We start from the raw sequence: 55388 nt of genomic DNA on the forward strand, positions 1-55388 counted from the left end.
GGGAAAGTCCGCCCAAGTCGGTGAGAAACCCGCAGCTCTTGCAGCACTTTTTGCTGGTCTCTTCACTGTCCGGCAGGGGTTCATGTTTGGGATGATATACGGCGCACTGGTTTGCCAGAAAGGAGGTGTTCCGATGCAGGTCTATGCCGATCAACTCCCTGCCACGATCAAATTGGTAAATGACTATTACGATCTCTTTGCCCGAACTGTTCCGACCGAGGACTATGACGACGCTGAAGCCTCGTTGAAAGTTTACGCATTGGCCCAGGAGGACGCTCTAAAGACCTGCATATCTCTGAATGCACCAGCTGACTTAATCCGAATTATACATGACCGCACAAAAGCCGCGTGGGAAGGTGGATACGGAGACAAACAATTTACCTCTTTGGTCAAGCACATGAAGGATGCCTGCTGATATCGAACGCTTACTGTGAAAATGGTCGTTCGACTTGGACAAACAACCGGTTGAAAAGTTGCGTACATAGGATCGCGAAGTTGCGTCGCCAATGTCCGTTTTGGGTTGCCACCAGCCATTGATGTAAAAAGTAGTGAAAGGCGGCAACGAGCCCAAAGTACAAAATGCTGCGGGCGCAACGAATGTCCGCTATCCAAACTCAAACCGCTCGAAGAACGCCAGACATGCCTTCATCACACCGTAGTTGAGCGCGCTGCGACGTAGGTGGACACCAGCCTGTCTCCTCGGCAGGCCTTGCTCGGTAGGCCGTATGACCAAACCCTCTTTCGCGACACGAGAAGCCAGTTGCAGCGGAGCCGACATGATGAACGGCCCTTCACGGACAAGTTGCAAGCCGGTCGTGAACGAGGTCGTCCGAATGTCGATGACATCCTGGGTGGCAGGTGTGGGTTTAAGCAATGTGCGAAACCTGCTTTCGGTCTCGGGATCGTTGCCGAATATGACCCATTGCTGTCCTGCAAGCTCGCGGATATCGATGGCGGCTTGGCCTGCTGCCGGATGGTCCGGCCGCATAACGACACCGTGCTCCACCTCGGTCACCGTAGTGGATGAGAGTTCGGTCTCCAGGCCAACGCCGTCAAGGACACCGAGATACAGGTCGATCTCGCCGCTCAGCAATGCTTCGCGCGCATGCTGTGTCATATCGGTTTTCAGATCGAGCCGAAGGTCGGGAAAACGGGTTTTGAGTTCGGTGAAAAGGCTCGCGACACAGCTGAGGTGAAAAAGCGGACCCGCTCCAACGCGCAAGACGGAAAGGCCCGGCGATGCGATGGCACCGATCTTCTCGCGTGACAGCCGGTATTCTAGTGCAATCCGTTCGGCATTTTCCAGAAGCATCCTGCCCGCTTCGGTAAGACGCATCCCCCGCCGATCCCGTTCGAAGAGCGGTGTGCCGTAGCTTGCTTCAAGGTTTGCGATCCGCTTGGTGACAGACGGCTGCGTAACGCCGAGCGCATCCGAAGCTTCGGTAAGCGATCCGTGCGCGGCGACTGCGAGAAAGGCGGCGAGGTTTCTTTCCAAGTTATTCACTTTTAGAATGGATATAGTCGATACTTCGATTTTACAGAATTCCTTGAATGTCGCAATGTATGCTTCAGCCGTGGGAATTGCTTTGGGAGGGGCGATGCGGACCGTTTTCGTTCTATTCGACTCGCTCAACCGCCTGGCACTTGGTGCCTATGGCGGAACGGCCATCGCAACACCGAACTTCGACCGTTTCGCACGGCGAGCTGTGACCTTCGACAAATACTATGTAGGTAGCCTTCCCTGCATGCCTGCGCGGCGTGACATGCACACGGGACGGCTGAACTTCATGCATCGACATTGGGGGCCGCTGGAGCCATTCGATGACTCTTATGCCCGCATTCTCAGCCAGAACGGCACCTACACGCATCTGATCTCGGACCATTTGCACTATTTCGAGGATGGCGGTTGGGGTTATGCGAATGCCTTCGATAGCTGGGATTACATACGGGGCCAGGAATACGATCCGCTGAAGGTTCTCGTGGCACCGCCGGTCGACCGACTAAGGGAGGCATTTGACGCGCGGCACTATCCGTTGGACGGACTGCCAAACGGCACGGCAACACGCGGAAACTCCTCAAAAGTCGCTTGGAAGAAATCCCGCGCAGCAATCAACGCCCAGTTCCTCGAAACCGAAGCTGATTTCCCAACTGCAAAGTGTTTCTCTGCCGCCTTCGAGTTCCTTGATCTCAACCGCGAGTCTGACGACTGGTTTTTGCAACTTGAGTGCTTTGACCCACATGAGCCCTTCGTTGCGCCGGAGCGGTTCAAGGAGGCCTATCGAAGCGGATACAAGGGCAAGATCCTTGATTGGCCAATTTACGAAAAGGCAACGAACTCCGCCGAAGAGATCGCCGAAATCCGAGGTAACTACGCTGCCCTTGTAGCCATGTGCGACGAGTATTTCGGCAAGTTACTGGATTACTTCGATGAACACGCGCTCTGGAACGATACCTGTCTGATCTTGACGACAGATCACGGGTTTCTACTGTCCGAACACGACTGGTGGGGCAAGAACCGAATGCCCTACTACGAGGAAATCTCGCACATTCCCCTGATGATCGCGCATCCGGATGGCGAAAGAGGGACCCGGCGGGCCGCTTTATGCCATACACCCGACTTGATGCCGACGATGCTCGACATTCATGGTTGCAAGGTTCCTCCTGGTGTCACCGGAACGTCGCTGGTCCCCTCCCTGACCAGTGATGTTCCGGGGCACGCCTCCGTCGCACTTGGCATGTTTGGCGGGCCGGTCTGTGTAACAGACGGGCGCTATAGCTATTTCCGATATCCCGAGGAAGAGGAAGGCTCCGAACTCAGTATATACACGCTGATGCCGACTCACATGACAGGTCCTTTCGACGTCGGCGAATTGCGGTCGGCGGAGCTGGCAGGGCCGTTCGACTTCACTAAGGGCGTCCCGCTTATGAAGCTCACGCTCGACTCGAAGAACAGCCAAGTCGGGCAAGACGGTCAAACGCTCGAAGACTGCGAAACTGCGCTTTACGATCTCGATGCCGACCCGGGTCAGACGCAGCCTGTTCGCGACTCTGCCATCATCGCTCGGCTTTCGGCGCACATTTCCGCACATTTTCAGAGGCACGACGCACCGCTCGAAATCTATGATCGGTTTGGGCTGTCCGATCCGAATTCCAAGAAACGCCCCATCAAGGACGTTGACAAACACACTGACAGGAGGAGACCCAAGTCATGAAAAAACCACTCAAAACCCTGACCGCTGCGGCTGTAGCTGGGCTTACGGCGACCGCTGCTATGGCCGAATTCCCGGAGCGCACCATCGAAGTCATTCACCCCTGGGGACCCGGCACAGGCTCTTCGGTGAGCCAGGTCATTGCCAAGGCAATGGGCGAAGAGCTTGGCGTCGACATTACCGTTCTGTCGGTGACGGGTGGACCGGGCACCAAGGCGCAGACGACCGCCATGAGCAAACCGGCGGATGGATACACCATCATGGATTCTTACGTGGCTCCGCTGGTTCTCGCACCGATCCTGGGTAAAGCCGAATGGGACTACACAGAATTCACGCCACTGCAATCGGCTCATTCGAACGCCTTCGCAATTGGCGGGCGCACCGAGGAGAGCCGCTGGGACGACTTTGCCGGGCTTATGGAATACTGCGCGGCCAATCGTGGAGAGCTTCGCTATTCCTCTGGTTCGCGAAACAACCTGCCGCACATGGTGATCTCGAAGGTGCTTCAGGCGCATGACTGTGTTGCCCAGAACGTGCCCTACACGCAGGACGGTAACGCCGCAAAAGACTTGAAATCTGGCGTTCTGGATTTCTCTTTTGTAAATGTCGGCAATTACAAGTCCGATCCATCCGCGTTCAACATCATGCTGGTTCTGTCCGAACTGGAAGACTCTAAAGCGGCATTCGACGGCGCGCCCGGACTGGATGACATTGAGTTTGACACAGGTCTATCCAAACTGGGCCCGATTGGCTGGACATGGTGGATTGTTCACCCGGAAACACCAGCGGACGTCGTGGACAAGCTTCGCGAAGCAATGGCCGCGGCAATGGCTCGAGATGATGTCAAAGCAGCAATCCGGCAAGTTGGCTTCGTGCCTTTGCCCTATGACTACACCATGTACGACGAGGTTGTCGGTGGTGTGAAAGACCAACTCGGGGCCATGGGCAGCGCACTGGAATGGGAAGAAGAAGAGCTCAAAAAGCTGCAATAAGATGAAGCTGTCGGCCAAGCTTGCAGAATGGACGGGGCTCGCGTTTTTCGCGGGCCTCGGTGCGCTGGTCTTCCAACAGGTAGCGACGTCCATGGCCGCGCAAGGGATTGCATCTGGCGGCCCATATGACAACGCAGCCAGCTATCCGCGCAGCATCGCGATACTTATGTTGGGGCTTCTTGCGGTCCAATTGGTCCGCAATTTCACCTCAAGCGATGCAGAACAATCAGAAACTAAATCTCCTGCGGCTTTGCGGAGGTCAGCCGGTTTGCTAGCCATCTTTACAACCTACCTGATTTGCCTCGGTTGGCTGGGATACCATCTTGCAACTGCGCCCATGGTGGCGGCAGTCATGATGCTCTGCGGAGCCCGCAACGCCGGCATTATTGTGGGATTCGCGCTTTCATTGGCCTTTGTTCTGGCATTTGTCTTCGAAAAGGTCCTGAACGTCGTTCTGCCGGGCGGCATCTTTGGTCTGAATATCCCCTGGTGAGCTTTGATGTTTGAATCCCTTCTCGGCGGCTTTGAGCTGTTTTTCTCGCCCCTCGCTATTGCTTTGACCTTCGCGGGCATCCTGATCGGTTTGCTTGTCGGTGCCTTACCGGGGCTCGGACCCTTGATGGGTATCATTCTGCTTTTACCGGTGGCCATAGGCCTGCCGCCCCTAGCAGGGATGGGTTTCCTCATTTCCATTTTCGTCGGAGGCTCCTGCGGAGGCGCTGTGTCAGCAATTTTGCTTCGAATACCTGGCACACCCATCGCAGCAGCTACGTTGCTAGACGGTTTCCCAATGGCCCAGAAAGGTCAGGCCTCCAAAGCTATTGGCCTTGCGCTTGCGGCATCCTCATTGGGTGGGCTTGTCGGCGGCGTTGTTTTGATCACCGCTTCGCCCGTACTCGCGTCCTTTGCCAGTAATTTTGCCCCACCCGAATATACAATGCTGGCCGTCACCGGGCTATTGACCATTTCGCTGATTTCCGAGGGCACTTTGGTAAAGGGCCTGATGGCCTGTTGCTTTGGTCTGCTATTGTCGACCATCGGATCCGACGCATTCTCAACGGGGTATCGGTTCACCTTCGGGTCGCACCACATGCTTGATGGGTTCCACATAGTTGCCGTAGTCGTCGGGCTCTTTGCGATCTCCGAGATGGTCTTTCAAGTCGCAAGGGGCGACCTGTTGGGTCGACCCACGATCGAGATCGCCAAGCCCAGTTTCAGATCTGTGTTTCTGGTGATGAGGCACTGGAAGAATATGCTGCGATCGTCTTTCGTTGGTGTATTCTTCGGCTCTCTTCCTGGTGCGGGCGGCGACATCAGTTCGTTCAGTTCTTATGCTATTGCCAAGTCATTCGCCAAACCGGATGAGATATATGGCGAAGGCGCCGAAGGCGGCGTCATTGCGACCGAGGCAGCCAACAATGCAACCGTGGGCGGCACGTTGGTTCCCACGCTGGCCCTTGGCATCCCTGGGGACGCTTCGTCGGCAATACTGTTGGGTGCGCTTTTGATCCTTGGCTTCGTCCCGGGCCCCGAAATGTTCACGATGAATCCAGAGTTCGTGGGGGGCCTGTTTCTCGTCTATATGGCGTCGAATGTCATGTTGCTGTTTGTCGGCATTCTCGCGGCTCCATTTTTTATTCGAGTCTTGTTGATCCCGAAACTCTACCTGATCCCGGCAATTCTCATCTTGTGTTGTATCGGAACGTATGCCCTGCAGGGTTCGGTGTTTGACCTGTGGGTCATGCTGGGCTTTGGGTTGGTCGGCATTCTGTTTCGTTTGGCGAAATACCCGCTTGCTCCGATCGTGTTGGGATTGATCTTGGGTCCAATCCTTGAGGCTAATCTACGCCGCTCGTTGCTGATATCCCGAGATGGCTACTGGATATTCCTTGACCGTCCGGTCGCAGCCGCGCTGATCGTCATCGATTTGGCCATCCTACTCGGATTTGCATTCATCGCTTTTCGAAGTTGGCGCGCAACAAAGCGATCGTTCGGCTTAGAAACGCAAACAGATGACTGAATCACTGCGTCTATGATCAAGTCGAATTTTGGTGTAGGTTTTTGCAAGACAACTACGCAGAAGCGGTCGTTGGCGCACGCGCAGCGAATTAGCGCTATGTCCGCATCTCGGGATTCGCAAAGTCTTGTTTGAAATGTCCGGTTTGGACTGCGACCGGTTTTTGATTTGTAAAGTAGCGAGAGGCGGCAACGAGCCCATTTTGCTCAAGCGACGTCGTACAGCGAATGTCTGGTTGTCTATGCGCGGCCGCACTTAGCGCAAAGCCCAGTTGTGAGATCAAAGTGTGAGGTCCCAGGTTTCTTGCACGCTCTCACTACCAAAGTGATACCCGGAAACGCGCTCTGTCAAAGTGAATCCGAATCTAGCGTAGAGCGCGCGTGCGACTATCTGTGTCTCGTGGGTCATTAACGTCATGCGTTTGAACCCTGATGCACGTGCGTGATTCAGACAGATCGTCATTAAACGCTTGCCCAAGCCCATTCCGCGGGCCTCGGGTTCCAGAAAGAATAATCGCAGTTTCGCGACGCCGGGTTCTTCTGTATTCATGCAAAAAATTGATCCGAGCCGCGTCTCGCCGCTATGAGCAATAAAGGCGCGGTTTCCATCAATGCCTTGGACCGGCAAAAAAGCCGCCAGGATTTGCATGACGAGCATTTCCATGCGGTAATCAAATTTGTAATCCATGTAATAGGTCTCGGCATGCCGATTGACGACCCACCCGGCGTCGCCTGGGGTTAAATCGCGAAATTCGACTGGACCCGGCAGATCAAATGATCTCACCGCCTGCTCCAAAGCCCGGGCGACGCGCCCTGCATCTGCCCCATCCAATCGCTTGTGGACCTCAAGCGCCATCCGGTCGACAAGCTCGCTAAACTTCTGGTGCCCAGATTCAGTAAGATGAAGTTCCTTTTGCCGTGCATCATGTTCAGAAGGTTTTCTTAGAATCCATCCGGATCGCTCAAAGTTCTTCAGGATACGACTGACATAGCCTTCGTCGAGGTCCAGGGCATTGGCGATCAACCGGGCAGTTGAGCCATTTTGCACTCCGATCTCATAGAAAACCCGCAGTTCTGTGAGGTTCATTCCGCTACCGCCGTAGTCGGGGGAGAACAAACCCATTCTCTGTGTGTAGAACCGATTGAAGGCGCGAATTGTCGAGATGTGATCCATTCTGCAATTCCATTTACTTGATAAATTCAAGCAAAATAGAATTACTTGATTATGTCAAGTAAAAGCGCAATACCGTAGTGCCAGCGCAATTTCTGTGTCCTCGAGAGTACAATGGTTAAGCTCGTGTGAAGGCCAAGTTCAAAACTAGTGCTGGCCGTAACCGGCATTCATTCGGTGTCGGCTCAGTCCCGCTCAACCTACCAAGGCATGTACAAACAGACTGATTTTGGCCCGCCGCACCGCCGCATGACCGCTGTGAGCCCCAAGGCTACCGAAGAACCGCCAATTGATCATGATCGCTTTTGTGTAGCATCATGTCATTGAAGGTCATTTCTGAGGGCAGACCAATGGTTCACACTGAAGTTTTTGACACGCAGCTAACTGAACTATTTGAATGGCGTCGCGACTTTCATGCGCATCCGGAAATCACATTCGACGTTCATAGAACCGCCGGTTTGGTTGCTAAGCGCTTGCATGAGATGGGTGCCGACGAAGTTCATACCGGCATTGGAAAAACCGGCGTCGTCGCTGTCATCAAAGGCAAAAGCACATCAAGTGAAAAAGTGATTGGGCTTCGGGCGGATATGGACGCTCTACCCATGCAGGAGCAGACTAACCTTCCCTACGCGTCCAAAATCGAAGGTCGGATGCATGCCTGCGGACATGATGGGCACACAACGATGCTGCTGGGCGCTGCTCGCTATCTCAGCGAGACCCGTAAATTCAACGGAACTGCGGTTCTGATTTTCCAACCAGCGGAAGAGGCGGAAGGCGGTGGCCTCGCCATGGTTCAGGATGGCCTGATGGACCGTTTTGGTATTCAAAGCGTTTTTGCACTTCATACGTCTCCTGGTCTGCCCATCGGCCATTTCTCAACTCGCCCGGGCGGCATTATGGGGTCAGCGGACCTCTTTGAAGTACAAATAACTGGAAAAGGCTGCCATGCAGCTTTTCCCCACGAGGGTCTCGATCCGGCCATTGCCGTTGCTCAGATCATCCAGGGTTTCCAGACGATTGTATCGCGTTCAATAAGTGCGTCGGCGCAACACGTCGTTTCAATCACGCAAATCCACATGGGGAATGCAGATAACATCATCGCTGAGACAGCGGAGATCAGAGGGACCGTGCGCAGCCTATCCAGCAAGGCACGTGCTTTGGGCAAACAAAGGATGTTCGAAATATGTTCGGGTGTAGCTTCCATGACGGGTACGGACATCCATCTCATTTACATTGACGATTTGCCGGTGACGGAAAACGACCCGAAACAAACCGACATTGCTATTGATGCGGCCTCCAAACTGGTGGGCTCCGAGGCAGTTGACGGCAACCGAACGCCAACCATGGGTGGAGAGGATTTTTCTTTCATGCTTGAGCAACGTCCGGGCAATTTCATGTTTATCGGCAATGGAGATAGCGCGGCATTGCACAATCCAGCCTTCGATTTCAATGATGACGCACTCGCTTATGGCTGCGCGTACTTTGCTACAATTGTTGAGCAACAGTTAGCGATCTGACCCGCACGGAAGTCCGATTGCCGGAGTCGACAATGGTGCCACCGCCGCGAATTGAAGCTTTGTCCGCATCTCGGAAACTGCAAACTCCAGTTTTGAATGTCCGCTTGGGGCTGGCTGCGGTCAACCATGCTCATAGTAGAGACTGGTGGTACATAGTTCCGCAGAGCAGTGCTGGGGAAATGCTTATCCGGGGCGCTTTGGTTCCTAGCAGGAGAGGCGCTTAGAAGAAGCACGCACTACTACAACGACAGTCGCCATAGACTTCTTATGTCAAATATTGGTTAAGGGCGGCAGGTAGGCTGTACTAGCGGTCTGGGTCTGCATCGAGTTTGCCCCAGAGATCATCAACCATATCTGAGAAGCCATCATTCGAGGCCTCCTTGGGCAGTAGACCAGCTCTTCGCCGGCGTTCGACCTCGGCCATTAGTTCTTCCTCTGTGGCTGTCTCAACCACATCACATCGAAGAGCTTCAATCTCGTCCGCTGTCCACGACTCAAATTTGTCAGCGTAGAAGCCCAGGGAATACGGCGCGTCATCAGAAATCTGCTTGATCATAGTATTCCAAACTTCGCTTTGGTTCGTTTCCTTTTCGACCCTCTCATCTAGTTCGCGGATAGACTTGCGGATCATCGGCAGCAGCTCTGCCTGTGCGCTTTCTTCACCAGCACCAGTCCCTGCAAGCCAAAGGTCTGCGATCTTGCGAACAAGCGACCAAACAGTTTGATTTCGTGGGTGGTCTTCGATTCTGCCGCCAAGGCCTCGTTCTTCAACACCGAGCTGTTCAGATGCCCTCTCATTCATGCGGATATCGTAATCAGACACGTCAGCCAGATATGATGCGTTCTCAGCAATGGCTCGAGCGACCTCGTTTTCGCCGACATAGACAACCACCTTCAACATCCCACTACCCCTTCCTTCGCCGGTTCATCACCCGGTCCAGGTGGCTGTAGTCCAGATCTCGCATGATCATTTGCACTTGCTCTGGATCGACTTCGCGATCTTTTCCAGCAGTGCGGACGATTTGTCTGACGTAGATCGCCAACGCGACAATGATCACGGCGGGTAAGATCAAGCTGAAATGCCCGGGCCCCATCACTAAGGCTTCTTCCTTGGGTCTTCGATCCCGAGGTCGTCGAACACGTTGCCGCTGACATCAGTGATCTCGACATCATCGTCGTCAGTCACTAGATTCCAGTTGTTCTCTTTGACCCATTCATCCCGCCATTTGGGCGCATCGGCCGGACGCTGTGCAAAATCGGCGATTTGCTCGAAAATCATTTTGCGCAATGCAAGCCAGACCTCCGGACCTTCTTTGCGACGAGCTTGCAACTCTGCGATCAAGTCATCCAGAGGAACATCCTGTAACGGGCGCACGAGGATCCCTTCTTCTGAAAAATCATCTGTCATCGCTCAACATCCTCGACACTGATCGTCAAGACTAAGATCTTGTTTGGTTTTACAGTGATCTCTTTTCCTTCAATCTCTCGAAGTTGGCCGCTCACCGAAGTCTCGCAGATTACGAAAATTGGGATTTCCTCTTCTGTAGTCTCGTCACTCATCTGGCTTACCCTTCGGATCAGGCACCTTTCGCGACCGGATCTCATCCGAGGTAATCGGCTTGGTAAGTTTTGCTCGACCGGCCGCAATTTCAGCCTCCCGAAGCCTAAGCAAACGCAAGGTTTGTTCATCCAGCTCAACGTCGTCGTCATCACCCATTAGACTTCTCCCGAGTACAGTAACAGTGAGAACAGAGCACTTGAGACCCGCCGGCTGTCCGAACGATGTCACCAACGTGGCCACACTCTTCACACGTCACACTGCATCGAAATTCCATCCAGTCAGCGTACTCCTGAATGAGATCGTGGTGTCGACTGAAGCCGATGGAAATCTTGCCATCCTGGCCTTTCTTAATATCCAAGATGTGAATAGTTCCAGGGTCCAGTGCCTTGAAATCCTGACCGAAGGAAAGCTTGTGGAGTGCTAACGAAATCATCATGAGCCAGCCTGGGCCGACCGCAGGAACAAGAGATGCGCAATCTGCGGAAACGAGGTCCGGATAGTTTGCCGCAATGTCCAGCTCCAGAGATTGCGGCCAGGATGCTGGTGCGCAATCGTAACGACGACGCAGCTCTGCATTGTAGCACCAGCTGCACAGAGTCGTCACGAAGCCCTGAACATGCTGACGTTGGGCAGAATTAGAACAACCTTCACAAGTTTGCTCAATCTCATCGACGCGCCACTGGATTTCTTCCATCGTAGACTGTTTGCAGCCCGGGCCCTCATAGACGCGCAAGCCTCCCCATTTTTGCTTGATCTGAACGATGGATGGGTACTCGTCACCAAACAGGTCAGGCCGTTCATCGATCAGCCTCTTCACTTTCTCAAGTGCAAGCGTAAGCTGCTCCGCCCAACCGGTACGATACTCACCAAGCTGCTTGACGACGCTTCCGTGAATATCATTCCAATCAACAACACTGCTCATCACTGACCTCCGGGCCCGCGCTTCTTTGAGATCATGTGAAAACTCGGCCATAGCAGTCATCATACGGTAGACCACTTCGTGGTCATCACACTCGACATGCAGACCCTCGGTCGACCATGTGACGTCAGAGACATGCGGAGCTGGGTAGTTGTGCGCCATCATCAAACGCATCTCTTCGGCGTACCAGGCGTCAAATGAGCGGAGATCAACTGGAGCTCCATGGTCCTCGATCACACCTCGAACCTTTTCCCGGAATTCCTTCCAGCTCTTTTCGACATCATCCATCAGTCACATTCTCCAGAACTTGGTCTTGTTGAGATGGAAGACCCCTCTCGAGATCTGGCAAGCCGTACCAGCCTTCGGGTGTGCGTCCGAGGCTCTCCTCGACCGATTGCTTGATGTCTTTGAAATCAATTGCGTTCGTGACGTCGTCCGCCATGTCAGACTCCTCCTGAGAATGGTAGGAGGCGTCGGAATCGAACCGACTCGTGCACTCTAATCTGGAGCAATTACAAGGATATAAGCCTCGCCCGCATACCAATGCTGCCTCCCACGGATTTCGCGTGGGTTATCGACCTCAGGCCGATATTCGATGGCAGTGGATGCGTGTGTACGTCATGACCGGAAGCTGAACCAGTTCGCGCCACCGTGTCAAGTCGGAGTGCGCGGCAACCCGAGATTCACCGCGTAGTTCTGGGAACCTTCTAGCTTAACGTGTGCCCAAATGACTGAAGCAACTTATTTGGAGGGTTGGTTCAGCGCGGGGTCGCTCTCAGAACGTGAAACGATTCGAAGCTCTGTGTTCCGGACTCGATCCCAGACACTATGACGAAGATCAGAAGGAGACAGATCAATACTCACGTCAGTGATCGAGTTCCTGAAGTTAGTTCAAACACTATGGCTTGGCCGTATCCGATTGCCTAACGCCGGTCCAACATAGGATTCCATCCAGCTGCGACGGTTCGATGGTCCGCATCAGATCTTCCACGGTTTTCCGGTCTACTATTCCGTCTCTACTGATATGTTCTATGACGTGATGTATCAGCCGAATGCATATCAAGCCCTCACCGCCGGAGTTTTATTTCGGGATCTATCGCAAGCGTGTAAGTGAACTACGATCATCAAACAAAGGTTGAAACTTGCCGATCAAAGCGCAGTTATGATTGAAGGAAAATGCTATAAAGTTGTGGGGCTTGTACAGAAACTACTTTCAATTGAGCGCGTACATTGAACCGCGTAAACTTTTGGGCAAATCGTGCAAAGTTATGCGCAAACATCGCGCAAAGTTATGGGCGAGCCCACTTGAATTTCTTGAATGAAATCAAAGGAAGGAACGCAGCGTTATGCGCGCACCTACAAGAAACTCGAATGATCGCGCCGCCTCGTGTGGCGCGATTGTCAAAGGGCGATGGCGGATTCGGCGAGATATCCGGAAGTTAACGGGCTCTCGTTGTTTCTTCGAAGCAACTACCGCCGAATGTCAGGGGTGCTGTTTGCATTTCGCTTTGCGAAAAGTTGATGGCGGACCTAACGGGAGTAAGTTCGAACTCTCTCTTTGAGGTTTTAGAGGACTGGGAAGCCCAGTTGAAGCCGCATGAACAAGAGCTACCGGGGATGGAACCATGAGCCATCTTCGACAATCTTTCCCCAAGTCATCACCTGAAACTCGCCTCTCTTCTCCAAAGAGAACGTCGCGCCTAGATCGAAAGAAAACCCCGCCGCCATTCTCCTTGCGTCTGACCAAGGATGAGCGGGCAAAGTAGGAACACGCTGCTGCTGGAATACCGCTCGGTCCCTTTATCAAAGTCAAGCTCTTCGATGGTGATCTCTCACCAGGCAGAACGCGCGGAACCGCACCAGTAATAGACCATGCTGCTTTGGCGCAGGTGCTCGGTCTCCTTGGCAATCTTCGTCTGGCAAATAATCTCAACCAACTGGCCAAAGCCGCAAACATGGGTGCGCTGCCCCTGTCGCCCGAAGTCGAAGAAGAACTGATGGCAACCTGCGCTGCGGTGCTTGCAATCCGCATGGAACTTATGAAAGCGCTCGGCTACGACACTGAGGCCCGCTCATGATCATGGTCGGAAACGCGCGTGGCAACGGTTTGAAGCTGGCGGTGCATTTGATGAGTGACCGCGACAACGATCATGTCGAAATTCATGATCTGCGCGGCTTCACCGCAGACAACCTGCACGGCGCGTTTCAGGAAGCGGATGCGACCTCTAAAGGTACAAGGTGCCAGCAATATCTTTTCTCCCTCAGCATCAACCCACCCGAGACAGAGAGCGTTTCGATCCATCATTTCGAATCCGCGATTGAGCGCGCAGAACAATCACTCGGACTTCAAGATCAGGCTCGGGCGATTGTCTTTCACGAAAAGCACGGACGGCGACACGCGCACGTTGTTTGGTCGCGCATTGATGTTCTGGACATGAAAGCCATCAACCTACCGTTCTACAAGCAGCGCCTCAATGACGTGTCGAAGGACATCTTCCTTGAGCATGGCTGGCGATTGCCGAATGGATATCTGGATAAGCGCAACCGCGACCCACGCAACTTCACGCTGGGTGAATGGCAGCAAGCCAAACGCGCTGGCAAGGATGCACGGGAGATCAAACGCACCTTTCCCGATGGCAGGACGATCTGAATGCCAGAAAGCAACGGTTAAAAGAAAAGCAGGCGCGTCAGCGGCAAGAGTTGATTGAACGACAACGCGCTGAGCGTGAACGGTTGAAAACCAAGCTGGAAACGCGCCGCATCAGTGAAGCCAGAGACCGACAGGCGCGCTTCCGAACAGGTCTGCAAGGGCTATGGGATCGTGTGCGAGGTGAACACAGCCGTATCCGCAAGAACAATGAGCGGGAGGCCTGGGAGGCCCACCTCAGAGACCGTGAAGTTACAGACAATGTGGTCTTTGAACACCTTTCCGAGCGTCGTGCACTCCAGCAAGAGCATCACGCTGAACGAAAGGTCATGGTCTTGCAAAGTGGGGAGTTGACCAAAGACCGCGCACGTTTTGAAGCCCTTCGAGCTGTCCGAAACGGCGTATCTCGGGACGGTCCACAGCATGAGCGATGACCACACGAAACTGAGCTGGGAGGAGCTAAACACTCTGATCAACGAAGCATTGTCGCTCGAACAGGACATTCGAGGCACAGCGCGGCTGCGGCAGATGGAAATTGTGCGTACCATCCGAGCAGGCGCGCTGGATTACAATGCATCAAATGCCAACCACAACGACGCGATGACCGCAGACATGATCATTGCCACCCATATCGTAGTAATAATTGACGACATAAGCCGTTTTGCTCGCGACATTGAAAGTCACTGGACACTTCGCCGTACGCTGAAAGAAATTGGCGGAAAGCTAGAAAGCCCGTCCATCAAGTTCGGTGAAGACTCAGACTCGGTTTTGATCGAAAACCTCCTTGCATCGGTTTCTCAGCACCAGCGACAGAAGAACCGCGAACAGACAAAGAATCGGATGCGCGCCCGAACCATGAACGGATATTGGTGTTTCCACGCTCCTCCAGGTTTCAGGTACGAAAGCGTGGCTGGTCATGGCAAAATGTTGGTTCGCGATGAACCGATGGCCACCATAATTCACGACGCACTTGAAGGCTTTGCTTCCGGACGATTTGGATCACAAAGTGAAGTTAAACAATTCCTCGAATCTGAACCTACTTTTGCCTGTCGTTTCGAGAACGGGTTTGTGCGTTATGAAGAGGTCATCAGAATTTTAACCCGTCCACATTATGCCGGGTACATTGATGTCCCGAGATGGGGCATTCGTCTGATGAAAGGCCAGCATGAGGGACTAGTCTCCTTCGAGACATACACACGCATACAGGAGCGCATCAAGGAAAGTTCCCGCATTGCCGCACGCTCGAACATCAATGAGGACTTCCCTTTGCGTGGCTCTGTCGTATGCGGGAACTGTGACCGTCCTCTTACTTCGTGCTGGTCGAAAAGTAAGACAGGCAAAAAACACCCTTACTACATGTGTTTCAACAAAGGCTGCGTCTCATATCGCAAATCCATCCGGCGCGAAGAAATGGAAGGCGAGTTCGCTGAGCTCCTTGCCGACGTAGTGCCTTCACAGTCAAAAATGTCGGCCGCTAAGCATATGTTTGCCGACATCTGGGATGTACGGCTCAAACGTTCAAAGGAACAAGCCGCTCTCTACAAAGCCAAGATCAAGGAAATCGACGATCAAGTTGAGACCCTTCTCAATCGTTTGGTCGATGCCGAAACCAAATCTGTGATCCAGGCCTACGAAAGGAAAATTGGCAGCCTAGAGGCAGAGAAGCTTCTTCTTTCCGAAAAGGCTGCTGGATCTGGCCGCCCAGCACGTCCCTTCGAGCAAATGTTCGAACTCGCCAACGCTTTCCTTATAAACCATTGTAAAATATGGGAAAATGGTCGCTATGAACTCCAGAAGCTCGTGCTGAGACTGACGTTTTCCGACCGGTTGGCTTATGATCGAAATCGCGGGTTTCGAACCCCTTCTTTATCTCTACCTTTCAAGGCGTTAGGGGGCGAATTCAGTAGTGTTTGTAAAGTGGCGGAGACGAAGGGATTCGAACCCTCGAGACGGTTTCCCGCCTACTCCCTTAGCAGGGGAGCGCCTTCGACCACTCGGCCACGTCTCCGTTGGCGGGTATATCCTTGCATGTCGTCCGGATACAAGGCGATTTTCCCGGCTGGGCGCAATTTTCTGACCCGCCAAACAACGCTCGGATACTCTGATGGCCATCCGTGATGGATCGGGTCCGCTCAGAAATCACATTCGGGCCAAGCCGGGCAAAACCGAAAACTTGCAAAACAGACCCGTTCTGGCGCATATTTGCTTAGATTTATTAAATTCCATGACTAAGCAGAATTGACTTTCTGAGGGACAGATATCGGGCTCGGGGCGGTTTGGACCCCAACAGAAACCTTTTTGGGGGAAAGGGAACTGGTTTTGGCCTGGTTAAGATTGTTTTTTGTTTTCATCGCTCTGTTAGCGATTCCGGCGTTGGCTTCTGCATCAATCGGGAAAGTTCTCAGCGTCAAGCAAGGCGCTGATGTCACTCGGGCGGGCAAGACCATTCGGCTGCGTGAAGGGATGGAGGTCGAGTCGGGTGATGCCATTACGACCAACGGGTCGGGCGTGGTTCAGCTGGTGTTTCTTGATGAAACCAAGATCGCGGTTGGCCCCAATGCGCGGATGGTTCTGGATATTTCCATGCTGCGCGGGAATCGCAAGGCGAAGAACTTCACCGTTAGGGCGCTGGGGGGCAGTTTCCGTTTTATCTCGGGCAAAAGCAGAAAACGCGCCTATTCGATCAAGACCCCGACGGCGACGATGGCGGTGCGGGGCACGACATTCGATATGTGGATCACCTCACAGAACCAGAGCGCCATGCTGGTGATCGAAGGCACCGTCCAGATGTGCGGTCGGCGCGGGTCCTGCCGATCGGCCAGCCGTCAGTGCAGCATGTTTGCCACCGCCCCCGGCGGGCAGGTGGGGCGCGCTGCTGATCAGCAGCAATATGACAAGGCTCTGAAGGGCGGGTTCCCGTTCATCCAGTCACAGAAAGACCTTCTGCCGCAATTTCAGGTGAGTGCTGAGGGCTGTGCCGGCGACGTCGCTGTGGCACCGAGGCGATCGGCCGAACCACGTCCGGAGACGCCGCAAAAGGCCGAGGTGCGCTCCGACCCACCAGCCCGCGAGCGGCGTGCCCCCGAACGCTCGGAGCCGGCAAGGGCAAGCGCTTCGGCAAATGTGGGGGGCTCGGCCACATCCGAGGTTGGCGCCCGTGGCCGGGTGAGTGTTTCGGCCAGTCCGACTGGTGGTGGTTCGGGCGCTCAGGCCACCGCGACGGCGGGCAGCGTGACCGCGACGGCGGGCTGGTAGCGTATTTTCCCTTTCCCCCGGCGCCAGGGAGGCGAGTGTGGTGGGTAAGATAAAAGAGAAACTTGGCAGACGTCTAGCATTTCGGCTGGTGGGGCTGGCTCTGATTCTGCTGGGTTGCTTCGTCCGCGTCATGGACCCCTATCCCATCCAGATGTCGCGGCTGATTTACTTCGATGTCCTGCAGCGGATTGCACCGCGCAGCTATGACCCCGAGTTGCCGGTTCGGGTCGTCGACATTGACGAAAAATCGTTGGCGGAATGGGGTCAGTGGCCGTGGCCCAGGACACAACTGGCACAGATGGTCGCGCGTCTGGGCGATTACGGTGCTGCCGCGATTGCATTCGATGTGCTGTTCGCCGAACCCGACAGGTATTCCCCCGCGCGGTTGCTGCAGGACCCGGCGCTGGCCGGAATCGTCCGGTTGGATCAGGCTGCGCGCGATCTGGACAATGATGTCAGATTTGGGGCCGAGATGGCCAACTGGCCCGTCGTTCTGGGCGTCGCCGCGCGGCAATCCGACAGCGGTGCTCCGGTTGTGCCAAAGGCCGGGCTGGTTGAAATCGGCGAAAACCCGGCGGCGGGGCTGGTGCGTGTCGATCACTGGACCTCGCTGGCCCCGCCTCTGGGGCAGGACGCAGCAGGGATTGGCGGGGTCAACGTGTCGCCGATCGGAGGGCTGGGTGTCGTGCGGCGGGTGCCGGTGCTGTGGTCCGGGCCGGATGGTGTCTTGCCCGCCTTAGGGATCGAGGCGCTGCGGGTGGCGATCGGAGAGCCGGTCATCTTTGCCGAAGGGGCGCAGGACGAGGTCGGCATCATGCTGAGCGTGGCGATCGGAGAGTTTCTGCTGCCCACCACCGAACAGGGCGAGATCTGGGTGCGTTACCGGCGCGATGACCCCGGTCTGTACCTGTCGGCCTATGACGTGATGCAGCAGGGGGACAACCCCGCGCTTCGGGCCGAGATAGAGGGCCGGATCATTCTGGTTGGGACCTCGGCGGCGGGCCTGTTCGACATGCGCGAGACGGCGTTGGGCGAATCCGTGCCCGGGGTGTCGATCCACGCTCAGATCATCGAGCAGATATTGTTGGGCGATATGCTCAACCGGTCCGATGTGACCTCGGCGCTTGAGCTGCTGGCCTTCGTGATCCTTGGCGTGGTGGTGACGGTGGTCATGTCCAGCTTTGGCGCGGTGGCGTCCTTTGTCGCGGGCGGGGTGGCGGCGGCGGCGGTGATGGCGATCAGCTGGTTGGCGTTTCAGAACCAGTCGGTGCTGTTTGATGCCACCTTCCCGCTGGCGGGCGGGATGGCCAATTTTGGGCTGTTGGCCGGATACCTGTTCGCCTCGACCGAGCGCGAAAAGCGGGTGATCCGTCAGACATTCTCGCATTATGTCGCCCCCGAAATCCTCGATGAGATGGAGGCCAATGGCCATCAACTGCTGCTTGGCGGCGAGACGCAGGAAATCACCGTGATGTTTTCGGATATCCGCGGATTCACGCCCTTGTCGGAATCGGTTTCGGCCACCGATCTTGTGACGCTGCTGAACGAGCTGTTCTCGGAGATCGGCGATCAGATTCTGGTGGAACGGGGTACCATCGACAAGTTCATTGGCGATGCGGTCATGGCGTTCTGGAACGCGCCCCTGCCGGTCGAGGATCACCCCTGCCGTGCCGCCTGGGCCGCGCTGAAGATGCGCGCCGCGCTGACGACGTTCAACGCCTCGCCCATCATGCGGGGCCGCCCACCAATTGCCCTGGCGACGGGCTGCGCGACGGGCGCGGCTTGTGTCGGCAATATCGGATCGCGGCGGCGTTTCAACTATACGGTGATCGGTGACGTGGTGAATGTTGCGGCCCGCATCGAACAGAACTGTCGGCATGTGGACTACGATATTCTGGTATCCAGCTCGGTTCAGCAGGTGACCAACTCCGATCTGGCGCTGCTGGAGGCCGGGTTTGTCGATCTGAAAGGCAAGAGCGAACCCGAGCCGGTCTACCTTCTGGTTGGAAACCGAGATCTGGCTCAGGCGGCAGAGTTTCAGGCCCTCAACGCGGCCCATTCCCGCCTGCTGACGGCGATTCGCGGGCGCGAGCCGCAAGCCGCTATTGCCGCGCTCTGTGATGAATGCCGAGTGTTATCCGCAGCGGTCGAGCCGGGGCTTGAGGCCTTCTACCGGTCGCTGCCGGGCCGCATCGCGGATTTCCGGGCCGAGGCGCAGCCCGGGCTGGCCGTGTTCACTCACCACAATGGTGCGCGCAAAGCCGCAGAATAGCGCGATGGCGTTATCTGGGATCAGTCAGCAAACAGGAAAACGGGGCACGACCTGAAATTAGCCGCGCCCCGCTTCAATTGGACAAAAGGAACAATCTCGCCCCCTCGAATACTATCTAAAACAAAACGGGCTAAAACTTTCGATATATTCGAGACCGACCTTCTACCCTCATCGGAATAGCTTCATACTGCACCATCGCCTTTAGGGCGACAGTGATCCAGTTCACATTAACGCGAAATTAGTAAATCAGCGCCAGTCGAAGAAACCGGGACCGGCCTGTTTCAGCAGGGATTCGGCCATGGCGCGGCCCAATGCGTGCCCGTCTTCGGCAGGGCCTGTAGCTTCTTCGCTGATCGCCTCGGACCCATCGGGGCGCAGAACCTCGCCGCGTAGATGCAGCTGACCGTCGCGAATCTCGGCCAGCCCGGCAATCGGGGTTTCGCAGGACCCGTCGAGCCCGGCCAGAAGACTGCGTTCGGCAGCAAGGCGCTGGCTGGTTTCCACATGATGAATGGCCGCAAGCATCTCGGCGGCGCGGCTGTCATCGCTGCGCCGTTCGATCCCGATGGTGCCTTGGGCGATGGCGGGCAGCATATCCTCGGGCGCGATGGCGGTGGCGGGGACGTCTTTCATATCCAGCCTGCGCAGCCCGGCCATGGCCAGAAACGTGCAATCGGCCACGCCATCGGCCAGTTTTTTCAGGCGGGTTTGCACGTTGCCGCGAAATTCGACCACGTTCAGATCGGGCCTGCGGTTCAGCAGCTGCGCCCGACGCCGCAGCGACGAGGTGCCCACCACCGCGCCCTGCGGCAGATCGTGAATGGAATTCAGGCTGGGAGAGATAAACGCATCGCGCACATCTTCGCGCGGCAGGAACGTGTCCAGCACCAGCCCCTCGGGCTGTTCAACCGGCATGTCCTTGGTCGAATGCACGGCGATGTCGATCTCGCCCTTCAGCATCGCCTCTTCGATTTCCTTGGTGAACAGGCCCTTGTTGCCGATCTCTTTCAGCGGTCGGTCCGCATCGATCATGGCGCGGTTGTCACCGGTGGTCTTGATCACCACGATCTCGAACGCGTCTTCGGGCAGGCCGAACGCTTTGCCCAGACGCGCGCGGGTTTCATGCGCTTGTGCCAGCGCCAGCGGCGATCCACGGGTACCGATTTTGAGAGGCGAGGCGGGGGTGGGCAATGTGAGACTCATGCGCACAGCTTTAGTCGCGTCACATTGCCCTGACAATGGGGGCAGAGCTTGACAAATTGCCACTGAGGGACGACCGGTGACGCCAGACCGGAAGATTGGGGGCAGGTATGGCCGAAACAAAGACATTGCTGCGGGCGCTGGCGGGTGAGGTTCAGGACGTTCCGCCGATCTGGATGATGCGTCAAGCAGGGCGCTATTTGCCCGAATATCGCGCGACCCGAGCACAGGCCGGGGATTTCCTTTCGCTGTGCTACAACCCCGAACTGGCGGCCGAGGTCACTTTGCAGCCCATCCGCCGCTATGGCTTTGATGCGGCGATCCTGTTTGCCGATATCCTGCTGGTGCCGCAAGCGCTGGGTGCTGATTTGTGGTTTGTCACCGGCGAAGGCCCACGCCTGTCGACGATCACGCAGCAATCGGATTTCGACGCGCTGAAACCGGTTGAGGATATCCACGAGACGCTCTCGCCGATCTATGAGACCGTGCGCATTCTGTCGCGAGAATTGCCGTCCGAGACCACTCTGATCGGTTTCGCAGGCGCGCCGTGGACGGTGGCCACCTATATGATTGCCGGGCGTGGTACGCCGGATCAGGGGCCTGCGCATGCGTTGCGCGAGGAGAATACCGCTCTGTTCGAGGCTCTGCTGGATCGCATTACGCTGGCGACCATCGAGTATCTGTCGGCGCAGATCGAGGCCGGGGCTGAGGTGGTGAAGATCTTCGATAGCTGGGCTGGGTCATTGAAGGGCGACGCCTTCCAGAAATATGCTGTTGAGCCGTGTCGGGTGATCACGCGGGCCATCAAGGCCCGGCATCCGGGCATTCCTGTGATCGGCTTCCCGCGTGAAGCGGGCGAGGGGTATGTCGGCTTTGCCAAGGCCGCGGGTGTCGATTGCGTGGCGCTGGACAATTCGGTGTCGCCAGACTGGGCGGCTGGGAATGTGCAGGTGGATGGCTGTGTGCAGGGCAATCTGGCCTCGTCTCATATGGTGACCGGGGGGCAGGCGCTGGTGGATGAGACGCGCGCGATTGTCGAGGCGTTCTCGAAGGGGCCGCATATCTTCAATCTGGGGCATGGGATCACGCCGGATGCGGATCCTGAGAATGTTCAGTTGATGATCGATACGGTGCGCGGGCGGTGAGCTAGGTGAGGGGGCCAGCCCCCTCTTGGCCTGCGGCCAATTCACCCCCGAAGTATTTTTGAACAGAAGAAGTTCATGGGAGGTCGTTCAGGATTTCCTGTGCGTGCTCGCCGCGTTTTGGGCTGGGTTTGGGGTGCCAGTCGTGGGTGGAAAAGCGCGGGGCGGCTGCTGCTTGTTTTGTTCCGTCGGGCTCAATCCAGGTTTGGCGGGCGGTATTCATCGGATGCGCTTGCGCTTCGTCCGGGGACAGGACCGGGGCAACGCAGGCTTCGGTGCCGTGGAAGAGGGCTGTCCAGTGGTCGCGGGGCTGGCTGGCGAACAGGGACTTGAGCCGGTCTGTCAGCCGGGGCCAGCAATCGCGGTCGTATTGCCGGGCGAAGTCGGGGTCTTCTGAGAGGCCCAGCAGGTCCAGAAAGCAGGCGTAGAACTTGGGCTCCAGGCATTGCACCGAAATGTGGCCGCCATCGGCGCAGGTGTAGGTGCGGCTCCAATGCGGGCCGTCCAGCAGGCTTTGGCCTCGGGTGTCTGACAGATTGCCGGTTTGGCGCAGGCTCATCAGCAGGTTCATCATATGGGCTGAGCCGTCATAGATGGCGGCGTCGACCACCGTACCCTTGCCGGTGCGCTGCGCGTTGAGCAGCCCGGCCAGAAGACCGGCGACCAGATACATCGCGCCGCCGCCGATATCGCCGACCAGTGTGGCCGGTGTCTGTGGCGGCTGATCCGGTTGTGAGGCGTACCAGAGCGCGCCGGATAGGGCGATATAGTTGAGATCATGGCCAGCGGTTTCAGACAGAGGGCTGCGTTGCCCCCAACCCGTCATGCGGCCATAGACCAGTTTGGGGTTGATCTGGTGGCAGGGCTCGGGGCCAAGGCCCAGCTTCTCCATCACGCCGGGGCGGAATCCTTCGATCAGCGCGTCGGCGGTGGAGATCAGGCGCCGGGCGATGCTCAGGTCTTCGCGATCTTTCAGGTCCAGCGTGATCGAGCGTTTGCCGCGATCCAGCAGCGAGCGTTCGGGCATGCCGGGGGCGATCGCGCCACCTTTGCGGTGGATGGTGATAACGTCGGCCCCCATATCCGCCAGCATCATGGCAGCAAATGGGGCGGGGCCGAGGCCTTCGAATTCGATAATACGCAAACCTGCCAGCATGGGGTCCTCCTGCGGGGCAGGGTTTCGCCCCGGGGTATTGATTGCAAGCAGAGAATCCGGCGCGTCCGCAAATGGGTTGCCTGAGCAACCGTTTCGGGGCTAGGTCGGATGCAGTATTGCGAATGAGGTCTTTTGATGCAGCTGAACGATACCCGCGAAATTCAGGCCCCGCCCGCCGCTGTCTACAGCGCCCTGCTGGACCCTGAGGTGTTGAGAGCCTGCATCGGTGGTGCGCAAGAGATCACGGGCAATCCGGCAGACGGCTATGAGGCCACGGTAGTGCAAAAGGTCGGCCCGGTGAAGGCCACCTTCAAAGGCACGGTCGCCATGTCCGACATGGTCGAGCCTCAGCGCCTGACCATCGCTGGAGAAGGCAAGGGCGGCGCGGCGGGTTTTGCCAAGGGCAGCGCGCATGTGATGTTGGACCCTTCGGACACGGGTGGCACGGTTCTGAGCTATGAGGTCGAAGCCAAGGTCGGCGGCAAGCTGGCGCAGCTGGGCAGCCGTCTGATCGACGGGTTTGCCAGAAAGATGGCGGATCAGTTCTTTGCCAATCTGCAGGCGCATTTCGATGACCCCGCACCGCAGGAGGACACCCCCGAAGGTGAGGCCAAAGCGGGCTGGCTGGGGCGTTTGACGGGCCGCGACTAGCGCGTGCGCAGGCGCGCAGGGCGCTGTGCGTAAAGGGGCTGTTCCCGGCCCCTTGGGCGCGATAGGTTGCGGGGTCAGAACGAGGGGCCACATGACAACCATTCTATCGATCCGGGATTTGCGTAAATCTTATGCCGATGGCTTTGAGGCGCTCAAAGGCGTGACTCTGGACATTGAGGAAGGTGAGATTCTGGCGCTGCTGGGACCGAATGGCGCGGGCAAGACGACGCTGATCTCGACCGTATGCGGGATCACCACGCCGACCTCGGGCTCGGTCACTGTGGGTGGGCATGATATCCAGACCGAGTTCCGCGCCGCCCGCAAGATGATCGGGCTGGTGCCGCAGGAAATCGCATTGGAGCCGTTCGAGAAGGTCTGGAACACCGTCCGTTTCTCGCGCGGTCTGTTTGGTCACGGGCGCGACAACGCGCGGATCGAGGAAATCCTGCGCAAGCTGTCGCTGTGGGACAAACGGCGCAATGCGATCAAGGAACTGTCGGGCGGGATGAAACGCCGGGTGCTGATCGCCAAGGCGCTGGCGCATGAGCCGCGCGTGCTGTTTCTGGACGAACCCACCGCCGGGGTCGATGTCGAGCTGCGCAAGGATATGTGGGAGATCGTGGCCGAGCTGAAACAGGCGGGCGTGACCATCATCCTGACCACCCACTACATCGAAGAGGCCGAGGCCATCGCCGACCGCGTTGGCGTCATCGACAAGGGTGAGCTGCTGCTGGTGCAGGACAAGGACACCCTGATGGCGCAGATGGGCAAGAAGCAGATCGAGGTGATGCTGACCGACCCGATCCCAGCCATTCCCGACAGCCTCTCGGAACACCAGCTGACGCTGAACGGCGAGGGGGACGTGCTGATCTATACCTACGACACCAATGCCGAACGCACGGGTATCACCACGCTGCTGAACGATGTCGCGCAGGCCGGGCTGGTGCTGCGCGATGTTCAGACCCGGCAGTCGAGCCTTGAAGAGATCTTCGTCAACCTTGTCTCGGGAGAGCCTGCATGAACTGGTCCGCCATTGCCGCCATCTACCGGTTCGAAATGGCCCGGTTCTTCCGCACTCTGGCGCAGAGCTTTCTGTCGCCGGTGCTGTCCACGTCGCTCTATTTCGTGGTCTTCGGCACCGCCATCGGTAGCCGCATCCAAGAGGTCGAGGGTGTGTCTTACGGGGCGTTCATCGTGCCGGGGCTGATCATGTTGTCTGTGGTGATGCTGGCAATCTCGAACGCGTCTTTCGGCATCTATTTCCCCAAGTTTCTGGGTACGATCTATGAGCTGCTTTCGGCCCCGGTCAATTTCATCGAGATCGTGATCGGCTATGTTGGCGCGGCGGCGACCAAGGCCCTGTTTGTGGGGGTGGTGATTCTGATCACCGCCACATTCTTTGTGGATATACGGGTCGAGCACCCATTGGCGATGGTGGCATTTCTGGTGCTGACCTGCCTCAGCTTTTCGCTGCTGGGTTTCATTGTCGGCATCTGGGCCAGCAATTTCGAGCAGATGTCGCTGATCCCGCAACTGATCGTCACGCCCCTGATCTTTCTAGGGGGTACGTTCTATTCCATCTCGATGCTGCCGCCCGTGTGGCAGACGATCACCCTGTTCAACCCGGTCGTATACCTGATTTCCGGCTTCCGCTGGTCCTTCTACGGCATCGCAGATGTGCCGATTTTCTGGAGCCTTCTGGCCATCCTAGGCTTCACTGGGCTGTGCCTTGCGGTCATTGGCTGGATCTTCAAAACCGGCTGGCGCATCCGCAGCTAGGGCGTTGCATTTTTGCCCATGAGGTGTGGGAAATTGGTTCACGTCGCGTTTATGGCAATGTCGGTCCCTTGTTAACGGCTCGGGCGCGCTCTACATCGGCATCCATGAAACTAAGCCTGCCGTTCCTGAAAAAGCAGCCCTTTGTGGCCGTGGTCCGTCTGTCTGGCGCCATCGGAATGGCCGGGCGTGGGTCGATGAATGCCACCGCGCTGGCACCGGTGCTTGAGAAAGCCTTTCGCAAAGGCAAGCCCGTGGCCGTCGCGCTTGAGGTCAACTCGCCCGGCGGCTCTCCTGTGCAAAGTTCCCTGATAGGCGCGCGGATCCGGCGGCTGGCGGATGAGTTGAACATCCCCGTTTATGCCTTTGTCGAGGATGTCGCCGCCTCGGGCGGGTACTGGCTGGCGGCTGCGGCGGATGAGATTTATGCCGATGACAGCTCGGTTCTGGGCTCGATCGGGGTGATCTCGTCAGGCTTCGGCGCGCATGTCTTTCTGGCGCGGCAAGGGTTTGAACGGCGCGTGCATACGGCAGGCACGTCGAAATCGATGCTGGACCCCTTTGCGCCCGAGAAGAAAGAGGATGTCGCACGGCTCAAGGTTCTGCTGGGCGACATTCATGAGAATTTCATCACCCATGTCAAAACCCGGCGCGAGGGCAAGCTGGACGCCAATACCGATCTGTTCAATGGCGAGGTCTGGCTGGCGCGCCGCGCACAGGAACTGGGTCTGATCGACGGGATCGCGCATTTGAAGCCGAAGATGCAGGAGCGGTTTGGCGAGAAGATCAAGTTCCGCCGGTACGGAATGCGCAAACCGATCTGGTCGCGGTTTGGTGCCACGCTGGCGGACGATGCGATTGCCGGGCTTGAGGAACGCGCGGCCTTTGCGCGGTTCGGGTTGTAACGTGATCATCAAGGCCGTCACCCTCTTTCTGATCGGCATGGGCGTTCTGGCCATGTTCGGCAAGCTGCGCTTTCCGGGGCAGAAACGGCTGAGCTCGGCCAAATGTCCACGCTGCGGGCGGTTCCGCATCGGCAAGGGCCCGTGTCCTTGTGAAAAGAGGGGACGCGGATGACGGCGTGGCTGTATTCAGGTCTGGGCCTGCTGATCCTGCTGCTGGCCGGGGATGCGTTGGTCCGCGGGGCCGTGAACCTCAGCCTGCGTTTGGGTGTGCCTGCCCTGATCGTCAGCCTGACCATTGTGGCTTTCGGTACCTCGGCCCCCGAGCTGCTGATCGCAATCAGCGCGATTCAGGAAAACGCGCCGGGTATTGCGCTGGGCAATGTGGTGGGGTCGAACACCGCGAATATCCTGCTGGTGCTGGGTCTGCCGGCGCTGCTGGCGACGCTGCACACAAGCGAATGCGACAGCCGCAAGAACTATGTCTTCATGCTGATGGCCTCGGTTCTGTTCATTGGGCTGGCCTTTTGTGGCGTCTTCAACCTGCTCAGCGGGGCGATCCTGCTGGCGGCGCTGGGTCTGGTGCTGCTGAACGCCTTCCGCGAGGCCAAGGCCCACCGCAAGGCCTGTGGCGAGGCCTGCGCCGATGACGACGATCTTGACGGTCTGGAAGAGGCCGACCCCGACATGCCTTATTGGAAGGTGTCGGTCTACCTGATCCTGGGTCTGATCGGCCTGCCGATGGGCGCGCATCTACTGGTGGACAACGCGACGATCATCGCCCGCGACTATGGGGTCAGCGAGACGGTGATCGGGCTAACGCTGATCGCGGTGGGGACCTCTCTGCCCGAACTGGCGACCACCGTGATGGCCGCGCTGCGCCGGCAGGCGGATGTGGCGCTGGGCAATGTGATCGGGTCGAACATGTTCAACCTGCTGGCCATCATCGGCATCGCCACGCTGTTCGGGCGCATCCCCGTTGACCCGGAATTCCTGCGCTTTGACCTGTGGGTGATGCTGGGGTCCTCGCTGCTGCTGGTTCCGTTTGTGTTCTTCAAGCGCGACATCACGCGGGCCTGGGGCCTGATCCTGACGCTGCTTTACCTGATCTACATCGTCAGCCTGCTGGCATGACCTGACCGGAGGACCCACCCATGACCCGAGCATTGGTGACAGGAGCCGGAATACGGTTGGGACGAGCGATGGCGCTCCACCTAGCGCAGCGTGGGTATGATGTGGCGGTGCACTATGCTGCGTCCGAGGCATCGGCGAAGGACACAGTGGCCGAGATACAGGCGTTGGGCTGTAACGCGGTTGCGCTGCAGGCCGATCTGCTGGACGAGGCGCAGGTCAGCGCCCTGCTGCCCCGCGCGGCGCAGGCGCTGGGCGGGCCGATCACCTGTTTGGTGAACAACGCCTCGATCTTTGAATATGACAACATCCATACTGCGACCCGGCAAAGCTGGGATCGGCATCTCGACAGCAACCTGCGCGCGCCGTTTGTTCTGACGCAGGCGATGGCCGAACAGGGGCTGCAGCCGGAACCGGACACGATGGGAGAGCCGCAGGCCACCGGCCTGATCGTCAACATGGTCGACATGCGGGTGCGCAAGCTGACGCCGGAATTCATGTCCTACACCATCGCCAAGATGGGCCTGTGGGCGTTGACCCGTACCGCGGCACAGGCGCTGACCCCCGCCATTCGCGTCAACGCAATCGGCCCGGGCCCCACCCTGCAGGGCCACCGGCAGAGCGCCCAGCACTTCAAGGCGCAGCGCGAAAACACTGTTCTGGAACGCGGCGCAAACCCGTCGGATATCACCGCCGCGCTGGGCTATTTTCTGGACGCCCATGCGGTCACGGGACAGCTTTTATGCGTTGATGGCGGGCAGCATCTGGGGTGGCAGACGCCGGATGTGCTGGGCGTAGAATAGATATCTCTGACGCAAGTTTTGCACCGCTCTCATTTCCGTTACCAAGGCGTTACAAAATTGTATTATTTTTCATATACTTGTCTCGAATTGCAAAAAATATCGCTTAAAATCAGTATGTTAATATGCTGCCTATTTTTTACGCAAATCAACGAATGGGTAAGGATTCAAGGGGAAATCCGCGCGCTGTGAAAGTTATCTGCACACTTATCCACAGAAGTCGTGGATTTGTTTTCGCTTGATCTGGCGCGCGCAAGATTGCAGCCATGGTCAGAGAATCATATCTGAGAGCCATGACCGCCAGTAGCGACCCCAATTCCACCACCCAAGAGACCGGCTATACGTGCATCCAGCGCTATGTGAAAACGCTGGACAGCTCGCCCGGCGTGTATCGGATGCTGGATGCGGACAGCCGGGTTCTGTACGTCGGTAAGGCGCGGAACCTGAAGGCGCGGGTGTCGAATTACACGCGGCCGGGGCATTCGGGGCGGATCGAGAAGATGATCGACGCCACCGCCTCGATGATGTTTCTGACCACACGGACCGAGACCGAGGCGCTGCTGCTGGAGCAGAACCTGATCAAGCAGCTCAAGCCGAAATACAACGTGCTGCTGCGCGACGACAAAAGCTTTCCCAATATTCTGGTCGCCAAGGATCACGCCTTTCCGCAGATCAAGAAGCATCGCGGCGCGAAGAAGGAAAAGGGCGCCTATTTCGGCCCCTTCGCCAGCGCGGGCGCGGTGAACCGGACGCTGAACCAGTTGCAGAAGGCGTTCTTGCTGCGCAATTGCTCGGATTCCATGTTCGACAGTCGCACGCGACCCTGTCTGCTCTATCAGATCAAGCGGTGCTCGGGGCCGTGTGTGGGGCTGATCTCGGAAGAGGGGTATCGCGAAAGCGTGCGCGATGCGGAGCGGTTTCTCTCGGGCCGCTCGACCAAGGTGCAGGAGGATCTGGCCGAACAGATGATGGCGGCATCCGAGGCGATGGAGTTCGAACGCGCCGCCGGTTTGCGCGACCGCATCCGGGCGCTGACGCAGGTGCAGACCTCTCAGGGCATCAACCCGCGCGGCGTGGCCGAGGCAGATGTGATCGGGCTTTATATGGATAGTGGGCAAGCGTGCGTACAGGTGTTCTTTATCCGGGCCAACCAGAACTGGGGCAACAAGGATTTCTATCCTCGGGTCGGGGCCGACGTATCGCCTGCCGAGGTGATGGAGGCCTTTCTGGGTCAGTTCTACGACAACAAGGAACCGCCGCGGCAGTTGATCCTGTCGGACGGGATCGAAAACGCCGATCTGATGCAAGAGGCTTTGTCCGAGAAAGCGGGTCGCAAGGTTGAAATCCTTGTCCCTCAACGCGGTGAAAAGCAGGAACTGGTCGCCGGAGCGTTGCGGAACGCGCGCGAGTCGCTGGCTCGTCGCATGTCCGAAAGCGCGACGCAGGCCAAGCTGCTGCGCGGTGTGGCCGAGGCGTTTGATCTGGACGCGCCTCCGGCCCGGATTGAGGTCTATGATAACAGCCATATTCAGGGCACCAATGCGGTGGGCGGCATGATCGTAGCGGGCCCCGAGGGGTTCATGAAAAACGCCTATCGCAAGTTCAACATCCGGGGCGGCGACCTGACGCCCGGCGATGACTTTGGCATGATGAAAGAGGTCCTGACCCGCCGCTTCACGCGCCTGCAAAAGGAAGACCCGGACCGTGACAAGGGCCTATGGCCGGACCTGCTGCTGATCGATGGCGGCGCGGGGCAGGTCAGTGCCGTGCATGAGATCATGGTCGAGCACGGGGTCGAGGATATTCCCATGGTCGGCGTCGCCAAGGGCGTCGACCGCGATCATGGCAAAGAGGAATTCCACCGGACCGGTCAGCGCCCGTTTGCTCTGAAACGCAACGACCCGGTGCTGTACTTCATCCAGCGTCTGCGGGATGAGGCGCATCGCTTTGCCATCGGCACCCATCGCGCCAAACGGGCCAAGGCGGTTGGGGCAACGCCGCTGGATGAAATCCCCGGCGTGGGGGCTGCGCGCAAACGCGCCCTGCTGACCCATTTCGGCAGCGCCAAGGCGGTCAGCCGCGCCAATCTGGCAGATCTGAAAGCGGTCGAGGGGATATCAGCCGGGTTGGCGCAGAAGGTCTATGATTTCTTCCACGACAAGGGCTAGGCCCGCCGCCCGCGCCACAGGATATAAAGCCCCGAGGCCACGATCAGCGCGCTGCCGATCCACATGGTCTGATCCGGGCGTTCTCCGAAGAACAACACGCCCAGCCCGACCCCGAATAGCAGGCGCGAATACCGGAACGGCGTCACCGATGAGACTTCGCCCGTGCGCATCGCCTTCATCAGCGAGGCATAGGCGACCGCCCCGCAGGACACCGCGCCAAGAACATAGAGGCTGTGGCTGGGGCTGAGCGCAACAAAAGTGCCGCCTTCGAACAGCCAGAACAAACCTCCGGCGATGATGACGCAGATGAACCCGTAGAACCCCAGCACCTCGGTGCCCAGCGTCGCGGGCGCGGCACGGCTGGACAGATCGCGGCCTGCGAACCCGATCATGCCAAGGACCGCCAGAATCGACAGGGCCGAGAAACTGTCGCCCGTGGGCTGCACGATGATCACCACGCCGATCAGACCGATCAGGATGGCGCACCAGCGTCGCCAGCCGACGGTTTCGCCAAAGAACAGCGCTGCCCCGGCGACAACGACCAGAGGCGTGGCCTGCAGGATGACTGTCGCTGAAGAGAGCGGCGTATAGGCGATGGCCAGCACATAGAACATCCGGCCCAGAATCTCGAAAAAGGCGCGTACCTGCATGGGGCGCGACAGCACGTCGGGGTGAAACAGCCGGGTACCGCGCAGGGCTGCGACAGTGGCAAAGATCATTGACCCGCCCAGCCCGAACAGGATCAGCACCTGCCAGATCGGCAGACCTGCGGCGGCGGATTTCAGCAGCGCGTCCTCGACCGCAAATACCGCCATCGCGCCCACCATCCAGGCGCTGCCCAGCAGGTTTGATCTTGGGTCGGTCCGGATATGAGTGGTCATGGGCTTCACCTTTGGTCTGCGGCGCAATCTGACCGCAAACCGCACAAAGGCCAAGGGCTGCGGCGCATTGACCAAGGTGCTGTGATTGGTGATGTTTTTCGATACCCTGTCTTTTCTGTCCTGCGCGCGCGATGTAGGGTCAGGCCATGAAGTGGAACCTGCCCAATATCCTGACCGTGCTGCGCCTGCTGGCTGCCCCCGGTCTGGCCGTGATGTTTCTGTATTTCACCAGGCCTTACGCCGATTGGTTCGCGCTGATCCTGTTCCTGTCTGCCGCGATCACCGACTGGTTCGATGGTTATCTGGCCCGTGCATGGAAGCAGGAAACCAAGATCGGGGCGATGCTGGATCCGATTGCCGACAAGGCGATGGTGGTGATCGCACTGATGATCCTAGTGGGCTATTCGACCGAACACTGGACCCCGTGGCTGGTGCTGCCCGCCACCGTGATCCTGTTCCGCGAGGTGTTTGTCTCGGGCCTGCGCGAATATCTGGGTGACGTGGCCGGAACGCTGAAAGTCACCAAGCTGGCCAAGTGGAAAACAACAGCGCAGATGGTGGCGATTGCGATCCTGTTTTCACAGGGGATTTTCGAGCACAACTTTGTGATGGCCACATTCGGCATGGACCCCACCATAATCGATCAGGTGCTGACGGGGCAGGTCGAGGATTTGAACCATATCCGCTGGCATCTGGAAGGCATGTTCTGGTCAGGCCGCATCGGGCTGTGGCTGCTGTGGATCGCGGCGGCGCTGACATTGATCACGGGCTATGACTACCTACGTAAAGCCATGCCCCACCTGAAGGAGAGCTAACAGATGGACGTGCTGTATTTCGCCTGGGTGCGCGAACGGATCGGATTGCCGAAGGAAAAGGTCGAAACGCAGGCCGCGACGGTCAGCGATCTGGTTGCCGAACTCAGCGCGCGCGAGGACCGCTACGCCGCGGCCTTTGCCGATCTGTCGGCCCTGCGCGTTGCGCTGGACCAAGAGCTGTCGGATTTTGATGCCCCTCTGACCGGTGTCCGCGAGGTTGCGTTTTTTCCGCCTATGACGGGCGGCTGATATGCGGATTGTCGTTCAGGAAGCTCCCTTCGATCTGGGGGCCGAGGCCAATGCATTCGCCGACGGCGATGCCGCAAACGGGGCCATCGTGACCTTCACCGGAGTTGTGCGCGATCTGGCGACGGGTGACCTGGACGTGATGGAGATCGAGCACTACCCCGGCATGACGGAACGTGCCCTGACCAAGATCGCAGAAGAAGCACAGACCCGGTGGTCTCTGGGCGATGTTCTGGTGATCCACCGGCACGGACGGCTGGCACCGGGGGATCGGATCATGATGGTCGCCACCGCCGCGCCGCACCGCAAGGATGCGTTCGAGGCGGCAGAGTATCTGATGGACTACCTCAAATCCCGCGCCCCGTTCTGGAAGAAAGAGCTGACCACCTCGGGGGCCGAATGGGTGGCCGCCAAGGACGAAGATGAGGATGCGCTGGACCGGTGGTAGTATTATGTTAACCTCGCCTTGCGCACCACGGGCGGCATCAAGGCTTGTATAGACGATAGACGTATTTGAGGGGCGCATGAAGAAATCATTGTTCTTCGACCCGGCGCAGCGTTTGCCTTTGGCTTGCTTTGAAGCCAGCCGTGCTTGGTTCTCAGGCGAATTGGATTGTGTGAAGGCGGTGCAGAAACCAAGTCCGCTTAAGTCGGAGGCTTTCGAGGTCTTCTTGAAGACTTGGGGGCTTGCCCGAACGGCGCGGATAACGGGACGCGACGAGTTACGTTCAAAGCTGGCGGAAATCACCGAAAACTACCAAAGCCCTGATGACATCGACCCGCCGAGGCTTGCTCGGGACGTCGAAGGGATTTTTCAGGATCAACTGACGACGGGTAGGCCGTATTCGTTGGTGTCCAAGTATTTGTTTTGCAAAAACCCTCTGAAATTCTCACCCTATGACAAATTCGCCCGCAAAGGGTTGAACATGCACAGCGCGCAGATAGGCGCCGAAGATTATGTTGCATTCCAGAAGGCGTTTGAACGCTTCCACAAAACCACGATTCACGACCTGGAAGAGAGAGGTCTGACTTGGGATCGCTTTACCTTTGGCTGTGACAAATTCGAAAACGAAACCCTATTCAGTCGGAGAGTTGCGGACAAACACCTTATGCTGCTTGGCTGCTTTGGGGATTATCGGATGGCCGGATATGTCAACAAACACGCGTGTCAGTTTCAGCCAGATTTGGTTGCCCAGTTTTCTTGAACTCAATCCGCGTTGTTGATCCGCCCGCGCATTTCCTCGGCCTCTTGCCGGGCCGCGCGCAGGCCTTCCATGGCCGCATCCAGTTCGGCCTCGGTCTGGGTCAGTTGGTTGGTCAACTCGGCCTCGCGCTGCTGCAGATAGGTGATCGCTTGATCGCGGGTTTCCTCGGCCTCGTGCAACTCCTGGCTCATGCGGTCCAGATCGGCCACGTCGCTCTGGCGGACGCGGGACAAGCGATGGGCCAGCCAGTTGGCGAACCAGCCCATGCAGAAGGCGGCGAACAGGATGACGGCGGTGGCGATGATGAATTCGGTTCTGTTCAACTTACTGGTCCTCTGCGCCTGCATCCGTTGCGTCAGTTTCTGGGGTCTCGGTTTCAGCTTCCATCGCCTCAAGCCCGGTTTCGGTGTTGGCCACAGGCTCGGGACGGATCAGGCGGAATTCGATGCGGCGATTTTCCTCGCGGCCTTCCTCGGTTCCATTGTCGGCGATGGGCTGCGTTTCACCATAGCCGACCGCCGAGAAGCTTGAGGTCGGCACCCGCCGCCCACGCAGTTCGTTCAGGATCGACTGCGCGCGCGACTGGCTGAGCTGCTGGTTCATTTCCTCGCGGCCCTGACTGTCGGTATGACCCTGAATCTCAAGACGGATCGGGCCGCACTCGCGCAGGATGTCGGCGATCTGGTTCAGCACATCGCGCGAGTCGGCGGCGACGGTGGCCGAGCCCGGCTCGAATGCGATCTTGCTGGCCGTCTGAACGGCAACGATCTGTTCCTCGCAAAGCTCGGGATCGGGCAAGGCGTCCTCGGGTTCGGGCGGTTCCTGATAGGTGATCGACAGGGTGAAATCCTGCGCCTCGCCCAGCTTGTCCGAGAACAGCCCCGCGATCCGCGCCTTGGCATCGGGATCGTGGCTGAGACCCGACAGCGTTACCGAATCCGGGGTCACGGTCAGCGCCCCGTTATGCAGTTGCGACAGCCCCTCAAGCCCGGCCAGAACGCGCACGGGCCAGTCCGCAGGCAGATCCGGTGCGATACGGGTCGCCGTGTGTACCTGTAGCGAGCCGAAGGCGGCGCGCGCAAAGCTGTCGGTCATGTCGCGCAGGGTCTCGTCGCTGACTCGCCCGCGCAGTTGCACCAGCCCTTCGGGGCTGCGGGTGGCAACGAATTCGACGGGGCCGGTTGGGTCGTCGGGCTCGGGTTCAGGTAGGATGGCGTGCAGAACGAAGACGTCGGGCAGCGTGTTTTCCAACTCGCCCACGATGCGGTCGAACAGCAACGGGCTGGTGTCCTGCGCGGCCACCAGCGTGATATCCGCATCCGACAACGTGACCGAGCCCTGCCCCAGTTCCGCCAGTGCCCGGATGCTGAGCTGTGCCGCATTGGCCCAGCGCGGCGAGGGGACGCCTAACCCGATGGTGCATGACGAAGGCCCTGTCAGCCCGGCTTGTTGTGCAGCGGCGACGATGATGTCGCGCGCCTCTTCATCCTGCGCGGAACAGGCATCAAATTGCCCGCCCTCGGCATTGATCAAATAGCGCAGGGTGAACGGCGTGATCACCGGGCGCGGGGCCGAGATCGCCAGACCGATCCGCAGGCCCGGCGGCGCAGCGCGGCTCAGGTCCTGCTCCAGCCGGTCTTTTTCCTGCTGGCTGTCCGCGATGGCGGTGATGCGCACCAGCCCGGGACTGGCCGAGATTTTGGCGCGCGGCAGATCGGACAGCGCCTGAATCGCATAGGTCAGGGCCATGTCCCAGCCCTCGGGCTTGGGATAATCCGCGCTTTCCATCAAGTCCGAGACCATTGCGTCCCGGTCCAGCCGCTGCAGCCGGTCCATCAGGTCGTCGCGGTCTTCGCTGGCGGGGACCAGCCCGATGATCGAGATGCCGCTGTCATTGCGCAGGATCTCGGCCGAGAACCGAGGTGGGGTCAGGTCGGCGGTGGGCGCGACCTCCATCTCGTCGATGACGCGCGAGGTGTCGACTTCGGTCCCGGCGGCGGTCAGGGCGTTGAACCGCGTGGCCTCATCCGGGGCCATGCCGGTCAGCACAACGCGCAGCCCGTCGGATTCGACCTCGGCCCAGTCGTGCCCCTGCAGGTTCAGCGCCCGGCGCACGGCCAGTTCCGAAGCATCCTCGATCTTGCTGACCGCAAATCCGGCAGCCACCAGCGACAGCACGGCAGACACCGCAAAGATCAACGCAACGGCAAGGGCGTAAGGCAGGCGCATGGGCGGGTTCGAGACCTCTCGGGCGGGTTGGTAGCGGACTCATACAGAGCCAGAACCAGAGGTGCAATCAGAGGAAAAGCGCGACGCAGAGGAAGATCAGCGGAATCAGGCCGGTGTCGCGGTTGGCTCGGAACAGCTGCAGCAGCTTGGCGTTGTCCTCGGTATCGAGGCCGCGCAATTGCCACGCCATATGCCAGCCCATCGCCCACGGCCCACCCAAGGCGACCGCCAGCGCCAGAACCGACGCCTGCGGCATCGCCGCGTCGATGATCGCCAGCCCCATCAGGCTGACCGTGCCGACCAGAAAATACTTGAGCCACCGGGCAGTATCGGCTCCGAACAGCCGGGCGGTGGATTTGATGCCGATTAATTCGTCATCCTCGGCGTCCTGATGGGCATAGATCGTGTCATAGAACAGGGTCCATGCGATGCCCGACAGATAAAGCGTAATCGCAGGCCAGCCGACCGTGCCGGTATGCGCGGCCCATGCCAGCAAAGCGCCCCAGTTGAAGGCCAGCCCCAGAAAGACCTGCGGCCACCATGTAAACCGTTTCGCGAACGGATAGATCGTGACGGGCAGCAGTGACAGCACGCCCATTGCGATGGCCGCCCGGTTGAACGTCAGCAGAATCACCAGTGCCAGCAGGCATTGCAGTCCCATCCAGATTACCGCCTGCCGCACGCTGACCTGACCCGAAGGGATCGGACGCGAGCGCGTGCGTTCGACCTGCCCATCAAAGTCGCGGTCGGTGATGTCGTTCCACGTACAGCCCGCCCCGCGCATCAGGAACGCCCCGATGGCGCAGCCGATGGCGATCCACAGGTCCTCTAACCGTGGTGACCCATCGCTGAGGATCGCCAATGCCAGACCCCACCAGCAGGGAATCAGCAGCAGCCATGTGCCAATAGGCCGGTCCGCGCGGCTGAGCCGCAGATAGGGCCGGGCAAAGGCGGGGGCATGGGTGTCGACCCAGTTGCCGCTGACCGCGTCCGCGACCTGACCGTCTGGTGTTGGGGCATTGCCTTGCATATGTAGGGTCTCATGACTGCGAAGATCAGACTGTATGTAGAGCACCCTTTGGGTCAGGGGCAATCGGTTCCTTTGACGCGCGAGCAGGCGCATTACCTGTTTGGTGTCATGCGCCTGTCCGTGGGCGGGCAGGTGGCGCTGTTCAACGGGCGCGATGGCGAATGGCTGGCCGAGGTGGCCGAGGCCGGGAAGCGCGGCGGGTCACTGACCTGCGCCCAGCAGACCAAACCGCTGCAGATGCCGCCCGATCTGTGGCTGCTGTTCGCGCCCATCAAAAAGGCGCGCACCGATTTCATCGTTGAAAAGGCGGCAGAAATGGGGGCCGCGCGGATCATGCCGGTGCAGACCGAGTTCACCAACTCCGAACGCATCCGGCAGGATCGCCTGCAAGCCCACGCGGTCGAGGCTGCGGAACAATGTGGCGGCACTTTTGTGCCCGAGGTTGCCGATCTGCAACGGCTCGACCGGGTGCTGGACGCATGGCCGAAAGGCCGCCAGCTGATGTTTTGCGACGAGGCTGAGGTCGGCTCGGCCCTGCGGCTGGCCGCGCATGAGAAGGGTCAGCCCTGGGCCATTCTGATCGGCCCCGAGGGCGGATTTTCCGAGCGCGAACGCAAGCGGTTGAGCAGCTTGCCGTTTGCCCATGTGGTCAGCCTCGGCCCCCGCATTCTGCGGGCCGATACGGCGGCGGTTGCGGCCATGACCATGTGGCAGCAGGCGTTGGGGGATTGGGCATGACGTGGCGCGCCGTTGAGGACAGCGATGTGCCGTTGGTCGACGGGTTTCTCTCGCAGCACATCCAGACCTCGATGTTCCCGTTGGCCAATCTGCGCGATTACGGCCTGCGCGCTCCGGACCCTCGCGCGCTGAAAGTCTGGGTGCTGGGTGATCCCCTGCGCGCCGTCTTTGCGATCACGAATGAGGGCATGGTGCTGCCGCAATGCCCCGACTGCTCGGAGGATGAGCTTGCCGGGGCGATTGAACTGATCCGGGGGCATCCGCTGTTCGGCCTTGCCGCCGAGGCAGGGCAGGCGCGGCGGATCATGAAGCTTGCAGGCTGGGAGGACCGACCGGCGACGCTCAACAGTGATGAGCCGGGGTTTTCGCTGGATCTGGATCAGCTTGTGCTGCCCGACCTCACCGGTGCGCGGCTGGTGCCGATGGGTGATCTGGATCGCTCGGTCACCGAAGGCTGGCGGCGGGATTACCTGATCGAGGCGATGGATTTCGATCCCGCGCGCGCCACCGATCAGGCCGGTAAAGACTTCGAAGCTTACACAACACGCGATTCCCATCGGGTGCTTCTGGTTGATGGCGAACCCGTCGCCATGACCGGGTTCAACGCCCGTCTGCCCGAGATCGTGCAGATCGGCGGCGTCTACACCCCGCCTGCGTTGCGCGGGCGCGGCCATGCCCGCCGCGCCGTTGCCCTGCATCTGCTAGAGGCGCAAAACGCCGGGGTCTCTCGCGCCGTTCTGTTTGCCGCTTCCGATTCCGCCGCGCGTGCCTATATCGGCATAGGGTTCAAACCTGCGGGGCATTACTCGCTGATCCTGTTTACCAATCCAAAGGACACGGCATGAGTTTCATCCGACCCGAAGCCAAACTGGCCCTGTGGCGCTGGCGCGAAGTGCTGGTGGCGGGGTTTGTCCTGCTGCTGGGCCTCAGCTGGATCAACGGCCCCGGCGGTTTGCTGGGCTGGATGGGCTGGGTGCTGGTCGTGGTCGCGGCGGCGCTGGCGGTGATCGGCGTGCAACGCGCCCGGTTCCGCACCGGCGCGGGTGGACCCGGCGTTGTGACCATCGATGAAGGCCAAATCACCTATCTTGGTCCGCTGGACGGTGGCATCATCGCCACGCGCGAGATCGAGCGGCTGGCGCTCGACCCAACCTCGCGCCCCGCGCTGTGGGTGCTGGATCAACCGGGCCAGCCAACCCTTCACATTCCAGTGAACGCCGAAGGGGCCGAGGCGCTGTTTGACGTGTTCTCGAACCTGCCGGGGCTGAAAACCGAACAGATGCTGTCGGAACTCAACGGTGGTGCGGCGCATCCGGTGGTGATCTGGGAGAAGACGCCATCGCGCCCGGCGCATATGCGCCTGCATTGACACTGGCGGCATTTCCCCCCACGACTGACCCAAAGACAGACACAGCAGGATCGGAGCACAGGTCTCATGTCCATCCCCCAGTCCGGCGGCGGGCCGATCGAACGCCATGAGCAACTGGCCGAATATCTGGAATCGGGCTGCAAGCCCAAGGCCGATTGGCGCATCGGCACCGAGCATGAGAAGTTCGGATACTGTAAGGATACGCTGAAGCCCCTGCCGTTCGAGGGGACCCGCTCGATCGTCGCCGTGTTAGAGGGCCTGCGCGACCGCCACGGCTGGGCCGAGGTGCGCGAGGCCGACAAGCTGATCGGGCTGGAAAAGGACGGGGCGAATGTCAGCCTCGAACCCGGCGGTGCGCTGGAACTGTCGGGCGCCCCGCTTGAGACCATCCACGAGACCTGTGACGAGGTGAACACCCACCTGCGCGAAGTGAAGGATATCGCCGACGAGATCGGCGTGGGCTTCATCGGTCTGGGCGCCGCTCCGATCTGGACCCATGATGAGATGCCGCTGATGCCCAAGGGGCGTTACCGGCTGATGAACGATTACATGGAAAAAGTCGGCACCATGGGCCGCGCCATGATGCGGCGCACCTGCACGGTTCAGGTCAATATCGATTTCGGCTCCGAGGCCGACATGGTCCAGAAACTGCGCGTGGCCTTGGCCTTGCAGCCTGTGGCGACGGCGTTGTTTGCCAATTCGCCGTTCTTTGAAGGCAAGGTGAACGGCCAGAAAAGCTGGCGCAGCTACATCTGGCGGCATCTGGACGATGCGCGCACCGGGATGTTGCCTTTCGTGTTTGAGGACGGTTTTGGCTTTGAACGCTACGTGCAATATGCGCTCGATGTGCCGATGTATTTCGTCTATCGCGACGGGCAATATATCGACGCGCTGGGCATGTCCTTCCGCGATTTCCTGCAGGGCAAACTGCCCGCGCTGCCCGGTGAAACGCCGACGCTGTCCGACTGGGCTGATCACCTGACAACGGCTTTCCCCGAGGCCCGCATCAAGAAATACATGGAGATGCGCGGTGCGGACGGCGGCCCATGGCGACGGCTCTGCGCCTTGCCTGCCTTCTGGGTTGGCTTGACCTATGATCAGGGCGCGCTGGATGCGGCTTGGGATCTGGTCAAGGGCTGGGATGCCGAGACGCGTGAGGCGCTGCGGGTCGAGGCCGCAAAAGACGGCCTGCAGGCGCAGGTCGGCAGCATCAACATGCACGATCTGGCGCGCGAGGTGGTCAGCATCGCCGATGCCGGTCTGAAAGCCCGCGCCCGCCCCGGCGCTGGGGGTCTGGTGCAGGACGAGACGCATTTTCTCAACGCGCTGAAAGACAGTATCGAAACAGGTCAGGTCCCGGCTGACGAGCTGCTGGAACATTACCACGGCGACTGGAATGGCGATCTGACCCGGATTTATCCCGAATACAGCTATTGATCGCAGCCGTCCCGCTTGCATTCGCGGGGCGGGGCCGATAGCAGGTTGGCGACCAAATTCAGAGGGCGTCATGGACGATCTTAAGGCAAAATATCTGGGGCAAATCGCTGAGGCAGGCGACGAAAACGCGCTTGAGGCGATCCGCGTCGCAGCTGTCGGCAAAAAAGGTGAGGTCGCGCTGAAGATGCGCGAGCTGGGCAAGATGACGCCCGAAGAACGTCAGGTTGCAGGCCCCGCGCTGAACGCCCTGAAGGATGAGATCAACTCGGCCCTGTCCGCCAAAAAGGCCGCTCTGGCCGATGCCGCGCTGGATGAGCGTCTGCGCACCGAATGGCTAGACGTCACCCTGCCGACGCGCGCGCGCCGTCAGGGCTCGATCCACCCAGTCAGCCAGGCGACCGAGGAATTGACCGCGATCTTTGCCGAATTGGGTTTCTCGGTGGCCGAGGGGCCACGGATCGAGACCGATTGGCACAATTTCGACGCCCTGAATATCCCCGGCCACCACCCTGCGCGGGCTGAGATGGACACGTTCTACATGCACCGCGCCGAGGGCGACGAGCGCCCGCCGCATGTGCTGCGGACGCACACGTCTCCGGTGCAGATCCGCTCGATGGAGAAACAGGGCGCGCCGATCCGCGTGATCTGTCCGGGCGGTGTGTACCGCGCCGACTATGACCAGACCCACACGCCGATGTTCCATCAGATCGAGGGGTTGGCGATCGACAAAGACATCTCGATGGCGAACCTGAAATGGGTTCTGGAAGAGTTCGTGAAGGCGTTCTTTGAGGTCGAAGATGTAGAACTGCGCTTCCGCGCCTCACACTTCCCCTTCACCGAGCCGTCGGCCGAGGTCGACATCCGCTGTTCCTGGGATAACGGTCAGCTGAAGATCGGCGAGGGCGACGATTGGATGGAGATTCTGGGCTCGGGCATGGTCCACCCCAAGGTGATCGCCGCCGGTGGGATTGATCCGGACGTCTATCAGGGCTTTGCGTTCGGGATCGGGATCGACCGTCTGGCGATGCTGAAATACGGCATTCCTGACCTGCGGGCGTTCTTTGATAGCGACCTGCGCTGGCTGCGGCACTATGGGTTTGCGGCGCTGGATATGCCGAACCTGCATGGTGGTTTGTCACGGTGACTTGGGAAGCTGCACTCATTGGGTTTTCGGGCTTATGTTTGAGTGCAGCTAGTTTCTTGTTTGGGAGAATGTTCAGCCAATCCGAAGCAGTTCTCGCCGAGAAACGTCGGTTGTACGAAGAATGCTTAAGAGAATTTCCAGTACCAAATGACGCTTACCTAGACTGGACGCCGGAACTGGAAATGGCACGTTCTAGCACGGTTAGGACAGTGGGTGGGCCGTTGATGCTTTATGCCTCTCCTGCAGTTGCCTTTGCCGTTTCGCGTTACATCACTATTTTTGACGAAGCGGACAAGGAGCTTGGGCCGGAGTCCGAGCCACTGCACCCTAAGTTCAAAGATCTGGCTAAAGCCCACAATGATATGATTTTAGAGATGAGCCGCGATGCCTTGGGATGGTCGATGTTTGGGTATCGGGGAAAGTCCCGAATTCCGTCTGACTATCTTGAGCAAGCAAGAAAGAACAGGTTGTAGTTCGCGCGGGGCAAAGGCCGATAGGCCGCCGCGCTATCGCCAGACCGCCCGGACGGGCTGGCGATTTATCTCCGGCAGCGCAACGCTCGAACAGCGCGCGGATTTGGCTGGCATAAAGTGCCCAATACAGACCGAGGATCGCCACCCCGCGGTCTGGCGACAGCGCGGCTTGTTACAGGTTCCCACAGGGTTGTGACGTGACAGTTTGCGTCAGGCGGCTAGGCTCCGGCCTATGATCTATCGACTGATTTTCCTGCTGCTCACCGCTACCCCGGCACTCGCCATGGGGCCTTGGAAATCCGACTGCCATGGCGATACGGCCTGTGAGGTCGGCGACCGCTCGTACCATGTGCTGGAACCTGAAGGGTGGGACGGCGAAACGCCTCTGCCCGTGTTGTTGCATTTCCACGGCTGGGCGCGGCAGGGGACCGTGGTGGTGAACCATGAACGCATTGCCGGGGCGACCAAGCTGCGGGGCGTGTTGCTGGTGGCCCCAAACGGGCTGGGTAAAAGTTGGGATTTCTGGACCTCGGGCACAGGTGATGTGCCCTTTGCCGACCGCGTGTTGGAGGATGTCGCCAAGCGCTATCCGGTTGATCCGGAGCGTATCTATGTCTCGGGCTATTCCTTCGGCGGCGCGATGGCGTGGCGCTATGTCTGCCAGTCGGGCAATGACGTCGCCGCCTTGCTGGCCGTCGCCGGCAGCATTCGCCAGACTGAGGATTGCCCTGAAGCCCCGAGTGAGGCGCGCCATGTGCATGGCCTCAGCGATACAGTGATGGATTTTCCCTATGGCGCGAATGGTGACACGACCTATCCGGTGGCTCTGTGGCGCGCGAAATACGACTGCCACGATGCCACTCCGCGCGGGGATTGGAGCGTTGTGCCGATCCTGACCCTCAGCCGGGTGGAATGGACCGATTGCGCGCGCGGGCAGGTCACGCTGGACACCCATCCGGGCGGGCATTTCATCCCCCATGGCTGGATCGGCTGGCAATTGGACGAACTTTTGGGCCGCACCCCGTCCTATCCGTAGGCCGCAACGCTTGCACCTTGGCGCAATCTTTGCCATTGCCTGTGCCGACTGGATATCTGCCAAAAAAGGCCCCGAGCAATGAAATTCACTTTGTCCTGGCTGAAAGACCACCTCGACACGGATGCGTCGGTTGATGAGGTCGCCGAAGCGCTGACCGACCTTGGCCTTGAGGTCGAAGAGATCGTCAACCCGGCGGACCGGCTGGCGGGCTTTACGCTGGGCCATGTGAAACATGCCGAAAAGCATCCCGACGCGGATAAGCTGCGCGTTTGCACGGTGGCAACCGACGAGGGCGATCTGCAGATTATTTGCGGCGCACCGAATGCGCGGGAAGGCATCACCGTCGTAGTCTGCAAACCGGGCATGTATATCCCCGGTCTGGATATCACCATCAGCGTCGGCAAGATTCGCGGTGTCGAGAGCTTTGGCATGATGGCCTCGGAACGTGAACTGGAGCTGTCGGACGAGCATGACGGCATTATCGAGCTGCCCTCGGGCGCAGTGGGGGATCGGTTCGTGGACTGGCTGGCCGAGAACGAGCCCTCGAAGGTCGATCCGATAATCGAGATTGCGATCACGCCGAACCGACCCGACGCACTGGGTGTGGCGGGCATCGCACGCGATCTCGCTGCGCGCGGTGTTGGCACGCTGAAAGAGCGCGCTTATGCGCCGGTGCCGGGGGATTTTGAAAGCCCGACCAAGGTGAGCATCGACGAGGATACGCTGGACGGTGCGCCGCACTTCACCGGTCGTCTGATCCGTGGTGTCAAGAATGGTCCCAGCCCGCAATGGCTGCAGGATCAGCTGAAGGCGATTGGCCTGCGTCCGATCTCGGCTTTGGTTGATATCACCAACTATATGACCTTCGACCAGAACCGCCCGCTGCATGTGTTCGATGCCGACAAGGTGCGGGGCAACCTGCGGGTGCACCGCGCCAAAGGTGGTGAGAAACTGGTGGCGCTGGACGAGAAAGAATACACTCTGCAGCCCGGCATGATGGTGATTTCAGACGACAAAGGCCCGGAATCGATCGCGGGCATCATGGGCGGGGAAGAGACCGGCTGTACCGCAGACACGGTGAACGTGTTCCTCGAAAGCGCGTTCTGGGATCATGTGCAGATCGCGCTGACCGGGCGGGCGCTGAAGATCAACTCTGATGCGCGCTATCGCTTTGAGCGCGGTGTGGACCCCGAATATACCCGCGAGGGGCTGGAACACGCGACGCAGATGATTTTGGATATATGCGGCGGCGAAGCCTCGAACGTGGTCGAGGCGGGCAAGGCCCCGAACCATGCGCGCGCTTATAAGCTGGACGCGGCGCGGGTGCAGTCTCTGGTCGGGATGGATATTCCTGAAAGCGAGCAGCGCCAGACGCTGACGCGCCTCGGCTTCCGCCTGGATGGCGAGATGGCGCATGTGCCCAGTTGGCGGCCCGATATCATGGGCGAGGCTGATCTGGTGGAAGAGGTTGCGCGGATTGCGTCCCTGACCAAGCTGCAGGGCAAGCCGCTGCCGCGTGTGACGGATGGTATCCCGAAACCGGTGATGACGCCTGCGCAGCGCCGTCAATCGATGGCGCGGCGGACCTGTGCGGCGCTGGGGTATAATGAATGCGTGACCTATACGTTCATCGATCAGGCTTCGGCGGCGCTGTTTGATGGCGGTGACGACAAGACGATGCTGGAAAACCCCATCTCCTCCGAGATGAGCCATATGCGCCCCGATCTGCTGGCCGGTCTGCTGCAGGCTGCGGCTCGCAATCAGGCGCGTGGCTATGCGGATCTGGCGTTGTTCGAGGTCGGCCCGGTGTTCGACGATGGCGAACCCGGGGATCAGCGCACCCAGATCGCGGGTCTGCTGGTGGGCCGTGACGGCCCCAAGGATGTGCATGGGGCGTCGCGGCCTGTGGATCTGTATGATGCCAAGGCGGATGCCGAGGCGGTGCTGGCGGCCATAGGCGCGCCTGCCAAGGTTCAGATCATGCGTGGCGGCGATGGCTGGTGGCATCCGGGGCGGCACGGCAAGATCTGTCTGGGTCCGAAGAAGGTTCTGGGTGTATTCGGGGAGCTGCATCCCCGCGTATTGCAGGCGATGGATATCAAGGGCCCGGCGATGGCGTTCACCATCTGGCCGGATGAGGTGCCGATGCCGCGTAAATCCAGTGCCACCCGATCCGCTTTGGAGCTGCGCGATCTGCAAGCGGTCGAGCGGGATTTTGCCTTTGTGGTCGATGCCGATGTCGAGGCGCTGACGCTGCTGAATGCAGCCGCAGGCGCGGACAAGGCGCTGATCGAGGATGTCCGCGTCTTTGACGAATTCATCGGCGGCAGTCTGGGCGAGGGCAAGAAGTCTCTGGCCATCACCGTGCGGCTGCAGCCGTCGGACGCGACGCTGAAAGAGAAAGACATCGAGGCGGTCAGTGCCAAGATCGTCGACAAGGTGGCGAAAGCCACCGGCGGCGTGCTGCGGGGCTGAGGGTGTTTCCGTCTCCGGCGGGAGTATTTTGGAAAAGATGAAGGGGCGGTCGCGCCCCTTTTTCATGGGAGGAGAAGAAGATGTTGAAGGTTTATCTGTCCGGTGAGATTCACACGGACTGGCGCGGGCAGATCATTGCGGGGGCCGAGGGGCTGGACGTTGTGTTTAGCAGTCCGGTGACAGACCACGCGGCCTCGGACGATTGCGGGGTAGCGATCCTGGGGGCGGAGCCGAACAAGTATTGGCACGATCACAAGGGTGCGATGGTCAATGCGATCCGGACCCGCAAGGGGATCTCGGACGCGGATATTGTCGTTGTGCGTTTTGGCGACAAGTACAAACAGTGGAACGCCGCCTTTGATGCCGGTTATGCGGCGGCATTGGGCAAGTCGATCATCGTGCTGCATGGCCCCGACCATCAGCATGCGCTGAAAGAGGTGGATGCGGCAGCGCTGGCCGTGGCAGAGGAGCCTGCGCAGGTGGTCGAAATTCTGCGCTATGTCCAGACGGGCGTGTTGCCCGGTTGATGCAGGGCGGGCGCGGCGTTTCAGCGCCGCAGCCCTTGTCTCGGGTCAGTCCCGCGGGGGGATGGTCAGGCCCTTTTGTACCGCCGGTCGGTCAAGGAAGCGGTCGAGATAGGCGTTCACGTGCTTGTGGTCGTCCCAGCCGATCACCTCTTTGACCCCGTAATAATCGAGCCCGCGTAGCCAGGGCGCGATGGCGATATCGGCAATCGAGTAGTCTCCGGCGATCCAGTCCTGACCGTCCAGCTGCGTGTTCAGCACGTTCAGCAGCCGCTTGGCCTCGGCCACATAGCGTTCGCGGGGGCGGGGGTCTTCGATCTCGCTGCCGGCGAATTTGTGGAAATAGCCCAGTTGGCCGAACATCGGCCCCAGCCCGCCCATCTGGAACATCAGCCATTGGGTGACGCGGTGTTTGTCCGCCTTGCTCTGCCCCAGAAGCATGCCGCTTTTCTCGGCCAGATACAGCAGGATCGCGCCGCTTTCGAACAGACCCAGCGGTTCGCCGTCAGGCCCGTTGGGGTCGATCAGCGCCGGGATCTTGTTGTTGGGGTTCAGCGACAGAAACTCGGGGCTTTTGACATCGGCATCGGCCAGCGTCACGGTATGTGCTTCGTAGGGCAGGCTGGTTTCTTCCAGCATGATCGAGGCTTTGACGCCATTTGGGGTAGCGTAGGAATACAGTTGGATGCGGTCGGGGAATTGCGGCGGCCATTTGGCCATGATCGGGAAGGCGGCGCTGTCCAGCATGGTGGGCTCCTGAAACGGTGGTACGGCTTCAATGTGGTGGCTTTGATGCGGAATGTCAGGTGTTTGACTGTGCAGGGCCGGACAGCGGCTGTTTGCTGAGGAACAGCAGGGGGAAAACTAAGGAATCCCGCACCTAGACCGATGTCATGATTTGGCCCAAAGTCATGGGTGATCCCCGCGCCAAAGGCGCGGGTTTGCTGTTGGCGCAAAGGAGATGCGTGTGGAAGACGTCGTAACACAGGTGGGCGCATTTGGCCCGCTGATCATGAGCGCGGTCAAGGCGCTGATCGTTCTGATATTGGGCTGGATCGTGGCCGGAGCCATAAGCGGGCTGGTACGGCGGCGGATCAACGCGACGCCGCATATCGACCCCACGCTGGGGAATTTTGTTGCAAGCCTGGTGAAATGGGTCCTGCTGGCGATTGTCTTTGTCGCTGTGCTGGGCATTTTTGGCATCGAGGCGACCAGTATCGTGGCCATTCTGGGTGCGGCTTCGCTGGCCATTGGTCTGGCGCTGCAGGGTACGCTCAGCGATCTGGCCGCCGGGGTGATGCTGGTGGTGTTCCGGCCCTACAAGCTGGGTCAGTACGTGGATATCGGTGGCACCGCAGGGACGGTGAAGGACCTGAACCTGTTCACCACCGAACTGGTGACGCCGGACAATGTGCAGATCATCGTGCCCAACGGTCAGGCCTGGGGGTCGGTGATCACCAATTACTCGGCCCACGATACGCGCCGGGTCGATCTGGTGTTTGGCATCGACTATGGCGACAGCGCCGATGAGGCCATGGGCATCATTCTGGATGTGGCGAAGGCTGACGCCCGGATTATGGGTGATCCCGAGCCATGGGTGCGGGTGACCAATCTGGGCGACAGCTCGGTTGATCTGACGGCGCGCCTTTGGTGTGCGGCGGCGGATTACTGGGATGTGAAGTTTGAACTGACCAAAGCGATCAAAGAGGCCTTTGACGCCAAGGGCGTGTCGATCCCCTATCCGCATTCTGTGGAAATTCACAAAGAGGGGTGATGGCTCCCGCCCGTCGGGCGGGCATTGGAAATGCCCTTCTCCGGTTGGGCGTTGCGCCGCGCATTCTGCGCGGCGCCTTTGTTTTTGGTGGCCCGCGTCAGGCGAGACCGCGACGCGCCACAGGCGCGGCGCTTGGCCCAACGCTGTAAAGCGCTCTCGTCAGAGAGCGCTTTCAGGGGCGGGAGGGTTTACGACTTGATCACTACGCTGGGGGCAACCACGTCGATGCCCAGAGCTTTGCCCACCGCGTAATAGGTCAGTTTACCGGCATGGACGTTCAGACCTGCCAGCAGGTGCGGGTCGTCCTGACAGGCCTGTTTCCAGCCCTTGTCCGCCAGCGACAGCATGAACGGCATCGTCGCGTTACCCAATGCGATGGTCGAAGTGCGCGCGACCGCACCCGGCATGTTGGCGACGCAGTAATGCATGATGCCGTCGACCTCATAGATCGGATCGGCATGGGTGGTGGCCTTCGATGTCTCGAAACAGCCGCCCTGGTCGATCGCCACATCGACCAGAACCGCGCCGGGTTTCATGGTCGACAGCTGCTCGCGCGTGATCAGCTTGGGGGCGGCGGCACCGGGGATCAGGACTGCGCCGATCACCATATCGGCGTCGCGGATCAGCTCGGCAGTTGCACCGGCGGTCGAGTACTGGTTCTTGAACTGGCCGCCGAACACATCGTCCAGATAGCGCAGACGTGGCAGCGAGCGGTCCAGAACGGTCACATCCGCGCCCATGCCAGCGGCGATCTTGGCCGCGTGGGTGCCAACAACACCGCCGCCGATCACGACGACCTTGGCCGGACCAACGCCCGGAACGCCGCCCATCAGAACGCCGCGACCGCCATTGGCTTTTTGCAGGGTCCACGATCCGACCTGAGGGGCCAGACGCCCGGCAACCTCGGACATCGGCGCCAGCAGGGGCAGGCCGCCGTTGGAGTCCGTGACGGTCTCATAGGCAATCGCGGTGCAGCCGGATGCGATCAGATCATGGGTCTGGTCCGGGTCGGGGGCGAGGTGCAGATAGGTGAACAGCAGCTGACCTTCGCGCAGCATCTTGCGCTCGACCGCCTGCGGTTCCTTGACTTTGACGATCATGTCAGCGGTGGCAAAGACCTCTTCTGCGGTGTCGACGATGCGGGCACCGGCGGCCAGATAGGCGTCGTTGTCAAAGCCCGAGCCCATCCCGGCACCGGTTTCGATGATCACTTCGTGACCGCGCGCCACCGCTTCCTGCGCGGCGTTCGGGGTCATGCCAACGCGGAACTCCTGAGGTTTGATTTCCTTGGGGCAGCCGATTTTCATGAGAGAGACTCCATTCATAAACTGCCCAAATTATGGGCAGGTTGCTGTGCAATTTCTGTGAAACCCCACTTGCCAATTGTCGAAACTGTGGGAAATTATCCGAAGAACTAAGAAGTATGTGCAATGGATGTGCGCGAATGACATTGGATGCAACCGATCGAAAGATTCTGGCGGCGCTGCAACGCAAAGGACGCATGTCGAATGCGGACCTGTCGGAACAGGCGAATCTGTCCCCTTCGGCCTGCCACCGGCGGGTGCAGCGGCTTGAGGCCGAAGGGTATATCAAGGACTACGTCGCCCTGCTGGATGCGCGCAAGCTGAACGTGCCGACCACCGTGTTTGTCGAGATCACGCTGCAGGGCCAGGCCGAGGAGGTTCTGGAGGCGTTCGAGAAAGCCGTTGCTCGGATACCCGATGTGCTGGAGTGCCACCTGATGGCCGGTACGGCGGATTACATTCTGAAAGTGGTGGCCGAAAACACCGAGGATTTCGCCCGTATTCACCGGCAATACCTGTCCCGCCTGCCGGGGGTGGCGCAGATGCAAAGCTCGTTCGCGCTGCGGACCGTGTTCAAGACAACCGCGCTGCCGGTTTGAAGGGGGTCAGGCCGGGCCGGGATAGGTGAACAGCAGCAGATGTGCCATGTTGAAGGCGAAATGCATCAGCACCGGCACCCAGAGGCGACCGGTGGCACGATACCCCAGCCCGCAGGCCAGCCCCAGCAGGGCGGCGAAGACAACCAACGCAGCACCACCTGCTGTATGGGCAAGACCGAACAGCAGGCTTGCCGCGGCGATGCCCGCAACAGACCCGAACCGGGCCGACAGCGCCGATTGCAGATAGCCGCGAAAGAACGCCTCTTCCGTTAAGCAGGTCAGGAACAGGTTGGACAGCGCAAAGACCAGCCACCAGTCGGGCAGGCCGGGTTCGGGATGGATGGCCCCCGTGGCGACTGCAATCAGCAGCAGCGCGGGTAGCAGCCCCAGCCCGATCAAAAGCGGGCGCGCCCGGACGCGGTGCCCCGCGCGCGGCATCGCGGGCCACGCCAGTACCGCTGCAAAGAAGACCATCGGCTTGTCCAGATTGACATACATGGTGAACGGGCCGCTTGCAGGCCCGGCCTGCACCTGATCCAGAACCAGCAGGTTGTGCACGCCGGGCAGCAGATGCAGGGCCAGCACCAGACACCAGACAATGAACGCGAAGTGGCCAAACAGACGGTGCACACCCCTGAGGCGGGGCAACCCGGCGGCCCCCGCCAACCCCAGAAGGATCACCAGCGCCGCGCCCCAGGATAACAGCCCCTGTATCACGGCGATGATTCCAAACACCGCAAGCAGGGGAACCGAACTCGTCAGCCTGCCAGCCAATGCGCTGATCTGGGCCGCGATCAGGATCAGCCAGGGCCAGAGTGCGGGCAGCAGGGTCTCAAAAGGGCTCACGATATCCTCTCCGGTCGGGGTAGCCCATTGATGCCGAGGGCGCGGTGGAAAAGGCAAGCGCCGATCGCCCCGGTTTTTCGGGTGCGCGAAAACCGGCACCTGCCGGTATTGCGGCAATTCAGACGCTTGTAACCCGAGGCAGACCGGGCCAGACTCTGGGCCACAGACAGGCCCGCCACGCGCTTATTCAGGGATCAAAGGCGGGCCCCGACATCCGCCGGTTACACAGCCCCGATATTGTCCGGTTCCGGTGGAAGATAAGGAGCAGACCTTGACCTACGAAAACGACCGTGCCCCCAAAGACTGGCTGGAAGCCGAACTGGAAGACTCGCTGGACGAAGATATCGAGATCGAGTTCAGCGAACCCATGCTCTCGATGGAGGTGCGCAAGATCTATAAGGACCAGCATCCCGACATGCTGGACCGCAAGGTGTATTTCCGCAACCTGCTGCGCCTGCAGGCCGAACTGATCAAGGTGCAGGACTGGGTGCAGCATACCGGGGCAAAGGTCTGTATTTTGTTTGAAGGCCGTGACAGTGCAGGCAAGGGCGGCGTGATCAAGCGGATCACCCAGCGCCTGAACCCGCGTGTGGCGCGTGTGGTTGCGCTGCCCGCACCCAGCCGCCGTGAACAAAGCCAGTGGTATTTCCAGCGCTACGTGCCGCACCTGCCTGCGGCCGGAGAGATCGTGTTGTTCGACCGCTCGTGGTACAACCGCGCCGGGGTCGAACGGGTGATGGGATTTGCCGATGACGATCAGGTCGAGCAGTTCTTTCAGGACGTTCCCGAATTTGAACGGATGCTGGTGCGGTCGGGGATCATCCTGCTGAAATACTGGTTCTCGATCACCGACGAGGAACAGCAGTTGCGATTCCTGATGCGCATCCATGATCCGATGAAACAGTGGAAACTGTCGCCGATGGACCTGGAATCCCGCATCCGGTGGGAGGCTTACACCAAGGCCAAGGAAGACATGTTCTTCCGCACCAATATCTCAGAGGCCCCGTGGTATATCGTCGAGGGCAATGACAAGAAACGCGAACGTTTGAACTGTATCGAACACCTGCTGACAAAGATCCCGTACGAGGACGTGCCGCAGGAAAAGGTCGATTTGCCCGACCGGCGCTACAATCCCGAATACGAACGGCGCATTCTGCCCGACGAGCTATATGTGCCCAAGGTCTACTGACCGTCGGGTAAGCGGTGCGGGGACGCTTGTCCCCCGCACCTGAATTGCCGGGTCAACCGAAGTCGTACCCGCAGTTCATGTCAAAGACGAAGACGTTGCAGAAATCGTCAGTTGCGTCTTCAACCGCGGTCTCGATGGTCTCGACCGTATCTTCGACCATGTCTGTACCGATCATAAGATCGAAATCGTCCATTTCAGGCATCGCATTGGCCTGTTGCACCGGGGTCCAGTCGAATTGGTCGAACCGGGCCTGCAGCGCGTTCACGAAGGATTCGATTTCGGCCAGAAAGGCCTGAACGTCAAAGCAGGGTGCCTCGGGCATATTCACGTCCGCGATATCTACGTCGGGCGTTTCCGGCGCGGGCTCTTCGACCTCGGTGACGTCGATTTCGGGCTCTTCCACCTCTGTGACCGGGTCTTGTGTGTCGGTCACATCCGTAACGGGTGGTTCGGGTTTCTCGATCTCTGTCACATCGGTGTCCGGACCCTCGGGCTCCGGCTCTTCGACATCGGTGACAGGGGCCTCGGGCTCGGGGTCTTCAACTTCGGTCACGTCGGTGTCGGGTGTTTCGTCCGAAGGTTCTTCCGTTTCGGTGAAGTCCGTATCGGGTGTTTCTTCCACCGGTTCCTCAACTTCGGTCACATCGGTGTCGGGCGTTTCGGGTTCTGGCGGAACCACAACCTCGTCTTCGGGTTCCGCGACCTCATCGGTTGGTGGTGTCACCGGTGCACCAGAGCCCGTATCCAGCATGACTTCGCCCTGAGTGGTGGCGAAGTTCTGGGTGACCATGACCGCATCGAAACCCTGCATGTCACCGGTTTCGATCCCGATGCCGATATATTTGAAGTCGGGGTTCAGGATGTTGGCGCGGTGGCCGGGGCTGTTCATCAGGTTTTCGTGCAGCTGGGCCACATCATCGCTGATCCCCGGCGCGCCGCGTTCCGATTGCCAGGCGATGTTTTCGCCGGTGCGCCAGCTGCCCGACAGGTCAAAGCCCGCCGCCTGCATCCGCTGGGTCGCGGATGAGCCACCTTCACCGGTGTGGCTGAACCGGTCGGTTTCCAGCATCCATTCGCTGTGATCCTCGGACGAGTCGTTCAGTCGGGTTTCAAGTTGCAGGGGGTCAAGCCCGCGGGATGTGCGCTCTTGGTTGATCAGCGCCAGCATTTCCCGCTCGACCGTGCTTGCTGTCGACATCAGTGCCTCCGTTTTGTTGTGTCTGAGTGGACGGGACCAGATATCGGGGACCAGAGCGTCGTTGATAGTGGGACAGGCTGGATGAGCGTTTTTCGGCGAGGGAATGCAACCGAACGGCGATTCGCTGCGCTGTAAAATGCCGATGGGGCGCGCGGCGTCGAAATCGGCAGGTTGCCGCGTTGGTCAACGCAGGAAATGGGCGGGATCGCCCACCCTGAAAACGACAAACCCCCGGGCGATGCCTCGGGGGTCGTCAAATAGTGTCATCCAAAGCTGGACGAGTCGCGGTAAGCCTTAGAGCAAACCTTCGCGCTGTGCTTTCTTACGTGCCAGTTTACGGGCACGGCGGATCGCTTCAGCCTTCTCGCGCGCTTTTTTCTCGGACGGTTTCTCGAAATGTTGCTTCAGCTTCATTTCACGGAACACGCCTTCGCGCTGCAGCTTTTTCTTCAGGGCACGAAGCGCCTGATCGACGTTATTGTCGCGAACACTAACCTGCATGTGGTTGTCACCACCTTTCTAGATAGAGTTGCAAGGAAATTGCAGGAAGTGGCCGTATAGCAAAGCGCCTCTATCTTGTCTAGTACTGGTGCAAGAACCCGGAGAACCGCCATGACCGCCACCTATGAAGATACCAAAGAGCAATTGCTGAATGCGATTCTGGATCATGTGCCGTTTGACGGCTGGTCGGAAACCAGCGTTCGCGCGGCGATTGCCGATTGCGGCCTGGATGCGGCGCTGGTCCGCGCCATCTGCCCGCGCGGCGCGGTCGATCTGGCGCTGGCGTTCCATGCGCGCGGTGACAAGGCCATGCTGGACCGGATCAAATCCGAGGATCTGAGCGGGCTGAAATTCCGCGACAAGATTGCCGCTGCCGTGCGCTTCCGCCTGCAGGCGGTCAAGGATAAAGAGGCCGTGCGCCGGGGCGTGACCCTGTTTGCCTTGCCGATCTATGCTGCTGACGGGGCCAAGGCGGTCTGGGGGACCTGCGATTTGATCTGGGACGCGCTGGGTGACACCTCGGACGACGTGAACTGGTACACCAAACGTGCCACGCTGTCGGGCGTGTATTCTTCGACGCTGCTGTATTGGCTGGGGGATGACAGCCCGGATCACCAAAGCACGTGGGAGTTCCTTGATCGCCGGATCGAGGGCGTGATGCAGTTCGAAAAGCTCAAGGCGCAGGTGAATGGCAATCCGTTGCTGAAACCGTTCCTTGCCGTACCCAACTGGTTAGCGGGCCAGGTGAAGGCTCCAGCGAAGATGCCTGACAACCTGCCGGGTTCGCTGTCATCGGGGAAATAGTCGCGCCGCGTCCACTTGCTGCTGGGCCTCTGCGCTCCTGCCTGCTAGGCAGGAGGCAAAGGAGATATGCCCATGACCCAGACAATGCGCGCTGTTGAGATCAGCCAACCGGGTGGCCCGGACGTTCTGCAACTGACCGAACGCCCGATGCCGGAACCGGCCGAGGGTCAGGTGGTTCTGAAAGTCGTCTATGCCGGGGTGAACCGCCCCGATGCTTTGCAGCGGGCAGGGGCCTATGACCCGCCCCCGGGCGCGAGCGATCTGCCGGGGCTTGAGGCATCGGGTGAGGTTGTGGCCCTCGGTTCGGGCGTCGAGGGTCTGGCCGTGGGTGATCAGGTCTGCGCCCTGCTGCCGGGCGGCGGGTATGCCGAATACGTCGCCACACCCGCCGCACATTGCCTGCCGGTGCCTGCCGGGATGGGGATGAAAGAGGCTGCCTGCCTGCCCGAAACATTCTTTACCGTCTGGTCCAACGTCTTCACCCGTGGTGGCCTGAAAGCGGGCGAGCGGTTTCTGGTGCATGGTGGCTCCAGCGGTATCGGAACGACCGCGATCCAGCTGGCCAATGCCTTTGGCGCGCGGGTGTTCGCCACCGCCGGGTCGGCAGAGAAATGCGAGGCTTGTGTCAAGTTGGGGGCCGAGAAGGCGATCAACTATCGCGACGAGGATTTCGTGGCTGCGATGCGCGCCGAGGGGGGGGCGAACCTGATCCTCGATATGGTGGGCGGCGATTACATCCCGCGCAACGTCAAGGCGCTGGCCGAGGATGGGCGGCTGGTTCAGATCGCCTTTCTGCAAGGTCCTGTGGTTGAATTGAACTTTGCCCTGATGATGGTCAAACGCCTGACCCTGACCGGCAGCACTCTGCGTCCGCAAAGCGATCTGGCCAAGGCGCGCATTGCGCAGGACCTGCGCGAGGCAGTCTGGCCGCTGCTAGAGGCGGGGAAGGTCGCGCCGGTGATGGATTCCGAGTTCGATCTGGCCGATGCCGCTGCAGCCCATGCGCGGATGGAAAGCTCGGGCCATATCGGCAAGATCGTTCTCAAGGTCGCCGGGTAAGCGGATGCCGGGGGGGTCAGGCGACCG

Annotated in this window: 57 protein-coding genes, 2 tRNA genes and 1 pseudogene (2 of these 60 only partly in view); 38 read left to right on the top strand and 22 right to left on the bottom strand. The window is 59.4% G+C overall.

Annotation, left to right across the window (positions count from 1 at the left end):
• A protein-coding gene (locus ACR1XV_RS12335; protein ID WP_480531697.1) for an NAD(P)-dependent oxidoreductase crosses the window boundary here: on the top strand, positions 1–415 show its final stretch. 452 nt of this gene lie to the left of the window's left edge; 415 of the gene's 867 nt are visible here — the last part of the coding sequence; its start codon lies off the left edge, out of view; the stop codon is at positions 413–415.
• A 189-nt stretch (positions 416–604) separates the two neighbouring features.
• Here ACR1XV_RS12335 and ACR1XV_RS12340 read toward each other — a convergent pair whose 3' ends face one another.
• Entirely contained in the window at positions 605–1495 is an 891-nt protein-coding gene (locus ACR1XV_RS12340) for a LysR family transcriptional regulator (protein ID WP_480531699.1), read from the bottom strand.
• Between the two features lie 103 nt (positions 1496–1598).
• Between ACR1XV_RS12340 and ACR1XV_RS12345 the strand changes: the two genes are divergently transcribed.
• Genes ACR1XV_RS12345 through ACR1XV_RS12360 form a run of 4 tightly spaced genes read left to right on the top strand, consistent with a single transcriptional unit; the run spans position 1599 to position 6221 of the window.
• Positions 1599–3212 (top strand): sulfatase, encoded by a 1614-nt coding sequence (locus ACR1XV_RS12345; RefSeq protein ID WP_480531701.1) that lies wholly within the window; start codon positions 1599–1601, stop codon positions 3210–3212.
• Positions 3209–4201, top strand: coding sequence for a Bug family tripartite tricarboxylate transporter substrate binding protein (locus ACR1XV_RS12350; RefSeq protein WP_480531703.1), 993 nt, complete (start codon positions 3209–3211; stop codon positions 4199–4201). Before ACR1XV_RS12345 ends, ACR1XV_RS12350 begins: the two co-directional genes overlap by 4 nt.
• A gap of 1 nt (position 4202) precedes the next feature.
• Entirely contained in the window at positions 4203–4694 is a 492-nt protein-coding gene (locus tag ACR1XV_RS12355) for a tripartite tricarboxylate transporter TctB family protein (RefSeq protein ID WP_480531705.1), read from the top strand.
• A gap of 6 nt (positions 4695–4700) precedes the next feature.
• A complete protein-coding gene (locus tag ACR1XV_RS12360) occupies positions 4701–6221 on the top strand; it encodes a tripartite tricarboxylate transporter permease (protein ID WP_480531707.1) in 1521 nt (506 codons plus the stop codon).
• A gap of 276 nt (positions 6222–6497) precedes the next feature.
• On the opposite strand, the gene ACR1XV_RS12365 is transcribed toward ACR1XV_RS12360, so the two are convergent.
• Complete coding sequence (locus ACR1XV_RS12365) at positions 6498–7391, bottom strand: GNAT family N-acetyltransferase (protein WP_480531709.1); 894 nt, start codon at positions 7389–7391, stop codon at positions 6498–6500.
• 347 nt (positions 7392–7738) lie between these two features.
• Between ACR1XV_RS12365 and ACR1XV_RS12370 the strand changes: the two genes are divergently transcribed.
• Positions 7739–8905, top strand: coding sequence for a M20 aminoacylase family protein (locus ACR1XV_RS12370; protein WP_480531711.1), 1167 nt, complete (start codon positions 7739–7741; stop codon positions 8903–8905).
• A gap of 304 nt (positions 8906–9209) precedes the next feature.
• Here the strand turns inward: ACR1XV_RS12370 and ACR1XV_RS12375 are convergent, their stop codons facing one another.
• The 7 genes from ACR1XV_RS12375 to ACR1XV_RS12405 form a co-directional block, all read right to left on the bottom strand.
• The gene (locus ACR1XV_RS12375) at positions 9210–9806 is read right to left on the bottom strand and encodes a hypothetical protein (protein WP_480531713.1); all 597 of its coding nucleotides are present in this window, start codon (positions 9804–9806) and stop codon (positions 9210–9212) included.
• A gap of 195 nt (positions 9807–10001) precedes the next feature.
• Positions 10002–10313: a hypothetical protein gene (locus ACR1XV_RS12380; RefSeq protein WP_480531715.1), complete on the bottom strand. Its 312-nt coding sequence runs from the start codon at positions 10311–10313 to the stop codon at positions 10002–10004.
• Positions 10310–10465 (bottom strand): hypothetical protein, encoded by a 156-nt coding sequence (locus ACR1XV_RS12385; protein ID WP_480531716.1) that lies wholly within the window; start codon positions 10463–10465, stop codon positions 10310–10312. The genes ACR1XV_RS12380 and ACR1XV_RS12385 overlap by 4 nt, the downstream gene beginning before the upstream one ends.
• Positions 10458–10622: a hypothetical protein gene (locus ACR1XV_RS12390; RefSeq protein ID WP_170334772.1), complete on the bottom strand. Its 165-nt coding sequence runs from the start codon at positions 10620–10622 to the stop codon at positions 10458–10460. Before ACR1XV_RS12390 ends, ACR1XV_RS12385 begins: the two co-directional genes overlap by 8 nt.
• Entirely contained in the window at positions 10615–11673 is a 1059-nt protein-coding gene (locus tag ACR1XV_RS12395) for a hypothetical protein (protein ID WP_480531718.1), read from the bottom strand. Before ACR1XV_RS12395 ends, ACR1XV_RS12390 begins: the two co-directional genes overlap by 8 nt.
• Complete coding sequence (locus ACR1XV_RS12400; protein ID WP_480531720.1) at positions 11666–11827, bottom strand: hypothetical protein; 162 nt, start codon at positions 11825–11827, stop codon at positions 11666–11668. Before ACR1XV_RS12400 ends, ACR1XV_RS12395 begins: the two co-directional genes overlap by 8 nt.
• Positions 11828–11846: 19 nt before the next feature.
• A tRNA-OTHER gene (locus ACR1XV_RS12405) sits at positions 11847–11940 on the bottom strand.
• Positions 11941–13274: 1334 nt separating this feature from the next.
• Between ACR1XV_RS12405 and mobC the strand changes: the two genes are divergently transcribed.
• The 3 genes and pseudogenes from mobC to ACR1XV_RS12420 form a co-directional block, all read left to right on the top strand.
• On the top strand, positions 13275–13463 hold the full coding sequence (mobC, locus tag ACR1XV_RS12410) for a plasmid mobilization relaxosome protein MobC (protein WP_480532063.1): 189 nt from the start codon (positions 13275–13277) through the stop codon (positions 13461–13463).
• Positions 13460–14035, top strand: coding sequence for a relaxase/mobilization nuclease domain-containing protein (locus ACR1XV_RS12415; protein WP_480531722.1), 576 nt, complete (start codon positions 13460–13462; stop codon positions 14033–14035). Before mobC ends, ACR1XV_RS12415 begins: the two co-directional genes overlap by 4 nt.
• Positions 14036–14644: 609 nt before the next feature.
• Positions 14645–15454 (top strand): annotated as a pseudogene (locus ACR1XV_RS12420) (recombinase family protein); the annotation flags it as partial.
• Positions 15455–15950: 496 nt separating this feature from the next.
• Here ACR1XV_RS12420 and ACR1XV_RS12425 read toward each other — a convergent pair.
• Positions 15951–16040: transfer RNA gene (locus ACR1XV_RS12425), tRNA-Ser, on the bottom strand.
• Between the two features lie 365 nt (positions 16041–16405).
• Here ACR1XV_RS12425 and ACR1XV_RS12430 point away from each other — a divergent pair.
• On the top strand, positions 16406–17287 hold the full coding sequence (locus ACR1XV_RS12430) for a FecR family protein (RefSeq protein WP_480531724.1): 882 nt from the start codon (positions 16406–16408) through the stop codon (positions 17285–17287).
• Positions 17288–17327: 40 nt separating this feature from the next.
• Positions 17328–19559, top strand: coding sequence for a CHASE2 domain-containing protein (locus tag ACR1XV_RS12435; protein ID WP_480531726.1), 2232 nt, complete (start codon positions 17328–17330; stop codon positions 19557–19559).
• 246 nt (positions 19560–19805) lie between these two features.
• Here the strand turns inward: ACR1XV_RS12435 and hemC are convergent, their stop codons facing one another.
• Positions 19806–20762 (bottom strand): hydroxymethylbilane synthase, encoded by a 957-nt coding sequence (hemC, locus tag ACR1XV_RS12440; RefSeq protein WP_480531728.1) that lies wholly within the window; start codon positions 20760–20762, stop codon positions 19806–19808.
• Between the two features lie 107 nt (positions 20763–20869).
• On the opposite strand from hemC, the gene hemE reads away from it, so the two are divergent.
• Entirely contained in the window at positions 20870–21904 is a 1035-nt protein-coding gene (gene hemE / locus ACR1XV_RS12445; protein ID WP_480531730.1) for a uroporphyrinogen decarboxylase, read from the top strand.
• Positions 21905–21977: 73 nt separating this feature from the next.
• On the opposite strand, the gene ACR1XV_RS12450 is transcribed toward hemE, so the two are convergent.
• Positions 21978–23057, bottom strand: coding sequence for a CaiB/BaiF CoA transferase family protein (locus tag ACR1XV_RS12450; protein WP_480531732.1), 1080 nt, complete (start codon positions 23055–23057; stop codon positions 21978–21980).
• A 135-nt stretch (positions 23058–23192) separates the two neighbouring features.
• Between ACR1XV_RS12450 and ACR1XV_RS12455 the strand changes: the two genes are divergently transcribed.
• The 8 genes from ACR1XV_RS12455 to uvrC all read left to right on the top strand — a co-directional run bounded on the left by ACR1XV_RS12455 (position 23193) and on the right by uvrC (position 30485).
• Positions 23193–23708: an SRPBCC family protein gene (locus tag ACR1XV_RS12455; RefSeq protein ID WP_480531734.1), complete on the top strand. Its 516-nt coding sequence runs from the start codon at positions 23193–23195 to the stop codon at positions 23706–23708.
• A gap of 91 nt (positions 23709–23799) precedes the next feature.
• A complete protein-coding gene (locus ACR1XV_RS12460) occupies positions 23800–24729 on the top strand; it encodes an ABC transporter ATP-binding protein (protein ID WP_480531736.1) in 930 nt (309 codons plus the stop codon).
• Positions 24726–25487, top strand: a complete 762-nt coding sequence (locus ACR1XV_RS12465) for an ABC transporter permease (protein ID WP_480531738.1) — start codon at positions 24726–24728, stop codon at positions 25485–25487. Before ACR1XV_RS12460 ends, ACR1XV_RS12465 begins: the two co-directional genes overlap by 4 nt.
• A gap of 104 nt (positions 25488–25591) precedes the next feature.
• Positions 25592–26389, top strand: coding sequence for a S49 family peptidase (locus ACR1XV_RS12470; RefSeq protein WP_480531740.1), 798 nt, complete (start codon positions 25592–25594; stop codon positions 26387–26389).
• Between the two features lies 1 nt (position 26390).
• Positions 26391–26561, top strand: a complete 171-nt coding sequence (locus ACR1XV_RS12475; RefSeq protein WP_480531742.1) for a hypothetical protein — start codon at positions 26391–26393, stop codon at positions 26559–26561.
• On the top strand, positions 26558–27520 hold the full coding sequence (locus ACR1XV_RS12480; RefSeq protein WP_480531744.1) for a calcium/sodium antiporter: 963 nt from the start codon (positions 26558–26560) through the stop codon (positions 27518–27520). Before ACR1XV_RS12475 ends, ACR1XV_RS12480 begins: the two co-directional genes overlap by 4 nt.
• Before the next feature lie 20 nt (positions 27521–27540).
• On the top strand, positions 27541–28320 hold the full coding sequence (locus ACR1XV_RS12485) for an SDR family oxidoreductase (RefSeq protein WP_480531746.1): 780 nt from the start codon (positions 27541–27543) through the stop codon (positions 28318–28320).
• Positions 28321–28610: 290 nt separating this feature from the next.
• Positions 28611–30485, top strand: a complete 1875-nt coding sequence (uvrC, locus tag ACR1XV_RS12490) for an excinuclease ABC subunit UvrC (RefSeq protein WP_480532065.1) — start codon at positions 28611–28613, stop codon at positions 30483–30485.
• On the opposite strand, the gene ACR1XV_RS12495 is transcribed toward uvrC, so the two are convergent.
• Positions 30482–31366: a DMT family transporter gene (locus tag ACR1XV_RS12495; protein ID WP_480531748.1), complete on the bottom strand. Its 885-nt coding sequence runs from the start codon at positions 31364–31366 to the stop codon at positions 30482–30484. The genes uvrC and ACR1XV_RS12495 overlap by 4 nt on opposite strands.
• Before the next feature lie 146 nt (positions 31367–31512).
• Between ACR1XV_RS12495 and pgsA the strand changes: the two genes are divergently transcribed.
• From pgsA to ACR1XV_RS12515, 4 genes are all read left to right on the top strand, one after another.
• Positions 31513–32181, top strand: a complete 669-nt coding sequence (pgsA, locus tag ACR1XV_RS12500; RefSeq protein ID WP_480531750.1) for a CDP-diacylglycerol--glycerol-3-phosphate 3-phosphatidyltransferase — start codon at positions 31513–31515, stop codon at positions 32179–32181.
• Positions 32182–32184: 3 nt separating this feature from the next.
• On the top strand, positions 32185–32430 hold the full coding sequence (gene moaD / locus ACR1XV_RS12505; protein WP_480531752.1) for a molybdopterin converting factor subunit 1: 246 nt from the start codon (positions 32185–32187) through the stop codon (positions 32428–32430).
• Position 32431: 1 nt separating this feature from the next.
• Positions 32432–32875 (top strand): molybdenum cofactor biosynthesis protein MoaE, encoded by a 444-nt coding sequence (locus tag ACR1XV_RS12510; RefSeq protein WP_480531754.1) that lies wholly within the window; start codon positions 32432–32434, stop codon positions 32873–32875.
• A gap of 76 nt (positions 32876–32951) precedes the next feature.
• Complete coding sequence (locus tag ACR1XV_RS12515) at positions 32952–33632, top strand: hypothetical protein (RefSeq protein ID WP_480531756.1); 681 nt, start codon at positions 32952–32954, stop codon at positions 33630–33632.
• Between the two features lie 2 nt (positions 33633–33634).
• Here the strand turns inward: ACR1XV_RS12515 and ACR1XV_RS12520 are convergent, their stop codons facing one another.
• From ACR1XV_RS12520 to ubiA, 3 genes are all read right to left on the bottom strand, one after another.
• A complete protein-coding gene (locus ACR1XV_RS12520) occupies positions 33635–33955 on the bottom strand; it encodes a hypothetical protein (protein WP_480531758.1) in 321 nt (106 codons plus the stop codon).
• Position 33956: 1 nt separating this feature from the next.
• Positions 33957–35861: an OmpA family protein gene (locus ACR1XV_RS12525; RefSeq protein ID WP_480531760.1), complete on the bottom strand. Its 1905-nt coding sequence runs from the start codon at positions 35859–35861 to the stop codon at positions 33957–33959.
• 67 nt (positions 35862–35928) lie between these two features.
• Positions 35929–36891 (bottom strand): 4-hydroxybenzoate octaprenyltransferase, encoded by a 963-nt coding sequence (gene ubiA, locus ACR1XV_RS12530; RefSeq protein ID WP_480531762.1) that lies wholly within the window; start codon positions 36889–36891, stop codon positions 35929–35931.
• A 12-nt stretch (positions 36892–36903) separates the two neighbouring features.
• Here ubiA and ACR1XV_RS12535 point away from each other — a divergent pair, with 12 nt between their 5' ends.
• The 9 genes from ACR1XV_RS12535 (at position 36904) to ACR1XV_RS12575 (ending at position 46090) form a co-directional block, all read left to right on the top strand.
• Positions 36904–37629, top strand: a complete 726-nt coding sequence (locus ACR1XV_RS12535) for a 16S rRNA (uracil(1498)-N(3))-methyltransferase (protein ID WP_480531764.1) — start codon at positions 36904–36906, stop codon at positions 37627–37629.
• Positions 37626–38474 carry a GNAT family N-acetyltransferase gene (locus ACR1XV_RS12540; RefSeq protein WP_480531766.1) on the top strand — a complete coding sequence of 283 codons (849 nt, stop codon included), beginning with the start codon at positions 37626–37628 and terminating at the stop codon, positions 38472–38474. The genes ACR1XV_RS12535 and ACR1XV_RS12540 overlap by 4 nt, the downstream gene beginning before the upstream one ends.
• Entirely contained in the window at positions 38471–38998 is a 528-nt protein-coding gene (locus tag ACR1XV_RS12545) for a hypothetical protein (RefSeq protein WP_480531768.1), read from the top strand. The genes ACR1XV_RS12540 and ACR1XV_RS12545 overlap by 4 nt, the downstream gene beginning before the upstream one ends.
• A gap of 66 nt (positions 38999–39064) precedes the next feature.
• Entirely contained in the window at positions 39065–40435 is a 1371-nt protein-coding gene (locus ACR1XV_RS12550) for a glutamate--cysteine ligase (RefSeq protein ID WP_480531770.1), read from the top strand.
• 70 nt (positions 40436–40505) lie between these two features.
• Positions 40506–41579 carry a phenylalanine--tRNA ligase subunit alpha gene (gene pheS / locus ACR1XV_RS12555; RefSeq protein ID WP_480531772.1) on the top strand — a complete coding sequence of 358 codons (1074 nt, stop codon included), beginning with the start codon at positions 40506–40508 and terminating at the stop codon, positions 41577–41579.
• Positions 41580–41647: 68 nt separating this feature from the next.
• The gene (locus ACR1XV_RS12560) at positions 41648–42052 is read left to right on the top strand and encodes a hypothetical protein (RefSeq protein WP_480531774.1); all 405 of its coding nucleotides are present in this window, start codon (positions 41648–41650) and stop codon (positions 42050–42052) included.
• A gap of 232 nt (positions 42053–42284) precedes the next feature.
• Positions 42285–43088: a CE1 family esterase gene (locus tag ACR1XV_RS12565; protein ID WP_480531776.1), complete on the top strand. Its 804-nt coding sequence runs from the start codon at positions 42285–42287 to the stop codon at positions 43086–43088.
• Between the two features lie 78 nt (positions 43089–43166).
• Positions 43167–45563: a phenylalanine--tRNA ligase subunit beta gene (pheT, locus tag ACR1XV_RS12570; RefSeq protein WP_480531778.1), complete on the top strand. Its 2397-nt coding sequence runs from the start codon at positions 43167–43169 to the stop codon at positions 45561–45563.
• 80 nt (positions 45564–45643) lie between these two features.
• Positions 45644–46090 carry a YtoQ family protein gene (locus tag ACR1XV_RS12575; RefSeq protein WP_480531780.1) on the top strand — a complete coding sequence of 149 codons (447 nt, stop codon included), beginning with the start codon at positions 45644–45646 and terminating at the stop codon, positions 46088–46090.
• A 45-nt stretch (positions 46091–46135) separates the two neighbouring features.
• On the opposite strand, the gene ACR1XV_RS12580 is transcribed toward ACR1XV_RS12575, so the two are convergent.
• On the bottom strand, positions 46136–46834 hold the full coding sequence (locus ACR1XV_RS12580) for a glutathione S-transferase family protein (RefSeq protein ID WP_480531782.1): 699 nt from the start codon (positions 46832–46834) through the stop codon (positions 46136–46138).
• A 214-nt stretch (positions 46835–47048) separates the two neighbouring features.
• On the opposite strand from ACR1XV_RS12580, the gene ACR1XV_RS12585 reads away from it, so the two are divergent.
• Entirely contained in the window at positions 47049–47861 is an 813-nt protein-coding gene (locus tag ACR1XV_RS12585; protein WP_480531784.1) for a mechanosensitive ion channel family protein, read from the top strand.
• 188 nt (positions 47862–48049) lie between these two features.
• Here the strand turns inward: ACR1XV_RS12585 and ald are convergent, their stop codons facing one another.
• Complete coding sequence (ald, locus tag ACR1XV_RS12590) at positions 48050–49168, bottom strand: alanine dehydrogenase (RefSeq protein ID WP_480531786.1); 1119 nt, start codon at positions 49166–49168, stop codon at positions 48050–48052.
• Positions 49169–49305: 137 nt separating this feature from the next.
• Between ald and ACR1XV_RS12595 the strand changes: the two genes are divergently transcribed.
• Positions 49306–49764 carry an Lrp/AsnC family transcriptional regulator gene (locus ACR1XV_RS12595; RefSeq protein WP_480531788.1) on the top strand — a complete coding sequence of 153 codons (459 nt, stop codon included), beginning with the start codon at positions 49306–49308 and terminating at the stop codon, positions 49762–49764.
• 6 nt (positions 49765–49770) lie between these two features.
• On the opposite strand, the gene ACR1XV_RS12600 is transcribed toward ACR1XV_RS12595, so the two are convergent.
• Entirely contained in the window at positions 49771–50610 is an 840-nt protein-coding gene (locus tag ACR1XV_RS12600; protein WP_480531790.1) for a CPBP family intramembrane glutamic endopeptidase, read from the bottom strand.
• Positions 50611–50881: 271 nt separating this feature from the next.
• Between ACR1XV_RS12600 and ppk2 the strand changes: the two genes are divergently transcribed.
• Positions 50882–51799, top strand: a complete 918-nt coding sequence (ppk2, locus tag ACR1XV_RS12605) for a polyphosphate kinase 2 (protein ID WP_480531792.1) — start codon at positions 50882–50884, stop codon at positions 51797–51799.
• 52 nt (positions 51800–51851) lie between these two features.
• Here ppk2 and ACR1XV_RS12610 read toward each other — a convergent pair whose 3' ends face one another.
• Together ACR1XV_RS12610 and rpsU are read right to left on the bottom strand one after the other, a co-directional pair.
• Positions 51852–52997, bottom strand: coding sequence for a CAP domain-containing protein (locus tag ACR1XV_RS12610; RefSeq protein ID WP_480531794.1), 1146 nt, complete (start codon positions 52995–52997; stop codon positions 51852–51854).
• Between the two features lie 294 nt (positions 52998–53291).
• Positions 53292–53498 (bottom strand): 30S ribosomal protein S21, encoded by a 207-nt coding sequence (gene rpsU, locus ACR1XV_RS12615; RefSeq protein ID WP_005614280.1) that lies wholly within the window; start codon positions 53496–53498, stop codon positions 53292–53294.
• A 111-nt stretch (positions 53499–53609) separates the two neighbouring features.
• On the opposite strand from rpsU, the gene ACR1XV_RS12620 reads away from it, so the two are divergent.
• Both ACR1XV_RS12620 and ACR1XV_RS12625 read left to right on the top strand, forming a co-directional pair.
• Entirely contained in the window at positions 53610–54302 is a 693-nt protein-coding gene (locus ACR1XV_RS12620) for a COQ9 family protein (protein WP_480531796.1), read from the top strand.
• Positions 54303–54374: 72 nt separating this feature from the next.
• Positions 54375–55361 carry an NAD(P)H-quinone oxidoreductase gene (locus tag ACR1XV_RS12625; RefSeq protein ID WP_480531798.1) on the top strand — a complete coding sequence of 329 codons (987 nt, stop codon included), beginning with the start codon at positions 54375–54377 and terminating at the stop codon, positions 55359–55361.
• Between the two features lie 16 nt (positions 55362–55377).
• Here ACR1XV_RS12625 and ACR1XV_RS12630 read toward each other — a convergent pair whose 3' ends face one another.
• Positions 55378–55388, bottom strand: partial view of a DUF2189 domain-containing protein gene (locus ACR1XV_RS12630; protein ID WP_480532067.1) — the end only. The gene runs 847 nt beyond the window's last position; the window shows 11 of its 858 coding nt (coding positions 848–858); the start codon falls outside the window, past its right edge; its stop codon occupies positions 55378–55380.

The organism is Ruegeria sp. AD2(2025) (genome assembly GCF_056542385.1).

Excerpts from the sequence above, each read along its gene's own strand:
- ACR1XV_RS12360 (WP_480531707.1), top strand. The coding sequence starts at position 4,701 with ATGTTTGAATCCCTTCTCGGCGGCTTTGAGCTGTTTTTCTCGCCCCTC.
- ACR1XV_RS12495 (WP_480531748.1), bottom strand. The coding sequence starts at position 31,366 with ATGACCACTCATATCCGGACCGACCCAAGATCAAACCTGCTGGGCAGC.
- ACR1XV_RS12395 (WP_480531718.1), bottom strand. The coding sequence starts at position 11,673 with ATGGATGATGTCGAAAAGAGCTGGAAGGAATTCCGGGAAAAGGTTCGA.
- ACR1XV_RS12620 (WP_480531796.1), top strand. The coding sequence starts at position 53,610 with ATGACCGCCACCTATGAAGATACCAAAGAGCAATTGCTGAATGCGATT.
- ACR1XV_RS12450 (WP_480531732.1), bottom strand. The coding sequence starts at position 23,057 with ATGCTGGCAGGTTTGCGTATTATCGAATTCGAAGGCCTCGGCCCCGCC.
- ACR1XV_RS12610 (WP_480531794.1), bottom strand. The coding sequence starts at position 52,997 with ATGTCGACAGCAAGCACGGTCGAGCGGGAAATGCTGGCGCTGATCAAC.
- ACR1XV_RS12365 (WP_480531709.1), bottom strand. The coding sequence starts at position 7,391 with ATGGATCACATCTCGACAATTCGCGCCTTCAATCGGTTCTACACACAG.
- ACR1XV_RS12350 (WP_480531703.1), top strand. The coding sequence starts at position 3,209 with ATGAAAAAACCACTCAAAACCCTGACCGCTGCGGCTGTAGCTGGGCTT.
- ACR1XV_RS12380 (WP_480531715.1), bottom strand. The coding sequence starts at position 10,313 with ATGACAGATGATTTTTCAGAAGAAGGGATCCTCGTGCGCCCGTTACAG.
- ACR1XV_RS12375 (WP_480531713.1), bottom strand. The coding sequence starts at position 9,806 with ATGTTGAAGGTGGTTGTCTATGTCGGCGAAAACGAGGTCGCTCGAGCC.
- ACR1XV_RS12455 (WP_480531734.1), top strand. The coding sequence starts at position 23,193 with ATGCAGCTGAACGATACCCGCGAAATTCAGGCCCCGCCCGCCGCTGTC.
- uvrC (WP_480532065.1), top strand. The coding sequence starts at position 28,611 with ATGACCGCCAGTAGCGACCCCAATTCCACCACCCAAGAGACCGGCTAT.
- ACR1XV_RS12345 (WP_480531701.1), top strand. The coding sequence starts at position 1,599 with ATGCGGACCGTTTTCGTTCTATTCGACTCGCTCAACCGCCTGGCACTT.
- ACR1XV_RS12525 (WP_480531760.1), bottom strand. The coding sequence starts at position 35,861 with ATGCGCCTGCCTTACGCCCTTGCCGTTGCGTTGATCTTTGCGGTGTCT.
- ACR1XV_RS12470 (WP_480531740.1), top strand. The coding sequence starts at position 25,592 with ATGAAACTAAGCCTGCCGTTCCTGAAAAAGCAGCCCTTTGTGGCCGTG.
- ACR1XV_RS12370 (WP_480531711.1), top strand. The coding sequence starts at position 7,739 with ATGGTTCACACTGAAGTTTTTGACACGCAGCTAACTGAACTATTTGAA.
- ACR1XV_RS12560 (WP_480531774.1), top strand. The coding sequence starts at position 41,648 with ATGTTCAGCCAATCCGAAGCAGTTCTCGCCGAGAAACGTCGGTTGTAC.
- ACR1XV_RS12510 (WP_480531754.1), top strand. The coding sequence starts at position 32,432 with ATGCGGATTGTCGTTCAGGAAGCTCCCTTCGATCTGGGGGCCGAGGCC.
- ACR1XV_RS12565 (WP_480531776.1), top strand. The coding sequence starts at position 42,285 with ATGATCTATCGACTGATTTTCCTGCTGCTCACCGCTACCCCGGCACTC.
- ACR1XV_RS12625 (WP_480531798.1), top strand. The coding sequence starts at position 54,375 with ATGACCCAGACAATGCGCGCTGTTGAGATCAGCCAACCGGGTGGCCCG.
- pgsA (WP_480531750.1), top strand. The coding sequence starts at position 31,513 with ATGAAGTGGAACCTGCCCAATATCCTGACCGTGCTGCGCCTGCTGGCT.
- ACR1XV_RS12400 (WP_480531720.1), bottom strand. The coding sequence starts at position 11,827 with ATGGCGGACGACGTCACGAACGCAATTGATTTCAAAGACATCAAGCAA.
- ACR1XV_RS12535 (WP_480531764.1), top strand. The coding sequence starts at position 36,904 with ATGACTGCGAAGATCAGACTGTATGTAGAGCACCCTTTGGGTCAGGGG.
- ACR1XV_RS12550 (WP_480531770.1), top strand. The coding sequence starts at position 39,065 with ATGTCCATCCCCCAGTCCGGCGGCGGGCCGATCGAACGCCATGAGCAA.
- hemE (WP_480531730.1), top strand. The coding sequence starts at position 20,870 with ATGGCCGAAACAAAGACATTGCTGCGGGCGCTGGCGGGTGAGGTTCAG.
- ACR1XV_RS12460 (WP_480531736.1), top strand. The coding sequence starts at position 23,800 with ATGACAACCATTCTATCGATCCGGGATTTGCGTAAATCTTATGCCGAT.
- ACR1XV_RS12585 (WP_480531784.1), top strand. The coding sequence starts at position 47,049 with ATGCGTGTGGAAGACGTCGTAACACAGGTGGGCGCATTTGGCCCGCTG.
- ACR1XV_RS12390 (WP_170334772.1), bottom strand. The coding sequence starts at position 10,622 with ATGGGTGATGACGACGACGTTGAGCTGGATGAACAAACCTTGCGTTTG.
- moaD (WP_480531752.1), top strand. The coding sequence starts at position 32,185 with ATGGACGTGCTGTATTTCGCCTGGGTGCGCGAACGGATCGGATTGCCG.
- pheS (WP_480531772.1), top strand. The coding sequence starts at position 40,506 with ATGGACGATCTTAAGGCAAAATATCTGGGGCAAATCGCTGAGGCAGGC.
- ACR1XV_RS12480 (WP_480531744.1), top strand. The coding sequence starts at position 26,558 with ATGACGGCGTGGCTGTATTCAGGTCTGGGCCTGCTGATCCTGCTGCTG.
- ACR1XV_RS12355 (WP_480531705.1), top strand. The coding sequence starts at position 4,203 with ATGAAGCTGTCGGCCAAGCTTGCAGAATGGACGGGGCTCGCGTTTTTC.
- ACR1XV_RS12385 (WP_480531716.1), bottom strand. The coding sequence starts at position 10,465 with ATGAGTGACGAGACTACAGAAGAGGAAATCCCAATTTTCGTAATCTGC.
- ACR1XV_RS12465 (WP_480531738.1), top strand. The coding sequence starts at position 24,726 with ATGAACTGGTCCGCCATTGCCGCCATCTACCGGTTCGAAATGGCCCGG.
- ACR1XV_RS12485 (WP_480531746.1), top strand. The coding sequence starts at position 27,541 with ATGACCCGAGCATTGGTGACAGGAGCCGGAATACGGTTGGGACGAGCG.
- rpsU (WP_005614280.1), bottom strand. The coding sequence starts at position 53,498 with ATGCAGGTTAGTGTTCGCGACAATAACGTCGATCAGGCGCTTCGTGCC.
- ACR1XV_RS12575 (WP_480531780.1), top strand. The coding sequence starts at position 45,644 with ATGTTGAAGGTTTATCTGTCCGGTGAGATTCACACGGACTGGCGCGGG.
- ACR1XV_RS12540 (WP_480531766.1), top strand. The coding sequence starts at position 37,626 with ATGACGTGGCGCGCCGTTGAGGACAGCGATGTGCCGTTGGTCGACGGG.
- hemC (WP_480531728.1), bottom strand. The coding sequence starts at position 20,762 with ATGAGTCTCACATTGCCCACCCCCGCCTCGCCTCTCAAAATCGGTACC.
- ACR1XV_RS12595 (WP_480531788.1), top strand. The coding sequence starts at position 49,306 with ATGACATTGGATGCAACCGATCGAAAGATTCTGGCGGCGCTGCAACGC.
- ACR1XV_RS12580 (WP_480531782.1), bottom strand. The coding sequence starts at position 46,834 with ATGCTGGACAGCGCCGCCTTCCCGATCATGGCCAAATGGCCGCCGCAA.
- ACR1XV_RS12545 (WP_480531768.1), top strand. The coding sequence starts at position 38,471 with ATGAGTTTCATCCGACCCGAAGCCAAACTGGCCCTGTGGCGCTGGCGC.
- ald (WP_480531786.1), bottom strand. The coding sequence starts at position 49,168 with ATGAAAATCGGCTGCCCCAAGGAAATCAAACCTCAGGAGTTCCGCGTT.
- ubiA (WP_480531762.1), bottom strand. The coding sequence starts at position 36,891 with ATGCAAGGCAATGCCCCAACACCAGACGGTCAGGTCGCGGACGCGGTC.
- ACR1XV_RS12415 (WP_480531722.1), top strand. The coding sequence starts at position 13,460 with ATGATCATGGTCGGAAACGCGCGTGGCAACGGTTTGAAGCTGGCGGTG.
- pheT (WP_480531778.1), top strand. The coding sequence starts at position 43,167 with ATGAAATTCACTTTGTCCTGGCTGAAAGACCACCTCGACACGGATGCG.
- ACR1XV_RS12515 (WP_480531756.1), top strand. The coding sequence starts at position 32,952 with ATGAAGAAATCATTGTTCTTCGACCCGGCGCAGCGTTTGCCTTTGGCT.